The organism is Parvimonas parva (assembly GCF_016552165.1).
GTDB lineage: Bacteria > Bacillota > Clostridia > Tissierellales > Peptoniphilaceae > Parvimonas > Parvimonas parva.
Map to the genome: position 1 here is coordinate 1 of NZ_JACVDA010000011.1, position 57,671 is coordinate 57,671.

Consider the following 57,671-nt stretch of genomic DNA (forward strand, 5'->3'; position numbering starts at 1 on the left):
TTTGTTCAATTACTATTATACCTCTTTGAGATGTTTTTTTCTATTCTTACTGGCTAACTTAATTTTACAATATGGGAAAATGATTAGCCTATTAGACTAATCATTTTTTAACTACTTATTTAAATATAATACAATCGAAGTTTCATATTCTCCATTCGGATACTCAAATGGGTTTATCAAATCTTTAAATCCTAATTTATGATAAAAATTAATTACTTTTTCATTTTCAAATTTTTTTGTAGATAACAAAATTTTATCTCCTTTAAAATTTTCAATTAAACATTTCATTAATTCTTTTCCATAACCCTTTGATTGGTATTTTTCAAGAACAGCAAGTTCATTTAATTCAAAAGCATTTTTATACCAATCAGTTCCTTTTGGTAATTTTTCATCTATCTGCATAGCCCACCAATTTTCTTTTAAAAAATCAACTCCATATACAAATCCAATAAGTTTTTCCTCTTCAAAAGCTCCACATATAATAATATTTAATCCTAAACTTTCATCAATTCTAGTAACCAAAAAATCTGCAGTAGAATCATCTGTTTTAAAAACTTCTTTATATATTTTTGCAATTTCATATTTTTTATTTTTAATTTCTTCCAAAGTTAAAAGTTTAATCATAATTTTTTCTCCTAATTATTTTGACAAATTTTTTGTAGCTCATTGAATGTATCAAACAATTTATTTTCTCCAACAAGTATATTTATAACATCACCGTTTATTATTGTTGTTTCTCCGTTTGGAATTATCTCTTCAATACCTCTGTCAATATTTATAATTAACATACCTTTTGGAAATTTCACTTCTTTTATTTTCTTGTTTTCTATTTCGCTTCCGATTTCAACAACTATACTCATAGTCATTTTTTCTCCATCTTTTGAAGATGCAATATTTTCTCTTTCCATCAATCTTTCTAAAAGATATTCATAAATTGGTAGTGATTTTAAATAGTTCGGTAATGCGTAAGTTATAAGACAAACTATTGAAAGTGGCAATAAATATGAAAGATTACCTGTCATTTCAAAAATCAAAATTATCGAAGTAAGTGGCGCCCTAACGATTGCTGTCAAGTACCCTGCCATTCCAAGAATAATAAAACTGTTTATATATATAGGGTCAACTATTTTTCCAAAAATTGTTCCAATCGTTGCTCCTAAAACTAATATTGGGAAAAATATTCCTCCCGGAACTCCTGAACTAAAACAAATTATTGAAAATAATAATTTTACTATAAAAATTAGAACTAAAGTATAAATCGGAAAATTAGCGCTTTGTAATTCTTTCATCAAGAATCCGCCACCACCTAATAAATTTGGCATAAATGCTAAAATTAAAATAGGTAATAAAAAGTATGGTAGCATTTTGTATTCTTGCTTTAGTTTTAATTTATCTTGAACTTTCATAAAAATATCCATTAGAAAAGTGTAAAGCACTCCCAAAAGAGATAGAACAATAGCAAACAAAATCAAAGTCCAATAGTTAATCAAAGGTAATTTTTCAGTTAAACTAAAATTAAATACAGTTTCTGTTCCATATAAAATTTTTGAAACTAAATCTGCACTAATCGTAGCTCCCATACAAACAACAAGAAGTTTTTTGCTGATATGTCTATGTATCTCTTCAACGGCAAACAAAATTCCGGCAACTGGTGCGTTAAAAGCGGCAGAAAGACCTGCACTTGCTCCACAAGTTATTAAAAACTTTTCAACGGTTTTATTTTTCTTAAGCTTCCTTGAAACTAATTTACCACTCATAGCTCCAATTTGGATTGACGGACCTTCACGACCAACAGAAAAACCGGCTAATGCAGTTAAAGCGCCACCAAAAATTTTTGCAAACAAAACTTTAGCAGGATTCGGATTGATATAACCCTTTATTTCAGCCTCAACCTGTGGTATCCCTGAGCCACCACAAAGTTTTGAGAATTTTTTAAATTTCGTTACTAAAAAAGAAATTAAAATAAGTAAAGCAAAAATAATAGGATAAGCATAAAAATTAGTTCTAGTAAAATTTATTATAATTTCTAAAATATGTTCTATTCCATGAATTATATAACGATAAAAACTTGAAAGCCCCCCTGCAACAATTCCTACTAAAATTCCATAAAAAAGTAATTTCACATCCTCAACTCTCTGATTATCACTAAGATTTTCTAAATTTTTCATAAAAACTCCTATTCTCTATAAATTAAATAATTATATAATTATTTTATCACAAAATTTGCAAGAAAAAAAGTTTTGACAATCCTCAAAACTATCAAAACTTTATCTAATTTATTTAATTTTAAAAATTTTCTTATTATCTAAAATAGATAATTTAATATCTTTTGGAATCTGCTCTTTACATTCATCAAACCTTATATATAACTTGTTAAAATCTAAGTTTTTTAACCTATTCTTACAGTCATCACCCTGAATTTTTAAAAACATACTTTTAAATTTTTTATCCCCTGTTACGGAAAATAATTTATATAAATTATTTTTATTATTAATTCCTAATGCATAGACTAATTCATCTTCAAAATTTTGATTTTGAATAAAAACAAATTTTTTAGTTGCATTTATCTTTTTATAATTTTCTTTAAAAATACCCCAATTAGCTGAACTGAAAATATCAGAATCAAGTATTATATATACATTATCGTACCTTTCTCCAAAAATTCTATTATTTTTCTTACTATTTTGGAATAAATTACAACATTTAATTAAAGATTGTTTTTTCAATAAATCTTTGTAAATTCTAAAAAATTTTTCTTCAGTTTCACCTTCAACAATTATTAAATTACTCAAAATTTAATCCTCCCAAATACCATCCAAATTAGGATATATATCAAAATAATCATTTTGAACATAATTTTTTAATTTTCTATCATTTTTTATAATATATTTTTCAGGATTTACCACAAAAACACCTTCGTTATTTCTAGCTAAAAATGTATATGAATGATTTGGAATATTCAAATCCAATGAATTTTCATTATGAGTTGTAATAAAAAGTTGACTGTTTTCTTCAAGATTATAAATTATCTGTAAAATCAATGAATTTGATAATTTTGTATGCATATAAGCCATCTGTTCATCAAGATATATTAGTCCATTATAGTTTTCTATTTTTGAAATAAAATTAGCTAAAAAAATCGCCTCAACAGTCCCTCTGGATAATCTTTCTCTTACTGATGATGAAGTATTTCTATTTATTAATATTTTTTCTCCATTTTTAAATTTTATATAAAAACCTTCCTCAACTTCTTCATCAATCTTATCAATTCCGGTAGATTTTGCATTTCTAATTTCAACTATAGAATCATCTATAACTTTTAAATATTTTTCTACAGTCTTTATTGAATCAACATCTAATATATTTCTAACTTTTTCCTTTTCTTCTAAATCCTTGTCAAAACTATAGTAAAAAGATGCGTTATCCCAAAAATAATTTTTCAAAGTATATATAAACTTTGAATAATCTTCTTCAGTATTATAATTCGGCTCAAACTCTTCATTTATAACATCAGAAACAAAAACTTCCTTTGTATCTAAATTAAGTATTCTTTCTTTTTCTAAAAAATTTTTACTATTTAATAAATTTATATTTTCTTTATAATTAAAGGAACTATTTAATTTTATAAATCTTATTTTCTCACTGATAAGATAATTTTTAGCATCTTTTGGTTCCGTTGATAAAATAAATTCAAATAATCTATCTTCAACTGTAAAAATTATTTCAAAATTACTTTTTTTATCAGAATAAAATCTATTTATTAATTTATTTCCATTTCCTCCACATAAAAAATTTTCAAAATTACACAACAACTTGCCAAAAGTAGTTTTTCCGGAAGCATTTGACCCCATAATTATATTTACTTTTTTATACCTTATTTTTGGTGCATATTTTAAAGTTTCATCTTTTAATATTGAATTACTAACTTTTCTTGGAAAAGTAAAATTCACTTCAAAATCTTTAAACATATATAAATTGTCAATTTTAACATTTAAAACTATCATATATCTTCACCCCTATTTATATTATACTATAAATATATTTAAAGTCAATATATTCCGTTTTTTGGAATTTAAAAAAGTTTTGACATTAATCAAAACTTTATCTAAATATTTCTTCTATTTCGTTATTTGTAATTTCTCTATAATCTCCAAGTTCAAGCTCTTCATCTAAATCTAAATTTCCGATGCTGACCCTTTTAAGTTCTAAAACTTCGTTTCCTACATATTCAAACATTCTTTTTACTTGGTGAAATTTTCCTTCAGAAATTGTAAGGTAAATTTCTTTTTTTGAAAGCTCTTCAACTTTTGCATTTTCAGTTGTAAAGTCCTCTTTTTCAAAGTAAATTCCATTTTCTATTTTTTCTTTTTGCTCTTTTGTAAGCTCATCTCTTAAAGTAACAAAATATTTTTTATTTACTTTTTTCTTTGGATTTGTAACATTGTAGGAAAATTTCCCGTCATTTGTTAAAATCAAAAATCCTGTCGTATCTATATCAAGTCGTCCAACCGGAAATAGCTCCATATTTGAATATGGAAATTCAAGCAAATCTAAAACAGTTGGAAGTTTTACATCAAATGTTGCACTGATATAGTCCTTTGGTTTATTCAGCATCAAATAAGTAAATTCTTTATAAATCACTATTTCATCGTCAAACAAAATTTCATCTTTTTCAGTATCAACTTGTGTATTTGAACTTTTTAGGAGCTTTCCATTTACTTTAACTCTACAAGTTTTCAAAAACTTTTTAATTTCACTTCTTGAGCCAATCCCCATGTGACAAAGAAATCTATCAATTCTAATCTTCATTACTTTGTTATTAACTTGTTGCTATCTGTTAAGTTTTTGTATTTTAATGAATATTTTTTGAAAAGTCCATTTACAAAAGCCTCTCTGATTTCATGATATATAGCAACTTCCATATCAAATTCGTTGAAATATTGTTTGTGTATATCGTTATAAAGTACAAATTCCAATTCATTTTCTTCTTCTCTAACAACTGAAATTGAAACGTCGCAAGGAAGTCCGTCAAGCAATGTATCCATTAGTAATTCGTAAGCATCTTTCAAGCTTGAAATTTCATAGCAAGGAAAACTTGTTCCATATTCAAAACAGATTTTCTTTATCTCTTCAAGTGAAACTCCCTTATCCAAAAGTTTTTTCACAGTATAAGCAAATCTAATCTCAACATTTGAAACGGCTGTATGTAACCAGCCATGAATATTACTTTGGTCGATTACTTCTTCCAAATCTTCTGAAACTAAAGCAGGAAATAAACTTTCTACCTCGTTTTTTTCTTCTTCATTCAAAAATTTTTCTTCAATTGCAAAAGTCAATCTTTGTGCAATCAAAATCTTATCATACATCCAAAAATGTATAGGTGCTAAAAATGCGCTCATTATTTTTTTCTCCTTCTAACATCATTATTTAAAGATAACAGTAAAACTGCCAATACAATCAATCCACAACCAATAAGTTTAAATATAGTTAAAGATTCATTAAGGAATATTATACCCAAAATTACACTTGTAATCGGCTCAAAAGTACAAAGTATTGATGCTGTTGTCGCACCACAATATTTAACTCCAAGTTGCAAAAATGCATTACCGAAAATTGAAGTTAAAAATGAAATCAATATTGTAAGTCCCCAAGCTATTGGAGTAAGTGAAAAAGTTAATTGTCCTGTAACTTTTCCAAGCACAAAAAGTCCTGCAATATTGAATAAACTGATATACAAAGTACATTTGAATGGGTCCATATGTTTAAAACCACTCTTATCAAGATAAACCAAAAACAAACTATATGTTATACCTGATAAGGCAGCAAGAAATATCCCAAAAGCACTTCCTCCGGTAACCTCATCAACCAACATCACAATACCTATCATTGAAAAAACAAGAGCTGACATCTTCTTTAAAGTAATTTTTTCTTTAAAGAACAAAATACAAATAAAATAAACAACACATGGATAGATAAAATGTATTGTTGTAGCCATTCCGACTGAAATGTAATTATATGAAGCATAAAGTGCTGTTGTTGTAATTCCTATACCTAAAAAAGAAAGACCAATAAAATGTAAAAATTCTCTTTTAGTAATCTTCATAGGAGTTTGATTTTTCCTCATACCTACATACAAAAACGGAATGCCAAACAACGCCCTTAAAAAAGTAAGAGTAATTGCATTATTTCCTCCATCGTAAGTAAACTTTGCAAGTATTGGCGTAAAACCAAAAACAAATGCAGAAATAATTGTAAAAATAATTCCCTTAATAAAATTCATCACTACCCCCTAAAAAAATTCTTCTGTTTCAACTTCATCATTTTTATTCCACTTTACGATTAATTCGCTATAATCATCATTTAAAAACAAATCTAAAATCTTATCTATGCTGTAACTCTTCCCGTTGGCATTTCTAAACTCATCAATCCCAAACCAAGACAAAGTTCCCTCGACATTGTTTTCGATTAATTCTCCAGAAAAATCTTCAGTATAGTATAGAAAACCTAATTCTCTTTTATCTTTAATTTCATCAATCCAACTAACAGTTCCCTTTAGCTTTAAATTCTTTACAGTTAAACCCGTTTCTTCAAAAACCTCTCTAACACAAGAATCATACAAAACTTCTCCCTCTTCAACATGACCCCCAACAAAAGTAAGACCTTCCCAGCCATGCTTTTTAACCTTATCTAAAACCAAAATTTTATCATTCTCTCTATCATAAATCATACACATATTTTGTAAAACAGTATTCATAAATCCTCCGATATATTAAAAAATTAATACATTATTATAATTATATCATTTAAAGCATTGAATACACAATACACAACTTTATTGAGATAACAAATAACTAAACAATGCTAAAAATACAAAAAAATTCGACCTTTAAGTCGAATTTTTATCTATGGTAATATTGTATCTACTACTTCAAATATTGTTTTGAAGAATCTTCCTATTCTTTTTACAAAACCTGCTTTTGAATAATTTTCTTTTGCTACTAAGTCAATCGTTGCGATAACTTCTTGTGAGTTTTTAACTTTTATCTCGCCAACCTTATCGCCTTGTTTTAAAGGTAATTTAACTTCTCCAACATTTACTTCCGTATCGTAGTTAATTCCCTTCATTGAAACTCTTTCAACATCTTGTGCCGGAACCAATTCAACAAAACCATTGCTTGCTGATTTAACTTCTACTTTTTTTACAAATTTTTGAGCGTCTATAAGTTTTCTAGTTTCTATATTTTCCTTTGCATAGTTAAGCATATCTTTCATATATTGGGCTCTATCTGCCTGTGTTTTTGCTCCCATTAAAACAGAAATTATTCTAAATTCACTTTGTCCTTTTTTTATCTTCATCGTAGAAACTAAACAATATCCTGCCTCATCTGTATGTCCAGTTTTTAGTCCGTCAACTCCTTCAACCACTCCAACTAGTGGAATTGTACTTTCTTTTTTGAATTTTCTTGCAGGTTGTTCCAACACAGTAGTCTTTGCATATTCTAAAACTTCAGGATATTTTTCTATAATTGCTTTTGCCATTATAAAAATATCTCTTGATGACATTTTATTATCTTGTCCATTTTTCATAAGACCTGATGCATTTGAAAAAGTTGCATTTTGAAGCCCAAGTTCTTTTGCCTTTTCATTCATAATAGTAACAAATTTACTTTCACTTCCTGCAACTGTCTCTGCAAGAGCAACAGCTGAGTCATTTCCTGAAACAATCATAAGCCCGTCAAGTAAGTCCTTAATGCTAATTTCTTCTCCGGGAGCTAAATCTAAACTTGAGCCTTGTTCCGAACCAGCTGTTAAGGAAACTTTAACTTTATCTTCCATTTTAAGCTTTCCTTCAGCAATTTTTTCCTTTACAATATAGAAAGTCATAAGTTTTGAAATACTTGCTATTGACACAGGTTCATCTATATTTTCAGCAACGAATAAAGCTCCTGAATCGGCATCACCGATTAAAGACGCAGTAGTTTTCTTTTCAATTCCAAATATTGCATAAGATTTACTTGCTCCTGCAAAAAGAATTGAAAAAATTAACGCTAAACTAAGTATTGATTTTTTAAATTTCATAACACTCTCCTATTTTTTTATCTCATCTACTCCCATATACTTTCTTAAAACTTCAGGAATTTCTATGCTACCATCTGCTCTTTGATAATTTTCTAAAACAGCTGCAAAAGTTCTTCCAACTGCAAGTCCTGAACCGTTTAAAGTATGAACAAATTTAACTTTTCCGTCATTATCTCTAAATCTGATATTTGCACGTCTTGCTTGGAAATCTTCAAAGTTTGAACAAGAAGAAATTTCTACATATCTTCCATAACTTGGCATCCAAACTTCTATATCGTAAGTCTTTGCACTTGAAAAACCGATATCTCCAGTACATAGACAAACAACTCTATAAGGAATTTTTAAAAGTCTTAAAACTTCTTCTGCATCATTTGTAAGTCTTTCCAATTCATCATAACTATTTTCAGGATTTACAAATTTAACCATTTCTACTTTATCGAATTGATGATTTCTTATTAAGCCTCTCGTATCTCTTCCTGCTGAACCAGCCTCTTGTCTAAAGCAATAAGTAAAGGCTGTATAGTAAGTTGGAATTTTTTCAACTTCTAAAATTTCATTTGATAAAAGATTTGTAACAGGAACTTCAGCAGTTGGTGCCAAGAACATATCTTTTGATGGTACATAGAACATATCTTCTTCAAATTTTGGTAATTGTCCTGTTCCATACATTGAATTTCTGTTAATTAAAACAGGAACTCCCACTTCTTCGTAACCTTGTTCACTATGTAAATCTAACATAAAGTTTGTAAGTGCTCTTTCAAGTCTTGCACCCAATCCTTTAAAAACTGAAAATCTTGAGCCGGCAATCTTAACTGCTCTTTCAAAATCTAAAATATCTAAGTCAACACCTAAATCCCAATGTGCTTTAATTTCAAAATCAAATTCTTTAGGCTCTAAAAATTTTCTAATTTCCACATTGTCTTCATCACTCTTTCCAATAGGAATTTCTTTGTTAGGAGTGTTTGGAATACTTAAAAGTTCTTTTCTAATTTCTTCATCTAAATCTTTTACTTTAACATCAAGTTCTTTTATTTCATCAGAAAGAGCCTTCATTTCTTTAAAAAGTCCTGAAACATCTGCACCTTCTTTTTTTAACTTTGGAACTTGTTTTGAAACTTCATTTTGTCTTGCTTTTTTATTTTCAACTTCAAAAATTATTTCTCTTCTCTTTTCATCTAATTCAAGAACTCTATCTATATTATAATTTCCAAATCTTGAATTTAATCTTTCTATTACTTCCTCTTTATTCGCTCTAATTCTCTTTATATCTAACATTACTAAACCTCTTCCTTTTCAAAATCTTCTGCGGGATTTTTTATTGAATATCCCTTTTTTTCTAATCTAATTTCCACATATTCTTTTAATGTCGTATAAATTACAACAAAAATAGGTACTGAAAGTAAAAATCCTATAACTCCAAATAAACTTCCTCCAAGCACGAGTGCAAAAATAACCCAAAACGAGCTTATTCCCAAACTTTTGCCTGAAACTCTTGGCGAAATTACATTTGCATCTATCATAGCAACAATAACGACAATAAATAAGAACCATAAAGCCATTTTAAAAGTTGCTGTGAAAAGTAAAACTATAAAAATCGGTATTGCTCCAAGATAGCAACCAAACCATGGTATCAAATTTGTAAAACCAAGTATGAATGCAAACAAAAGAGCGTACTCAACTTTCATAAACAATAGAATTATGTAGAAAATAATCCCAACGATTATAGCTCCAATTCCCTTTGCTAAAAGATAAGACTTCAAAGTGTAATCAAATCTTTTTACAATCTTAAAAGTTATTTTATTTGCCTTTTTAGGGAAAATTGCTATCATAAATTTTTTCAATAGTCTTGAAAAATTTTCCTTATCATATAGTAAATACATCGATATTATTATAGCTAAAATTATATTTAAAAACAAGGAGATGACTCTAGTTGCAAAATTGGCAACCCAAGGAATCATATTAGCTAAAAACTTTGTTGAAAAATTTGTAAATTCATTTAGCTTTCCATTAATTACAACCCTAACCTCCGGACTTATTTCAATATTTTGTAAAATATTTTTTGCCTTTTCTACTCCGTCCTCAATAAAATATGGCGTTTGATTTACAAACATCTTTATATTTGAATAAAATTGTGGAATTATATATCTTAAAAGCAAAATTGCAAAAGTAAAAAATATAAAATAAGTTATAAGCATCGACATCATTCTGATATATTTATATTTTACTTTTTTAAAAAATTCAAAACTCAAAAAACAATTTTCAAAAAACTTTACAAAAAAGTTTAAGATATATGCGATTGAACCCCCTAATATAAAAGGAGTTAAAACATATCTGATATTTGTAGTATATGAAATTATAGATTTCATATTTAAAAATATGAAATAACAAAGTATTGAAATAGTAAATATTAAAACCCCGGTTATAACATTAACTGTATTTTTCTTTTCCCAATCAAATCTCATAACTACCTCCTACAATTTTATATTTTTTCCAATTTTATCTCTCAAATCAAAAGGTGGAAAGACAAAAAACTTAAAATTCCCTCTTATTCTACTTGCAACTCTTGAATCATAATTTTCAGCCAAATCATATTCTCCAAAATTTGAAGTTATAACAGTATTCAATCCCTTTTCAACCCTATAATCTAAAAGAGAACTTAAAAAGCTATTATTGTTTTTACTTAAAATTTCATTTCCAAGGTCATCTAAAACTAAAAAATCAACATTTCTTACAAAATCAATCCTATCTTGTAATTCTTTTTTATCCCTATAAAAACTGTAACTGTAATTTGCCATAAGTTCAAAAAATTCAGTTGCAGTTATAAAACAGGCACGCTTTCCTTTATCAAGCATATAGTTTACCATTGCTGATGCGAAATATGTTTTTCCTGCACCACTTTTGCCATGAAAAAAAAGTCCGTAATCTTTTGATTTTAAATTATCGCAGTAATCTTTAGCAAATGCTACAAGTTTTTCAACATAAATTCTCGAATCAACAAGTCTATTTCCAAGTTCAAAATTTCCTTCAAAAAGTGAAAAATCAAAATTAGAAAAGTTTTGTTCTCTCTTTTTGTTTGAAAAACCACTTTCTAAAACTCTGTCCTCAACTAAGTCCTTCATTATACAAGCACAAACTTTTCCGTTTACATATCCTGTATCTCTACATTTTTCACAACAATAAAATTTGCTAAAATAGTCTTTCGAAAAGCCGTTTTTCAAAAGCAAGTCTGAAATGCTCTTTTCAATTTTTTCAAACTCTTTTCTATCAGAAGAACAATCAATGTTTGAAAGTGTAGCTTTCATAATTTTTGTAGCCAAACTATTTTTTTTAGATATTAAATTTTCAATATTATCAATCGAAGAAAAAACTTTTTTTCTTCGATCTTCTTTAATCTTTTCTCTAATCAAAGGTCTTTTACTAAGACTTTTTAAAACTAAATCTTCTAAATTCATAATTAATACCTATCAAACAATTCAGACATCGCAGAATTTTTGTCATTTTTAATCTTTTCTCTCTTCTCTTCTTCTGTTAAAATATCTTCTTTTTCAATATATTTTTTAGTATTTCTACTGTATCTCTTAATTTTATTCTTATCTTTGTTTTCAAGATGATTTTTTAAATCTTCAATAGTAGAAATATTATTATCCCTCTTCCAAGCTCTTAAAATACCGATAATATAATCTGCCGACATACTTTTTCCAAGGCTTTTAGCATACTCATAAGCCTTATAAACTAAATCCATACTATGACCTGTTTCTTCGATATGCTCCATAATTTTAGTTATCTCATGAGGTTTTAAACTTAAGCCGGTAATCTCTTCAATTTTTTTAAAATATTCCTTATTGTCTATCATAGGTTTTTCTTTTGGAATTTCTTCGCCGTCATCATAAACTCCCCCTGCATAGAGAGCAAAATTATTTACAAATTCGATTCTTTCAACATTGCCATTATTATCCAAAGTGAAATCCAAAAGTTGATTGTTTTTCCAATATTTTAAAGCATTCATAACTTGAACATTCGAAAATCTCAACTCTTTTGCAATAAAATCTATCGACAATTCACTTTTATATGAGCCAAAAAGTCTTTTGTATAAAAACAAATAAACCTTAAGTGAAATCTCATCTACGATTGGCAAATAATTATCCAAAAACATATTTTCAATAGGAGTTACTCCCGGTTGAATAATTGACTTTTTAAAACTTATTTCCACTCCTATCCCACCTTTTCTAAAAATTTTAATCTATCTAATTTCATCGTAAAAATTTTTGAATAAATTATTCCGTTTTTTTCTTCAAAATATTCTTTACTTTCTTCATATCTCTTTAATTTTTGCATTTTTTGAACTTCGAAATCTCCTAAAAATTCACTTATCTTCTCAAAGCCAATTTTTTCATAGAGTTTTATCGCTCTTTGATTAAAAGCATTTACGTTTAACCAAATTGAATATTTGTCAAAATTTTCAAAGTAATATTCTAAAAACAATCTTAAAGCTTTAAAGCCATATCCTTTTGAGGAATACTTCGCATCTAAGCTAAGAGATAATTCAAAATTGCTGTTAAAAAAACTAACCCTACTAATCGACACATATCCAATTAAAATATCTTTCAAAAAAATTGCAAAATAATTATTTTTCTTCGACTTTATCATCTTTTCCCAATTTTTTATTTCCGAGTCTGTCAAAAAACAAAGATTGTAGTCGGTCAGTAAAATATCTTCGTAGGGGGAAAAGTTTTTAAAACTTTTCAAATCACTCTTTTCAAATTTTTTAATCTTAATATCTTCATCTTCAATTAAAAAATTATCCATTAAAAAGCTCCTTATCCCTATCAGTTTGAATATCTCCAAACCTCGTGCATTCCTTGATAAAGTTAAGCTCAACACTTCCGGTTTCACCATTTCTGTGCTTTGCAATAATCAATTCAATTTGATTTTTTATTTCAGCCTCTTCATTTTGATAATCTTCTCTATAAAGTAAAATTACAACGTCAGCATCTTGTTCGATTGCCCCTGATTCTCTAAGGTCGCTAAGTTTCGGTTTTCTTCCACTCTTTTCGCTATCACGAGATAACTGACTTAGTGCTAAAATCGGAACGTCCAATTCCTTTGCTAATGCCTTTAAATTTCTTGAAATTGTAGAAATTTCTTGTTGTCTATTTTCATTTCTTCCCTCGGAAGTCATAAGTTGTAAATAGTCTATCATAATAAAATCAAGACCACCATCTGCCTTAAGTCTTCTACATTTACTTCTAAGTTCAGTTATAGATATTCCTGCTGTATCGTCCATATAGATTGATTTAGTTGCTATAATGGAACTTGCCTCAAAAATATCGTCCCACTCATTTATATCACCGCTTATTAATTGTTTTAAATTCACAAGAGAAAGAGCACTTAACATTCTTTGTGCAAGTTGCGATTTACTCATTTCCAAAGAAAATATCGCAACTTTATAATCGCTCTTAGCTGCATTTAAAGCAATATTAACAGCTAATGCAGTTTTCCCAACAGAAGGTCTTGCTGCAAGTAAGATTAAATCTTTTCTTTGCATACCAAGTAAAATTCTATCCAAATCCACAAAGCCGGTCGGTATTCCTGTTACGGAGCCTTTGTTTTCACTTCTCTCAGAAAGAATCTCTATAAGCTCTTTTAATGTATCCTTTATATGAGTAAGCCCTGTTCTATTTTCGTTTTGTGATAATTCAAAGACTTGACTTTCAATAGACTCCAAAACTTTATCGTAATCTTCATTTTTATATGCCTTATCTTTTACATTATCAAGAATAAAAAGTAAATTTCTAGTATCGGCTTTATCCTTTACGATTTTACAATAACTTTCCATATTTGAAGAAAAAGCTACGGTATTCATAACTTCAACAACGCCTAGAACACCATTATTACTTTCTGTATCAAAACCCATTTGCTCCATTTTGCTTGTTATCGTAAGTGGGTCAATATTTTTATTTTCTCTTGATAATTCTAAGATAGAGCTAAAAATATCCTTGTGCCAAGTAGAGTAGAAATCTTTTCTTTTTAACTTTTCAAAAGCGTATTCTCTCTTTGTTGGCTCAGTAATCATAATCGACAAGACGCACTTTTCAGCATCTAAGTCGTAAATATTATGCATAAATTACTCCTTTTCAACAGAAACCTTAACAGTTGCAACTATTTCCGGATAAACTCTAACCGGAACTGTTATAGAGCAAAGTGATTTTATATTTTCCTTTAATTCAATCTTTCTCTTATCTATTTCAATTTTATGTTGTTTTTTCAAAGCATCACTAATGTCTTGAGAAGTTATTGAACCAAAAAGTTTATCTCCATTTCCTGTTTTAGTTTTTATAACTACTTCTAATTTTTCTAAAACTTCCTTTAATTCTTTTGCATTTTTTATATTTTCAGCCTCAATTCTTTTTAATTCAGCTTGTTCTTCTTCCCAAATTGCTAAATTTTCTTTAGTTGCCTCTTTAGCCAATCCATTAGGAATTAAAAAATTTCTGGCATAACCTGTCTTTGCATTAACAAGTTCTCCTGCCTTTCCAAAACTCTTTACGTCTTTAATTAAAATTACTTTCATCTATATTTTCCTCCATTAAATATTCATCAATCGCTCTCTTTAATTTCTCTATTGCCTCTTCCATCGAACAATTAAGTCTTGCTCCGGCAGAAGTATAATGACCTCCACCACCAAGTTTTTCTAAAATTAATTGAACGGAAATTTTTCCAAGACTTCTTCCACTGATATGAATTTGTCCTGAAACGATAGTTAAAACAAAACTACATTCTATATCCAAAACGCCAAGCAAATCGTCAGCAGATTGTGCTGCGATTAACATCGACTCTTCAAGTTCTTCAGGGAAAACTCCAATACAAATATAATTTCTGTATGAAATTGCATTTGACAATACATTTGATTTTAATTTTATCGTATTGAAATTATCTTTGAAAAGGTGTTTTACTGCTATACTATCTGCTCCAAAACGCTTTAAGTAAGATGCCATTTCAAAAGTTCTTACACCGGTTTGGTAGTAGAAATTTTTTGTATCGACAACAATCCCTGCAAGTAGAGCCTCTGCAACTAATTTATTTACATCGACTTTTTCAAACATATAATAAATTATTTCCGTTACAAGCTCGCAGGCAGATGACGCATAAGGTTCAAGATAAGTAAGCATTGGGTTTTCAACAAAATCTTTTCCCATTCTATGGTGGTCGATAACCACTATTTTAGAAGTTACGTCTAAAAGATATGGTGCCTCTGTCGATAATTTTCTTGAATTGTCAACAAGAATAACCAAACTTGTATCTTTACAAATATCATAAGCCTTTTCTGGAGAAATCATCATATTGATATAAGACGGCTCTCCAACTCTAATTCTATCATAAACATTTTTAATTGTAACGGGAACATCTTCCAATACCATATAGCAATCTTTTTTCAATTCCTTACAAATCGCCATAACTCCAAGACCTGCACCAAAACAATCCATATCCGGATTCTTATGTCCCATTACAAAAACTTCTGAAGATTCTTTAATCATCTTTTCAAGTGCTTGTGAAATAACTCTTGCCTTAACCTTATTTCTTTCAACACCTTTGCTATTTTTACCACCGTAAAATTCTAATTCTTCTCCATTTTTGAAAACCACTTGAGCGCCACCACGACCTAAAGCCATATCAAGCGCAGTTTGTGATTCTTTATATCTTTCAAAAGGATTTTTTCCTCCAATACCGACACCAACGCTTAAAGTCGGCTTGATATTTCCGGATATTTTTATTGCCTTTAATTTATCAAATATACTGAATTTATCATCTTTAACTTTTTGCAAAATAAAATTATTTAGTATTACAATATATTTTCCTGAATCATATTTCCTAACAATCGCACCGAAACTTGAAAAATAATTTATAATCATTTTGTCCATTTCAGCAACTAACAATGTTCTAAAGTCCTCGCTAGCATTACTTCTAACGTCCTCATAATTGTCAATATATATAAGAGCAGAGCTCAAAGTTTCATCATCATATTTCTTTTTTAAGTTTGAAAATTCCAAATTATCCAAAAGATATATAACTACATTAACATCGCCATTATCTTCATCTTTTACAACATTATAATAAACTATATAATCAAACTTTTCAGTTTTCCAAGCTACACTTCCCGATTTTTTTTCTAAAACTTTTAAAATATCAAAGCTCGAAATTTTGGCGTTAATATCTATCCCAACAATGTCTTGCCCTGCAAAAAGTTGTGAAAACTTTGGACTATACCATTTAACACGACCCTTGTTATTAAGCACAGCAATAGGAAATGGCATCTTATATACAACTTCACTTGCAATATTATTTAAAGAATCTCTATGTTTTTTTACGTCTTCTTCATATTCACTATTTTTATTCTTTATATAATACAAAATTAGAATAAAAGAAATGAATGTTAATAGAAACGATAAAATACCAAATATAAATTGAAAATAAAGCAAAAATGCTGAAATTACAATCATAAACAAAAACAAAACATAAAAATCTGATAATTTAATTAATTTCTTTTCCATCTCGACCCTCTCATAACAGAACTATAAATTCCTAAAACAAAATAAATCAGATAAATGATTATAAAAAATATCGACACTATACTGATAATATTTGCAACTATTTTGCCTAAATGTTTCTTTAAAAATACATTAAATTTGGCAAAACCTTGAACTAACATAATCTCTATAAAAATTAAAATCAAATTGTAACAAATTAGAGAAATCTTATAAAAATTCTCCCCTTTGTTTCCACTTGAAATAACCATCAAAAAAATAGTAATAACACTAAAAACAAGAAATTTAAAATCAAATGGTAAAATTATATCATCAGAATTTCTGTTGAATCCGTAAATTCTTTTAGTCAAGAAAGTGTAACCTAAAGTACAAAAAGCATAACTCAATCCAAAAGAAATAGCTGGATAAACATTTAACATTTGACTAACAAGCTCTTTTGCATCTTTTATATTTAAAACTTCCTTATATCCCTCAAAACCATTCAAAACCTCATTCATCGTATTCAAAAGAGTTTCATAAAAATTTACATTAAGTTTAATAATTAAGAAATCACTAACAAGTAAAACAGTCATAACAAATGCACTACCAAGTAAAACCTTATATCCATCTTTTGAATTGTCCATTCCCTTTATGATTACAAATGAAATCAAAACAGGAATAAGCGAAGTGAAATTTCCTAAAATAACAAGAGAGACTGCGACAAATAAACCAGATGAAATAAAATACGTTTTTAAATCTGATTTCTTATACAAAATCACCATTGGAACAAAACTCAACATATTAAGCATTGGAAACAAAACCATTGCCATACTTAAAAAATAGTATAAAAATATTTTTCTATCCTTCATTTCTTACCTCTATATCAAAAAGATTACTTACAAAAGTAAACTCCTATCCAGTTTTTTATTAATAGCTTAATTATATCACATTTTAAATTATAAATAAATGTATTCAACCATTAATTTAGGCAAGAAAAAAAACAGTAAAATTTGATTTACTGTTTAAAAATATGTTTTATTACAATTTCAATCTCACAAAAATATAATAATCTTCGATAGTATCAGATTTATGATTGAAAAATCATTCAATCTTTTTTATTTATCTATAGATAAGATTAACATCATCTTAAATTTTGTAATTGCAGTTACGTTGTGGATTACATTTTCCGGAAATACTATTTGTTCTCCTGATTCAATCTCAACTTCTTTATCTCCAACAAGAAGCTTTGCCTTGCCCTCAAGTGCTACGACAAGAGCATCTCCGGGAGCTTTGTGTGGTTTTAGGCCCTCACCTGCATCAAAAGCTAGTAGAACAACCTTAAACTTGTCTTTTGATACAAGGTCAATGTTTGCGATTCCTCCATCCACATAATCTAAATAGTCAACTAGTTTAATTTTTTTCCCTTTGTCAATGTTTTTCATTTCTTCCTCCTCTAAGTTAATTGCGATTTCTAAAAATATACTTTTTTCCCTTGTCTCTATGTCAAAAAGTTTATTTTTTTCAAAAAGTATTAGTTCATTATTTATAAGTCTTTCATTATTAAATTTAAGCTCGCCTTTTAAAACAAAATATAATCTTTCTTCAGCATAAAATTCAGGGGAAATACTGGTGTTTTGATCAAGACTCATAAGTAAGATGTGAAGATTATATAAATCTACAAGTTTCTTGCTTATAGTTTGATTGTCTTTTATGGGTATGACCTCTTCTAGTGTCAATATTTTTCCCTTACTGATGTTTTTCATTTTAATCACCTACTATGCTAATGGGTATTACAGTATTATATTCTTTCTTATCTTTTTTTATTTTTTCAAGTATAACCTCTACGCTAAATGCTTCTTTCATATTTCCCTTACAGATAATATCGGATATTTTGCCTATTTTATGTCTGCCATTGTGCATTAACATCAAACATTTATCTGCTACTTCAAGAGCGTGGGTCGGGTAATGAGTATTTATAATAACACTGATATTGTCTATTTTGGATAGTTTTTTGATTAATGAAATTATTTTTAGCTGATTTTTAAAATCAAGCCCACTTTCCGGCTCATCTAATATGATTAATCTCGGATCTGAAATTAAGGCTCTGGCTATGAGAACCATCTGGAGTTCTCCTCCACTCATCACTGAACATGACTTATCTTTAAGATTTTCTATAGCTAAGCTTTTCATAAGATTTTCTGCCTTTTCATATTCTCTTGCACCCGGTTTTGCAAATGGTCCAATCTTGCTGGAAAGCCCTAACACTACCATATCTATTCCGGAATATTCAAAAGAAAATGACCTTTTTTGTGGAACATATGATATCTTAGACCATAATTCCCTTCTACTATAACTTGAAACATCCTTTTCATCGATAAAACTACTGCCTAATTTCCATTTTTCAAAATCACATATACATCTTATAAGACTTGTTTTGCCAACTCCATTAGGCCCCAGAATAGATAAAACTTCACCTTGTTCAAGGACGAATGACAAATCTTTAAATAATATTTGATTTTCGTAAAAATAAAATCCTGCATCTTTTAATTCTAACTTAATTGAAACCACCCCCAGTTTTTCTAATTAAACTTATAAAAATCGGAGCTCCAATTATTGCTGTAAGAACTGATATAGGTAATTCTATTACAGAAACGGTCCTTGATAAGGCTTCTATTAGTACCATAAGACTTGCTCCTAAAGATAAACTAATAGGTAGGGTATGAGTGTTGTTTGCTCCCACCATCATCCTTGCCATATGAGGAATTATTAAACCAACCCATCCGACTTGACCACACATTGATATAGATGAGGCTGTAATTAGTGTTGATGCAAATATGAAAATAAGTCTGGTTTTTTTAACATTAACTCCTAAACTTTTTGCTTCATCTTCTGATAAACTCATAATATTTAGCTTAAATATCAAAAGTCTTATTAAAATTATCCCAAAAATTATTAGGGGTGCTGAAAGTATCAAGTTTTTATAAGATGATCTTGCAAAAGAGCCCATAAGCCAATAACTGATGGCTGGCAACTTGTCTGTCGGGTCTGCCGTATATTTTAATAAGGATGCTAAGGCATTTGACAATGACGAAACGACAAGACCTGCTAAAATAAGCATTATTGTCGATGACTTAGTCCTAGTCTTTCCTATATATAGGGTTAATACAACTCCAATTAATCCAAAAACTAAAGCTAAGGCTTGAATGGATAGGTTTGAAAATGATAGGAGTATGCCGATTACGGCTCCAAGACTTGCAGCTGAACTTACGCCTAAAATGTCCGGAGTTGCCAAGGGGTTTGAAAAAACCCCTTGAAAAGAAAGACCGGCTGCGGAAAGACCTGCTCCTACTACTAAACCTGTAATAATTCTTGGTAATCTTACATTTATTATTACTGATTCGAGCATGGGATCAAATTCTCTCCCACCTAGATAAGCGTTAAAAAATTTTATAATTTGTCCAATGCTTAAAGGCATTCTCCCAATAGCAAGTGCAAAAATGCTAATTAATATGGGTAAACTTATGAGAATTATATGTGCGCTTGCTTTTATTTTTTTATCCTTAATAAAGATTTTTTTAATCATATACTAAACATATCCTCAATTTGTTCATCATTTAATTCATAATTATACCATTTTTGATAATATTCTTTAATCATAGACTTAAGGTCATAGTCCTTAAATTCATCTGGATAAGTTGATTTTGCAAGCCAAGCTAGCACAAGCGGACCATCCGGATTTGGTGTAAACCAATTCCACATACCAAGCTTAGTGTTATAAACTTTTTTATCCTTGACTGCTTTCATATTTGAAAAATCAATACCTTCTACTGAATTTTTAAATACATCTTTTGTTGTAATGTCAAGAAGACCTGGACCGTCAAGATACAGTATATCCGGATTCCATTTATAAATTTGTTCTACAGTAACTTTAGCAAAACCTTTTGCTTCGTCAGCCAGATTTTTAACACCTATTCTCTTTAGCCAAAAATCTCCAAACACTCCCTTACCGGCAACCATTGGTACACCTTGAGTATATTTCCATAAAATCATGCCGGTTGGTTTTTTGCTATCATCTATTTTTGCAATTCTTTCTTCAACATCTTTTACAATTTCTTGACCTGCTTTTATAAAGTCATTTGTTTTTCCACTTTCACCAAAAACATCTTCAAGAAGTTTTAACCATTGTGTGTATCTATCTATTGGATCAGCCGGACCATTTGTACCAACAGTAGCAAAGCCTACACATGGTATGCCCGTTTTAGATAAGGCTTCATAATGTCCTTTATTTGATGCGTTGTAGAAAATAACATCCGGTTTAAGTTTCATTATTTCCTCAATATTTATGTCAGATTGAGCTTTAACAGTATTTTGACTATCAAGAAGTTCCGGAGCTATATCCTTTAATACTGTATTTGAAATTACTTGCTTAAGTGAACCGGCATATCCCACTATATTTGGAGCCTTTCCATGATGATAAGCCATGTAAGTAGATAAAATAGGAATCTGATCTATTACTATTCTTTCGATTTTTTCCGGAACTTCTACCTTATTACCTGCATGGTCTGTGATTGTCCTAGTTTTTTTCTTTTCTTCCTTTTTCTCAGTTTGAGTCGCGTTCTTGTTTTCTGATTTTTGTTCGGTTTTCTTATTGCCACAAGCAGTCAGACCTGTTGAGGCAAGCAATGTCAAACATAAAATTAATGATATTTTTTTAATAGCTTTCATCTAATCCTCCTTTTTACTTGCTGAAACTATATAAGAATTTTTTGTACTTTTAGATCTCTCTAACATTTTTGTAAATCTATCCCTATTTTCTTCTGAATAAGCTTTTTTATAAAAATTCGCAGCCCCAATCGGTCCCTCATCTTTTATGATTGTATCTCTATCTAAGAGAATCATCTTGCCGGTTCTTTGTGAAAAAGGTCTAAAAGAATTTTCTATAAACAGTTTATTCCAATTTTCTACGGTTAGAGGATACACATCCATGTTTGTAAATTTTGAAAGTTGTCTTCTTATATCTTCACTTTGATTTTCCACTGCTACATCATGAGTTAATAAGTATCCTCCTTTTTTTAAAACCCTGTGATAATTTTTAAGAGCTTTTGCTTTTTCTTCATTTGGAAGCATGGTAAGCATTGCCTCATTAATTATTAAATCAAATGTTTCATCCTCAAACTCCAAATTCAAGGCATTCATATTCATAACTTCAATTTCTTTGTCTAAACCTAAAAGCTTTATATTCTCTAAGGCTTGGTCTATGGCAATTTGGTCGATGTCTATGCCTATTATTTTGCATTTATATTTAGTATAAAGTCTTATGAGATTATCCCCTCTATTGCAAGCAACTTCCAAAATGCGCATATCTTTATCGATTTGAACCTGATCAAGTAACCAATCGGTCATAATACCGCCACCCGGTCTAAGTCTTGTTCTACCAAGCATTTTTAAAAAATCATGTCCAAATATAATTTTGTTTTGTTCCATATCATTTCCTCCTTATTGACAATAATATTCATTACGTATATAATTATAACATAAATACTTATTATTACAGTTGCTAAAGCAACGGGAAGGGCTATTATGGACGAAATTATTTTAAAAAGCGAATTATTTTATGGCTTAGAGGAATCTACTATAGAGCACATACTTTCTTGTATCGACAATAAGATCTTAAATTTTACTAAAGATGAGTATCTATATGATTTTTCAGAAGGTTTTAAGGCCGGTATTGTTTTAAACGGAAGAATTGATTTATTAACAATAGATAATGATAGAGAGATTATAGATAGGATTTATAATATTTCCGATTCTTTTTCTATAAATTTTTCCTCCCTAACTGATAGATTTATGGTTGCAAAAAAAGATTCCAAAGTTTTAGTCCTTGATATTAGCAAAATCTTTGAAAAAAATAAAAAGTCCTGTTCAAGCAGACCGATTTTTATGGAAAATATTATAAAATTGTATAATGAACAAATTTCATACTTAACTTACAAGTTAGATATATATTCTAAACCTAAGATTAGGGAAAAAATTAATAAATATATAGACAGATATGGTAAAGACTCCCTATTTTCTAATAAATTATCCAGAGAGGATTTGGCGAAATTTTTAGCTTGTAATAGACCCGCCCTTTCGAGAGAGTTATCTCTTATGAAAAAAGAGGGATTAATATAAAAGTATTGCTTATAGGACTGACTAAATATAAACAAAAATTACAAAAAATCAGTCCTAATAAGCTATTGTCTTATTTTAAACCCATGCTATCTTTAGCTCTTCCATAAACAAATCTCAATATTGCATTAGGTTCTACTTTTACCGTCATCTACCACTGCTAAAATTAAATTCTTTTCATCTTTTAAATTTTTTACAATTTTTTCCTCATTCCAAATTCTTTCGTCAGGTTCATACATCATAAAATCTGTTTCACTATCTATAATTTTTAAACAATCATAAAAATCTTTAGCATCAGTATCTAGCAATTTTCTAATTTCCATAAATTTCTCCAATTTTAAGTTTCATTTAATATAAATATTTTATAATATAATTAGATTTTATCAAAAAGAATATTTTGTATTTTTTTTGTTTTTATATTATAATTAAATTGTAAATTTTTTATTTAAGGAGGCAATATGAAAAGTATAAAAATTGATGAATTTAAAAACTTTTTATCTATATTTTTTCATTTTTTCTATTGAAATTTTTTTCTACTTTAAATTTAATAAATTTCTTTTTAAACAAAAACCCCAAATCTTTTGTTCTGATTTGAGGTTTTAGATTATAAATTATTTATTTTTCTTTTTTGAATAAAGAAAACCAGCTAAACTTGTTACTGCTAATAACATAGTTGAATTTGAAATATTAGTTTTTGGAAGACCTTTGTTACTTTTTGTATTTTTTTGTTTTGTTTGTTTAACTTCACTCTTATCTTTTTTATCGTCTTCCTTCTTGTTTAAAACATGAATTTGTGTTTTGGCATAACCATTTTTAAATTTAAACTCAAGATTATGATTTCCTTCTGTTAAAGAATTTTTAAATTCTTGAGTAAACTCAATGATTGTACTACCTGATTTTAAATTATACATTGATGAATCAACAATTTTCCCATCTAATAATACTTTTTCGAAGTTTTTAACATCTTCATCTAATCTAAAGTATAATTTATTGTCATCATTTTTAGTAACAGTTTGATTTTTACCATATAAAAATTCAATTACCTTAGGATTGTTGTTATTTTGTTTATCTGATGAATTATTATTCTTTCCTTTTTCGAACTTAGCTTTTAAAGAATTAACTTTTTCTTCAAGTTCTTTTATTTTTTTGTTAAGCTCATCAATTTCATTTTGTTTTTTACTTCCAGATTGTTTTGCATTTTCTAACTCTTGCTTAGCTTTTTCAAGTTCTTGTTTAATTTTTTCAAGTTCTTTTCTAGTTTTTTCTGAATCTTGTTTTGATTTTTCAAGCTCTTGTTTAATTTTTTCAAGTTCTTTTTTTGTGTTTTCTAAAATTCTTTCAAGTTCTTTTTTTTCTCTTTCTCCAACTATTGATGGAGCATTTTCTGTACTTAATTTATCTAATAAGTCTTTATTCGGAGCAGTATATCCATTCCAATTTGGTGTTTCATTTTGAAGTTTAGAGTCTTCAATCGAATTTGTAGATTTTTTACCATCTATTGCATATCCTTTTGCTTTTTTGCCAATAGTTATTGAGTCAAATACAGCTTTTCCACCTTCATTCTTACTCATATAACTATTTCCACCATGCAAATATGCATTATCAACAGTAATTGTTCCATTACCTGAAACTCCATTTCCACCTTTGCCTGAAAATCTACCATTTCCTCCAACAGCAATTAAAGTTCCTTTTCCTGCTACTGTTCCCTCTAATTTTAAAGCATCTCCTCCATTACTTGTAAGAGCATAGCGACCGCCTGCAAAAAGTCCAAGTTTTGCATCTTTTTCAATAGTTAATGTTTTACCTTTTGCAATCTCCATTGCTCCTTGTCCTTTATATTGTTCACCTGTAGGAGCTTCATCTCCACGTATAAATACATTACCTTTTATAGTTGCATTACCTTGAACACTCACAACTGGAGTTTGTATATGTTTTGCATTTTTCCCATCAGTTAAATAATTGGCATTTGAATAAATAACAGAGTTTTGTAATGTTGCACCATCTTTTAAAATTATTTGACCGTTTATAGAAGATCCACTTGCAAAACTCTTATGATAGTCATCATAATTTACTTCAAGAGTTCCACCATTTTCAACTGTTATTTTTCCATATAATGATGAATCTGAAAGATTAAGTTTACCACCGTCTTTTACTACGATATTTACAGAACTTAAAATTTTCATATTTATAAGATAAAGTTCTCCTGTAACAATTAAAGTTTGAGTTGTAGATTCATTTTCTCCTATTGGATATCCAAGTTCTGAATATTTTCCACTTTCCCTTGAACCGAACCAAAGTTTTAGATTTTTTGGAACTGTTACTTCTTCCTTATCTTTTCCAAACTTCTTGATTACCCAAGGCTTCATATCCCATTCTTTTTTTGTTTCAGGATTTTTTAAGGCTCTAAATTCACTCTCAACCAATCTTTCTTCAAGAGTAACTTCATTTGAATCAAAAACTTCAAAATCTAATTTATTTGATTTTATCTTTTCATCTTTTGATTGAACAAAAACTTTATAATTTCCTTTTTTAGTTGGAATTCCTGATAATCTAATACTGTTATCCATTTTAGAATATTTTGCTTGCATACCGGAATCTTCAGAAATAATTTTTGCTTCTAATTGCAAATCATTTGCTACATCTTTTGCATCTTTAAAATCTGAATCCGCTGGTTTTTCTTTGTCTGTATAGGCAATTTGTAATTTTACATTACTATTTTTATTTGAATTTACTCCACCACCAGTAGCAGAGGAAACAGCGTCATATTTTTGTTGACCTATAATTGCCGCTTCAAAAGAACCAACTATTCTTAAATGATATTTTTTAGAATAATTACTCTCTTTCTTAACAAACTCTTTTCCCTTTCTCTCAAAAGAAACTGAAGAATTGTCGTCAAAAACAAATTTAACTATATGTCCGTCTGGCACTTTTTGTCCAAGATACAAAACTTTATTTTCTTCGTCTATAAAATAACTATCTCCAAAAACTGCACCCTTACTACTTTTTTTTCTAAATTCTTTACCATTTACAAGAACTTTCTTAATCTTACTAATTTTATCTTTAGGTTCAATAGAATATTTATTTTCAAAGTTTAATTCATTAATTGCTTTTAATGAAAATTCATTATTTTCTTTATTATCAGGAGTTTCATTTGGTGTAGAAGGTTTTTTATTGTTATTTTCTTCTATTTTTATAAAATTATCTCCATCTTTTTTAAATGAAATAGTACTTTTATCTTTAAACTCAATTTTTATTACTTCATTATCCTTTGGATCCTGACCAAGATATAAACAGTTATTTGATAAATCTAAATAAAATGCTTTTCTAAATACTGCAGCTTTATTATCTTTTTTTACATATTCATTATTTTCTACAAAAATTTTTGCTATTTCCTTTAATTTATCTTTAGGCGTAATTTCATATTTATCACTACTTCCCAATCTACCTTTGATAAATTTTAAAGAAATATCATCTTTTTGTTCTTGTGTTGTCGTTTTTGCATTTAAAACTTGCATTTGACTAATTGGAATTAAGCACATTGAAAGGCTTAAAACAATTGCAGTAAATTTTTTCTTCATATAAACCTCCGAATTTTTTAATATAAATTGATTTGCAATATCGTTATTGATTATATTATATATCAATATATAAAGTCAAGTATTTTAAAAAAATTTCGCCTCTTTACTTTATATTAAATACAAAAAAGAGCAGATTTTGAGATTAAAACCTCTAGTCAACTCTTTTTCTAAATTTCAGAATATTTTTTATATCTCAACGATTAAAATATCTTCTTTATCCAATTCTAAACTATTTTCAATTTTTCCATTTTTAAAATAATATGCCCCACCAACGCTTATTGGCTCTTCTTTTGTGATTGAATTTAACAAAAGTACATTATCTGATGCCAATTTAGATTGCTTTGCATATTCAGATTGTTCAGTATTTTTCCATTCATCTTTTGTGAAATTACAATACACAGGCCAAAGTAAAATTCCATTTATTTTAAATTTTTTAGGGCAAATCCACATATCGCCACATAGTGCAATTTTAAATTCTCTATTCTTATAGATAAAAGTTTCTGAAATCTCTCCTTCACAATAATGCTCATCGGTAATTGAATATTCTTTCCAATTTTTTGTAATTCTTCTATAATTATGGATTATTTTTCCTTTTTCAATCACTACATAAGAAGAGTAAATATTTTCTTTTTCTCTTTCGATATAGCCAATAGCAAGGTCAATTTTATGTTTTTCACTAAGTTTTTTTAATTTTTCCATAGTTACAGACTCTTTTGTAATTGCAATATTTTTATCTATTTCATAATTCCAAGAAAGTGAGTCAAAGCCTTGCAAAAAAGTTTCTCCAAAACAAAGTAAATCAGCACTTCCATTAGAAGAGATAATCGCCTTTTCTATTTTTTCAATATTATATTCAATTTTCCCATTGTTAAATTCGTAAGAAACTAGTCCTATTTTCATATTCACTCCATTAAAATATTTTTGACATCATATACTCATCTACATATTTTCCATTTACATACATTGTTTTTTTCTTTATTCCTTCAATAGTAAATCCGCTTTTTTCATAAAGCCTTATAGCTATTTTGTTTTCACATTCTACTGTTAATTACAATCTTATAATTCCATTTTTAATTGCCCAATCGTCAAGCATTTGAAATAGTTTTGTTCCTATTTTTCTATTACAGTAATTTTTTTGCATTCCAATTACTATATAGGCAGTATGTCTAATTCTCCTAAAAGCTCCTCTTTCTGCTGATAAAAATCCTACTATTTTCCCGTCCTCTATCACTCCTAAAAATAAATTCTTTTCATCTTTTAAATTTTTTACAATTTTTTCCTCATTCCAAATTCTTTCGTCAGGTTCATACATCATAAAATCTGTTTCGCTGTCAATAATTTTGAGACAATTATAAAACTCTTTAGCATCTGTATCAATCAGTCTTCTAATTTTCATAAACTTCTCCATTTTTTTAGTTTCATTTAATATAAATATTTTATCATATAATTAGAATTTATCAAAAATTTTTTTGTAATTTTTTTGTTTTTGTAGTATAATCAAATTGCAAGAGAATTTCAATAAGATAATTCTTGTAAATTGTTGTTTAAGGAGGCAATATGAAAAGTATAAAAATTGATGAATTTAAAAACTTTAAATTTCTAGGAAATTTGCATTTAAGTAAAAATGAAAAAAATCTATTTTACACTGTTTCTAATATGAATTTAGAAAAAAATTCTTACGAACATAGAATTTACAAAATGGATTTAGAAACTAAAAAATCTTTTGTTTTTACTAATGGTGCTAAAGAAAGTTCTTTTGTTGAGCTTTCAGACGGTTCTATCCTTTTTGCAGGGGACAGAGAAAATAAAAAAGACGATTCAGATACAACTAAATTTTATAGAATATGCCCTTGTGGTGGTGAGGCAGTTTTAGACTTTACAGTTCCTGCTTTAGTAAATAAAATAAAACAAATTAATGATGATGAATTTTTAGTTTTAGCTAATTTCAACAGAACAAAAGAATTAGAAAAAATTGAAAAGGAAACTAAAAAAGAAGAAAAAAATAAAGAAAACTTATATGACGATTCTAAGGACTATCTTGTTGCAACGGAAATTCCTTTCTGGGGAAATAATATCGGTTTTACAAACGAAGACAGAAGTAGGCTTTATTATTTCAACAAAAAAACTTTTGAACTTATCCCTTTAAGTGATGATATTACTGATATTTACGGTTTAGAACTAAATGAAGATAAGACTAAGGCCGTTTTTATAGCAACAAGTTTTACAGGCAGAATGCCACTTGTAAATGAGGTTAAAATTTTAGATATTAAATCTAAAGCTGTTGAAGTTTTAGCTAAAGATTATTCTTTCGCTTATGCAAACTTTATCGATTCTGAAAACATCATAACTATTGCAACAGATATGAAGGAATACGGCTTAAATGAAAATTCAAATATTTATATTATAAATACTAAGGAAAAATCTTTTAAAAAGATTGTAAATGATAATTTCGATATGTGTATGTATAATTCAGTCGGTACCGATATGAGATTAACAGGCGGAAAAAGCACTTTGGTTAAAGACGGCTTTATGTATTTTATAAATACTGAAGTAAACAGTTCATACATTTACAGAATCGACAAAGACGGAAATCTTGAAAGACTAAATGAAAAATCAGGCTCTATCGATTGTATCGATATTTCAAAAGATGGGAAAATTTATGCTATTGCTCTAAAAGATTCTAATTTACAAGATATTTACGAAATTTCTAAAGAAGAAGAAAATAGAATTTCATTCCACAACGATACAACTGAATATTCCATTTCAGAAGTTGAAGAAATAAACTTTACTAACGACGGAATCGGTTTTATCGGATATGTAATGAAACCGACAGACTATGACCCAAATAAAAAATATCCGGGCGTACTTCATGTTCATGGTGGCCCAAAAACAGTTTTTGGAAAAGTATTCCACCACGAAATGCAATTTTTAGCAAATAACGGATACTTTGTATTCTTTACAAATCCTCGTGGCTCAGACGGTCGTGGAAAAGAATTTGCCGACATTCGTGGAAAATATGGAGAAATTGATTTTGACGACTTAATGAAATTTACAGATGCAGTAATCAAAAATTATCCTGCACTTGATGAAGAAAGACTTGCAATCATGGGTGGAAGTTACGGTGGTTTTATGACTAACTGGGCAATCGGACATACAAACAGATTTAAAGCTGCTTGTTCTCAACGTTCAATCGCCAACATGACTACTGAATTTTTACTTACAGACATTGGATATTATTTCATTGACGACCAAATTTCTGCAACTCCTTGGAATAATTACGAAAAGTTATGGTACCATTCACCACTTAAATATGCAAACAAAGCGCAAACACCTACACTTTTCATACATTCAGATGAAGATTATAGATGCTGGATTCCTGAGGGTATTCAAATGTTCACAGCATTAAAATATCATGATGTACCGGCAAGACTTGTAATGTTTAAAGGTGAAAATCACGAACTTTCAAGAAGTGGCAGACCAATGCACAGAATAAGAAGATTAAAAGAAATTTTCGATTGGTTTGAAAATTATTTGAAGTAAAAATAATAATAATAATAAAAAATTCAAAAGGGACTAACCAGTCCCTTTTAATATATTATTTATTTTTATCAATAATTTAATTTTGCAATAACTCAATTCCTATAATTATGAACATTAAAGTTAAAAATCCAAAGCCAAACATAAATAGCACAAAATAATCTTTAAATTTACTTTTTTTGGAACCTTTCCCAATATTGTTGGCTATTTTTTCAAACACTTCAACTTTCAATTCAGTCTTATTGTAATAATTTTTCATAATTAAAGTCCTATTTTTTTCAAATTTTCAACAGAAATTGTATCCATTTTGTAGTCAAAGTCTGTTGTCGTTTCAAAATACTCCCCATTTGTAAGTGGATCATATACTAAAACTGTTTTTATTCCTTTTTTATTTGCAGTTTTTAGAGGCACTTTAGTATCATCAAAAAATATAATTTCTTCAACATTTTCATTATGTTTTTTTATCGCCCAGTCATAATATCTTTCATCATCTTTTAAATATCCACAATCATCACAAGTTTGTATGTAATCAAAATATTTCATAAGTCCTGTTCTCTCTAAACAATTTCTACAAAGTCCGATATTTGTAGCAGTATTTAAAGAAATTTTATATCCTTTTTCTTTCAGATAATCAAGAGCCTCAATCACATTTTCTTTTGCATCAAAAAGTTTATCATATCCGTCTTTTACATATTTTAAATTTCTAGCATAAATTTCATCAGCAGTTAAATCAAGATTAAAATATTTTCCAATAGCAATTCCCCTTGCATAAAGTTTTTTCCCTTTAAACATTTCTTTTAGTTCGTCAGTTTCTTCCAAATTCATCTCTTTAAGAAAATAAGAACAACTTCCAAACCAACCCCCAATTGAATCTATCAAAGTCCCGTCCATATCAAACATTATACACTTCATACTTTCCTCCTAATAAATATAATATTATGGTAAAATTTATTTGCCATAAAAAATGAAGTTGCTTATATTTTATCATATTTCAATTAACATCTCAAATAAGCAATTATTATATTGACTATATATTACTATTTTCTTATATTAAACCCATATTGTAAAATTAAGTTAGCCAGTAAGGGTTAAAAATTTCAAAAATAAAATAATTTATAATAATAAAAAATATGTTAGTATAAAATATAAATAATTATATTATTAATAAGAAAATCTTATAACTATTATAAATAAAAATTATAAATAAAATTATATATATATTTTATTATAGCTATTGACAATCAAAATTTACTATTATATAATATGTATGAAATAAAAATATAATTATTTTTTATTTTAACTATAAATGCTATTTATAGTTTAAGTCGTGCTGGCTAAAAATTGTATATAGGAGGTATTTTAAAATGGCACAAACATACGATATTGTAATTAAAGGAACTGGTATGGGAGAAGGAGAAAAAGTCTTAACAGATAATTTAATGAACGCTTTTGTTCATACTGTTGCTCAAAGAGAAAATTTACCATCTCATATTATTTTTTATGGAGAAGGCGTAAAATTAGCTACAAAAGGTTCAGAATGCTTAGATGATTTAAAAGCAATGTCTGATAAGGGAGTTGAAGTTTTATCTTGTGGAATTTGCTTAGATTACTATGAATTATTAGATAAACTTGAAGTTGGAAGTTCAACTACAATGGGTGCTGTTGTTGAAATACTATCAAATAGCAATTTAGTAGTTGAACCATAGTTTATTTTGTAAAATATTAATAATAGGCAAGAATTTATTCTTGCCTATTTATTATAACTTTTTTATTTAAAAATATATCGGAAATTTATGGAGGAAATATGAAAAGTTTTAAACCTTTTTCAACAACTTTAATCGGAAGTATGCCAAGGTCAAATGAATTACTTAGCTTAAAGCAAAAGCTACAAAAAGATTCATCTTTAAAAGAAGAATATGATAAAATGGTATTTGACGAAACTAAATTTGTTGTAAATATGCTTGATAAAGTAGGTATAGATGTTGTAATAAGTGGAGAAATTTCTCGTGATAATTACATGAGTTATGTTGCAGAACATGTTGATGGAATTAAACTTATGGCAACAGATCAAATTTTAAGTTTAACAGAAAATAAAGGTGATTTTAATAAAAGTTTAGAAGAAATGGATGCTTCTGATAATTCGATGAATAGTCCAATTTGTGTTGATCGAATAAAAACAGATGTTGAACTGGATATTGATGAAGTAAGGATGATAAAAAAAATTACAGATTCTGATTTTAAAATGACTTTGCCAAGTCCCTATCTTCTTACAAGGTCTATGTGGCTTAAAGAAGTAACTGGAAAAGTTTATGAAAATCGTAATGAGTTAGGTAATGATGTTGTAAAACTTTTGATAAATGAAATTAAAAGATTAGTTTCTCTAGGAGTTAAAGTTATACAAATTGATGAACCGATTTTATCTGAAGTAGTTTTTACAAATACAAATTCTTCTAATTCTTTTTACTGAGGGGCGTTATCTGCTAAGGTCAAGGTTGATCGAGAATTAAAATTTGCAGGGCAATTACTTTCAGAAATTTTTGCTGAAATTAGAAAATATGATAATGTATTGTCAGTTATGCACGTTTGTCGTGGAAATTGGACTTGTGATGAAAGTGTATTACTTGAAGGGGCCTATGATAAATTAAGTAAATTTTTTGACTCATTGGATGTAGATATGTTAGCACTTGAATTTTCAACTCCACGTGCTGGAGAAATAAGTCAATTATTTAAAAATAATGATTTAAATAAGAAAATTATGTTAGGACTAGGATGCGTTAATCCGAGAATACCAAGAGTGGAAACTGTTGATGAAATTGTAGGAAAAGTAGAAAAAGCTTTAGAATTTTTACCACCTGAAAAAATCTGGTTAAATCCAGATTGTGGATTTGCAACATTTGCTAAAAGACCGTTAAATCCTTATAACATTATTGAAGAAAAATTATCTAATATGGTTAAAGCTTCCCATATTTTAAGAGAAAAATATTGTAAATAAATATAAACTAAAACGCACCATTTTTTAAAATGGTGCGTTTGTTTTATAAAATAAAACAATATGAGTTAAAATATTTTTTAACAAAATTATTAAAAAATTGTTGACTTTAAATTTTTGATGTGCTATAATTTATCAACAATATTAAATAACACTTATCCAGAGTGGTGGAGGGACTGGCCCTATGAAACCCGGCAACCTGTTTTTACAAGGTGCTAATTCCAGCGATTATTCGGAAGATAAGAATTTTTTTGCAAAATCTCTTATCAGAGATTTTTTTTATTTTGTAAATATTTTGTAAAAATAAAATTTCCGAAAATACTTTTAAGGAGGTTTATATGATAAAAATTGAAAATTTAGTAAAAGTTTACGAAAATGGATTTAAAGCTGTTAATGATATTAGTTTAGAAGTTAAAAAGGGAGAAATTTTTGGTATAATCGGTCTTAGTGGTGCCGGAAAATCATCTTTAATCAGGTGTATCAATCGTCTTGAAGAGCCTACAAGTGGTAATATTTTTATAGACGGTAAAGATATTGTAAAGATGAACGATAAGGAGCTTAAAGATGCAAGAAAAAATATGTCGATGATTTTTCAATCTTTTAATCTATTTTATCAAAAAAATGTTTTTGAAAATATCGCCTATCCGTTAAAAATTAATGGCTGGAAAAAGGAAGATATTGAAAAAAGAGTAAAAACTCTTTTGGAATATGTAAATTTAAGTGAAAAAATATTTGAATATCCTGCAAATCTTTCCGGTGGACAAAAGCAAAGAGTTGCAATCGCAAGAGCTTTGGCTATTCAACCTAAAATTTTACTTTGTGATGAGGCAACTTCTGCTCTTGATCCACAAAGTACAAAATCTATTTTAGAATTGCTTTTGAGAATTAGAGATGAATTTAATCTTACAATAATTTTGATAACTCATCAAATGGAGGTTGTAAAGGCAATTTGTGATAGAGCGGGTGTTATAGAAAATGGAAAGATTATAGAGCAAGATACGGTTTTAAAACTTTTTACTTCTCCAAAGACTCAAACAACAAAAAATTTCATAGAAAATCTTCCTGAGTTTACAGATTATGAAAAATTTCTCAGCGAAGATTATTCGGGTTTTCTTTTAAGACTCGGTTTTACGAAAGAAACTTCTACAAAGCCTGTTATTTCAGAACTTATAAGGCAAAAAAATATTGACGTCAATATAATTAGTGGAAATATTGATAAGATAAAAGAGGGAAAGGTCGGACATTTAATTGTCGAAGTTTTTGAAAAAGACAGAATTGACGAGATAAAAACTTTCCTTGAAGAAAGAAAAATTTTAGTTGAGGAGGTAATTTAAGATGCAAAGTTTATTGATAAAAGCTACTTTTGAAACGATTTATATGGTATTTTTTTCATCTTTACTTTCAACTATAATCGGTGGAATTTTAGGAGTTATTTTAGTTACAACAGATAAAAACGGAATAAATAGTAATAAAATGATTTACTCTATTTTAAATTTTATTGTAAATATTTTTAGGTCAGTTCCTTTTCTTATCCTAATTATTTACATTTTGCCGGTTTCTAAAATATTAACAGGAAAGATGATAGGCTCTACTGCAGCAATCATTCCCCTAACTGTTTCTGCAATTCCTTTTGTAGCAAGAATTTTTGAAAATTCACTAAAAGAAGTTGACAACGGAATTGTTGAGGCAAGTATTTCAATGGGCTCAAGCAATTTTCAAATCATAAAAATTATGCTTTCAGAATGTTTACCTGCACTTATAAACGGAATAACTTTAACTGTTATAAATTTAATCGGTTATTCAGCAATGGCAGGTGCAATTGGAGCAAAAGGTCTTGGCGACTTGGCAATTACTTATGGTTACCATAGATTTCAATACTTAACGATGACTATCCCGGTTGTTATAATTATATTATTAGTACAAATCGTTCAAGTTTTAGGAGATTTCATCTCTAAAAAAATTAATAAAAAAATAAATGCGTAGGAGGAAAATTATGAAAAAGAAATTATTAGCATTAGCTCTTGGCTTGGTTGTAGTTTTAACAACTGCTTGTGGAGCAAAAAATTCAGATAACAAAAATACAGAAAACAAAGAAGGTGTTAAGGTTGTAAAAATCGGAGTTTCTCCTGAGCCACACCAAAAATTAGTTGAATTAGTTAAAGAAGATTTAGAAAAAGAAGGTATCAAATTAGATATTGTAACTTTCACAGATTATATTCAACCAAATTTAGCTTTAGACGGAAAAGAATTAGATTTAAACTTCTTCCAACATAAACCATATTTAGACGAATTTAACAACAAAAAGAACACAAAACTTTCAGTACTTGGAAATGTTCACGTTGAACCAATGGGATTATATCTAAACAATGCAAGTGAAATAAAAGACGGCGCTGAAATTGCAATTCCAAATGACCCGTCAAACGGAGCAAGAGCATTAATTTTACTTGATAAAAATGGAATCATAAAATTAAAAGACAATACAAATATTCTATCAAGTGTTAATGATATAAAAGAAAATCCTAAAAAAATTAAATTTACAGAAGTTGAGGCAGCTCAATTACCAAGAATTATAAAGGATATTGACGGAGCCGTTATAAATGGAAACTATGCAATCGAGGCAGGACTTTCTCCAACAAAAGACGCAAAGTTAATCGAAGGAAAAGACTCTCCTTATGCAAATATTATCACAGTTAGAACAGGAGAAGAAAACAACGAAACTTACAAAAAAGTTTTAAAAGCATTACAAAGCGAAAAAGTAAAAGATTATATAAATAAAAAATATAACGGAGGAATTGTTCCTGCATTTTAGACAAAAAAGAGCTGAAATTTCAGCTCTTTTCATTTATTCACTTTTTGTTTCTATTACTTTTTTTAAATCACTTAAACTTTTTTCTCTGGTGATATACATATCTTCTTTTCCGTCAAGAGAATTAAATTTAATTATAGTGTAGTCATTATATAGATACCCTAAAGTTCCTCCGTCTTTATACATTTCACTTTTACATTTGTTGCTTTCTTTATCTTTTTCAATCTTATCAAAAAGTTTATTTTCATCTAAAAGTCCGTTTGAAATTGCATCTGCAACGGAATATTCTTTTCCGTCTAATTTTATTTTAAAATCCATTCCAACAGCATAGATATTAAAAGAAATTTTATCATTTTTCTTAACTACAGTTTTTACTTCATTATTTTTTAAATCTGTAACTGAAAAATTCAATCCTTTTTCATCTTTGTTCTCATCTTGTTTATCATTTTCTTTTTCTTTATTTTCTTTTACTTCTTTTTGCGTAACGGTTACTTTAGGTTCTTCTTCCTTCTTCACTTCTTTTGCTTTACAAGAAATTAAAAGTCCTCCAAAACAAAATACCATAGCTAATACTAAAAATCTTTTTTTCATAATCGTCCTCCTTTAGTATTTCATTAAATTAAGTTTATCAAATAAAACGAATAAAGTCAAACAAAAAGGAGCCTAAGCTCCTATTAATGACTTATTTAATTAAAAAAATAATACAAAATTAAAATTACACCAAGTACAATTCTATAATATCCAAATACTTTGAAATCGTGCTTTTTAATGTATTTCATTAACATTTTGATTGCCATAATTGAAACTACAAAGGCAACGAACATTCCAAGCAATAGAATGAAGAATTGAAAAAAGCTAAAAGCAAAGCCAAATTTTCTAAGTTTTAAAAGACTTGCTCCAAACATTACAGGAATTGACATAAAGAATGAAAATTCTGCTGCTAAACTTCTTGAAAGTCCAAGTATTAAAGCTCCAAGTATTGTTGCTCCTGACCTTGATGTTCCCGGAATTAAACTTAAAACTTGAAAACAACCAACATAAAAAGCTAATGAATAACTTAAATCTTCAAACCTTCTAACATTTTGTTTTTTGAAATTTGGATTGTTTTCAACAATTATAAATAAAATACCATATAAAACTAAAGTGAATGCAACAGTTGGAAAATTGTAAAAATATTTTTCTAATACCTTATCAAACAAAACTCCTAAAACTCCTGCAGGAATTACCCCCACAACTACCTTTAGCCACATATTGATTGTATTTTTTTGTTGTTCTTTGGTTTTCTTTTTAGAAAATGGATTTAATTTATTAAAATACATAATAACAACTGCAAGGATTGCTCCAAGTTGTATAACAACTAAAAACATTTCTTTAAATTCTGCAGATTGATTCAATTTCAAAAATTCATCAACTAAAATCATATGTCCTGTACTACTTACAGGTAACCATTCAGTAATACCTTCTACGATTCCTAGAATAATAACTTTAATTATATCTAATAACCACATTTTATCATCTCCTTATATTTTCGTTTTTTATAAAAAAAACCCTAGACAAAGTTTATCACATTTTGATAAATTTGAAAAGGGTTTTAAAAGAGGATTTTCAATTAATTATAAAGTAAAAGATTGTAATTGAACTATTTTATAATTCTAACTCTGTTTGAAATTTCTTCTTTTTCTTTTTCCGCAGGCTCTTCAACAATTCCACCAAAAGCGTCAAAAATCTTATCCCAAAGTTCATTTTTTTCTCCTAAAGCTACAAACTCTTGCACTTTTCATATTAAAAGCATCAGGAGTATATTCTGTTGCTTTTTTGATTTTATCCAAAACAACTTTTACATCAAAAGTTTTTTCTATTTTTTGTTCTTTCTTTTCTGTTGTGTTTTTTGCACAAGCACTAAAAGAAATTAACATTTAACATATACATAACCTACTTAAATTGTTAACTACAAAAAAATCGGTATGATTATTCACACCGATTTTTTCGTTTATCTGATTTCTTTTTTAAATTCTAACGCTTTTGTAAAAGCTTTGTTTTTAGATAATATATAGAAAATTGGAACTCCTACTACATAAATTACTAAAAATTCTGAAAGCATTAATTCTCCTAACAAAACCCAAAATCCTACAGGATTTGGCATCATAAGGTATATTTCCAATGCTATTGGTAACATTCCTACAACTACCGGTACTAAACAAGCTATGTAGAAATTTTTAATTTTAGTCATAATCAATGCTACAACTAAAGTTGCAAATGTCCCTACAACCATATCGACTATTCCAACTGTACTTGCAATATTAGCCAGAAAACAACCTAATGTTACACCTATTGTGTATTCCGGATTAAAAAATGGTAAAATTGCTAAAGTTTCAGAAAGCCTAAATTGTAAACTTCCATATCCTAATCCAAACGATTCCGAAAGAATTGTAAGCACTACATAAATTCCTGCTATTAATCCTTGTCTTGTAATTTTTTTTACGTTCATATTTTCCTCCTTTTTGGAGTGCTTTGTTCAACAAAAAAAGGGCACAGTGCCCTAAGCACTTGATTTTTAAAGTGGGTGCCAAGCAAAACACTTTTTTAAATTTAATTCTTGTAAAAATTACCGTATAATTTTAACATAAAAATATTATTTTTTCAACCAAAACATAATATGGTTGAAAAAAAAGTATTTTTTTTCATAAAACACTTGACTTGACCTAAATAAAGTGATATATTTGTAGTGTGTAATAAATATGTTATTTTATTTTAAAAAATAAATTATATTAAAATCTCATTATTTAGTTTTTAAGTATAGATTAAAATATAGTTATTAAATTTAAAGTTCATTTTTAAATATATTTTATTAAAAAAGTAAAAAAAGGAGTGATTTTATGAAAAAATTGAAATTTGTTCTTATGATAATAATTTCAACCCTTATGTTGTCGTCTTGTGCTACAAAGAGCAATGAAGTGGAACAACTTTATGGAAAAAGATATGGAGCTGTAAGTTCAGGAATTAGCGTAATTAAAAAGAGTAAATTGTATTCAGTTTTGTGTTTCACATTACCTGAAAATGCAACTTTTAAAAGTAATATTGAAGAACGTATTTCGGGTGGAAATTTTGACTATCCTAAAGTTATAAGAAAAAACGGAAAAAAATATTTAACTGCTGATGGTTTACCTGATGACAGATTTGAAATTGTTTCGGAAAATGTAATTGTAGATAACTATACAGGATATGAATTCACTCATTATGATAGAGTTCCGGATAAAGAAATGGAAAAATATTACGGTAATGTATATGAAGGACCTAAGGGCGGAACTGTTGAAATAGTTAAGAAGACTGAAGATTATTCTTTTGTAAGTTTTAAATTACCTATGAATGAGGAATTTGAATATAAAGGAGAAGGCCCAAAAATCATGGGTGGATTTTATGATAATCCAAGTATTGTAAAAATTGGAGATAAAAGGTATATAAGAGCAGAAAATTTAGAAGAACAAAGACTTGAAATTGTAAATGACAATGTCATTTTAGACACTAAAACAGGTTATGAATTCGGTCTTAAAAATCTAGCAAAAAAATAATTTTAAAGGTTCAGTAATTAAATTTAGTTACTGAACCTTTTTCATATAATACAAATTATTTAAATTTAATTCTTGTAAAAATTACCGTGTAATTTTAACATAAAAATATTATTTTTTCAACAAAAAAGTGGAGAAAAAATCTCCACTTAAAAAAATATTTATTATTAATATTTGTATTAGTTATTATTTTGATAATTGGTCAAAAGCCTCTAAAGCCTTTCCTCCATAAATTGTTGAAGGACCACCACCCATAAGAACTGCAACTGAAATTGTTTCAGCAACTTCCTCTCTTGTAGCTTTTAAATTAACAAGATTGTTAATATGTGCCTCTATACAACCTTCACAACGAACTGCAACAGCAATTCCAAGTGCCACAAATTCTTTTTCCTTTACAGTTAAAGCTCCATCTTTCAAAACTTCTCCACAAAGTCCACCAAAAGCCTTCATTTCATTAGGTATAGCAGAACCTAATTTTTTTGAATTTTCCACAACATTTTCTAAACCTTTTACATGATCCATATTAAAGACCTCCTTATATTTTTTTATACTATATACCCATTTTTGTCAATCTTAATTATCAAACTGTAATTTAATTTTTTATAATTACTAAAATTCACAAAAAAACAGAGAATAAAAAATTCTCTGTTTAGTATCAATTATTTATTTTTTAATTCTTCTATTTCTTTTTCTACAAATTCTTTTGCTTTTTGATTTAATTTTTCATAAAATTTTATCAATTCTCTTGCCTCTGGAGTAAGGGTTGAACCTCCTCCTCCTTTACCTCCAATTCTTCCTACTAAAAGTTCACAATTCAAGTCTGCCTCGGCACGATTTATCATCTTAAAGGCTTTTGAATAAGCCATTCTCATCTCTTTACAAGCTCTATTTATAGACTTATATTCATCTATTAACAAAAGCAATTTACATATCCCGTTACCAAATGAATAATCGTTATTATATAGAGTGATTTTTATATTAAAATTTTTTGGAATTTTAAGCATATTTTCACCTAATCCCTATAAGCAAAATAGTAACAAGTTGCTACTATACAGCCACCAATTATATTTCCTATTGTAACAGTAATTAAACTGTATAAAAACGCTCCTGCACTTATATCAGAAACTATAAAAGACATTGAAAGATAGAACATATTTGCGATGCTATGCTCAAAACCACAAACTAAGAACAATATAACAGATATTGCACAGGCAAAGAATTTTGAAACTCCGTCTTTACAAGCATAAGCCATCCAAACGCCTAAGCAAACAAAGATATTACAACCAATTCCTTTAAATAACAGACTTAAAAAACTTCCACTTACCTTTGCAACAGTTATTTTATGTAAAAATCCAAACATTTCCGGAGACATTCCCATTGCTAGATAAACAAGTAAAGCTGTAAATATAGCTCCAACAAAATTAAATATATACACAAATACCCAATTTCTAAACATTTTTGGAAATGTAATTCTCTTTGCAAGTGCCGGTGCTAACATCAAAATATTTCCTGTAAACAAGTCCGCTCCCGCAACAACTACTGCAAAAAGTCCAAAAGAGAAACAAATTCCTGAAATAAATTTTCCATAAGTCGCATTTAAACTTGCCATTCCTGTATTTACAACAACATAAGAAAAACCACTCAAAGCAATAAACATTCCAGCTAAGAAAGCTAAAACAAACATTCTATGCAATTTGTAATTCGCCTTTCCTTCTCCAATTTTGTATAACGATTCCAACAATTCCGATTTTGCTATAACTCCCATAACATCCTCCTATACAAAAACAGAGATTAGCAAAAGCTAATCTCTATAAAAATTATCTTTTTCTAAAATAAGATTTAATAGTTTCGATAATATTCATAATCATATCTACCTTATCAACTACCATATCAATATTTTCCCTTACATCCATAGTAGTATCTACAACTTGTTCAGCAACAAATCTGGTAGAAGTTGTAATATCCTCAGTCATATCTTTAACATTTTTAAGTGTCAAACTAACATTTTCAACACTGTCTGTTATATCTTCCTTAGTGTCAGCTAAAATTTCATCACTCTTTTCAAGAATTTCATTTGCATTAGCAATAGCCTTATCAGCATTTTCAATTAAGCCGGGTAATTTTTCAGCACTTGAAACTAAACTTTCTTCACTCTTTTCAAGCATAGAATTTACTTTACTAAAAAATTTTATCAACTTAACAAAAAAGCAAACACAAGATGCTAAGCAAATTATCGCTACTAAATAAAGAATAACCCTTAAAGTTAAATCTAAATCTATTGTTACCATTTTATCCTCACTATTCTTCTATTTTTCAACTTCAACTTCAACTTCAACTTCAGGAGTAATTTCAGTCATATTTCTATTAGAAAAATTATCGTACTTTTCTACGGCTACTTCTTTAACTTCTTTAGCTTTATCTGCAACAATTTTAACCGCATTATTTACATTTTCATTAACATATTCAACGCCGTCTTTAGTTGCATTAACAATATCTTCTCTAGTTTCTTTACCGGATTTAGGAGCAAACAAAATACCCACTCCGGCACCAACAGTAGCTCCTGCTACAACCTTCGCAACAGTAGATAATCTTTCTTTTCTTATCTTTCTTCTAACTTCTCTTTCTTTCTCAATACGTCTTTGTTCAATATACTTCGCTAAGCTCATAATAAAAACCCCCTAATCATTTTTTAAAAATCTAAGTTTTCCCTGCCATTTTATAGACCTTCGCAATTGAAGGTGGGCAAACTGTCTTAAATCTCACGGTTTCCAAAAACAAGGCTGCCATCAAAGTAAGAACTCCGTAATCCCTTATTAAAAATGTAGGTATAATTAAGCAGGGAACTCCTAGACAATATTATTATAGCACACTTTAGCCTAAAAGTGTAGTATTAAACAAAAAATTTGTTGTAGGAATTCGATAGATGTGAATAATAGATTTTAAAAAATAATGTGATTGATAAAATAATCACAATTTATAGATAATATTTAGATATTTTTGAAAAGAATATATCTAAATACTTTATTTGAATTTTTAGAATGATACACTAAAAAGAACTAACTAATGTATCTTTTTTAATTAAGTTAATTATACCACTTTTTTATAAAATTGTCAACTATTTTTTTAAAATTTTTCAACTTTTTATTGCAAATAACTCTTTTCTTTTTTCTACCGGACTAATAAATCCTAGAGGTTTCATTGGTATTCTATTTGACCTGTATAAATATTTTTTCATCTGATAAATCAAATCTTCATAAGAATAGAATTTTAATGTTTTATAAAATCTTTGATTATCATTTCTATGGCTTCGTTCCACTTTACCATTGTGTCTAGGTGTTCTAGGTTTAATTAATTGGTGTTTTATATTGTAATAAAAGCAAAGTCTATCAAGAGGATGTATTTTATCTGTCTTTCTAAAATGTGTAAATTCTGAACCGTTATCTGTTTGAATGATTTTTGGTTTATATCCGAAATACCTAATAGCCATTTTTACGAATTGAATTGTTGAAAAACTAGATTTTTCTTTAAAAGCATAAATAAACCTTTCTCTAGTAGCTTCATCTATCATTGTATATTGATAAAACTTTTCAGGAATTTCTCCAACATAACAAGCTATTGGAACATACTTTACGTCCATTTGCCATTTTTCACCCGGTAATTCAGGAGTATAATATTTTTGTGGTATATATTTTTCTTTTAGTTTTTTTTTGAATCTTCAGCTGTTTTCCTAAGATTATTTATTCTTACAAATCTAGTTAAAGTTGTATAAGGTCTTTTGTATCCTTTGTATTTAACTAATTTATGATATATTTCTAATAAAGACATATCAGGATTTCTTCTAAGATAATTTTTTATATTTTTCACTTCTTCTTCAGTATGAGCAATAGGATTAGATTTAGGTCTTTTTGACCTATCCATAAGACTTTCTCTTGTTCCGTCAAATCTTTTATTCCAACGCATAAGGGAAGTATATGAAACTTTAAATTTTCTACAAACAAAATCCATAGAATTACCAGCTTGATACATTTTACAAGCATTGTATCTAGTATCTAACGTATGTGGTAGATACCTTTTATTTTTATCTTTTTCTTCCATTTTTTTCTCCTATATATTTTATATTATATCAGTATTATATCATAAAGGATTGATTAAAACAAAAAAATATTATCTTTTTTATATTTTAGCAATTATTTAAAATAGTTTCTTATACTTCGATATATTGTTAATAATATATCAAAGTTTTTTTCTTTTTTATCCAATATAGCGTTTATTTTTCTAGTGATTTTTTCTTTTCTTGTCTAGTTTCCTTTTCGATTTCTCTATATCTCATTAAGTTATGATAACTTTCTTCTTGCAAAGTTTGTTCAAAATTAGAAAATATATTTTTAAAGCAAGTAAATAGAGATACTTGGTATTTTGCTGTATCTAAATTTTTCTTGTTTTCCAAATACCTTTTTTCTAATTCTTCATACTGCTCTTTAACCTTTTCTATTGATTCATCTAAAATATTTTTTTGAAATTTAAAAATTTCTTTGTAAATTTCTTTTTGTTCTTTTTTTGAAAATTCATTATTTTCAAAAATTGTTTTAATATAGTTTCCATATCTGTTTTCTAATCTCATATTTGTGAGTTTATTTAATAAAATATTTTCTTTTTCGTTTTTAGGATTAAATCCCTTTTTACAAAAACATTTTATCATTTCCTTTTCTTCATCAGTCTTAAAACTGCTATAATTTATTTCAGTTTTATAGATTCTATTTTTTATATAATCTTTAGCAATGTATATTTTTTGGTCTTTATATTTCTTTTCTTTTAATTTTTCTTTGAAGAGAGAAAAATATATTTCTAACTTTTTATCTTCAGTTAAAAGACTTTCATTTCCATTATTTCCATTAGACAATTTGTCTAATGGATTTTTTAAACTATTTATATCTATATCTTTAAAGTCTAAATTAAAATCTTTTAAGTTTTTTAAAATCTTATTTGCTCCTCTTGTATATAAATCATCTAAACAATTTTTCATATAAAAATTATGCTCATACTTACCTTTACCATATCTTCTAGTATAAAGCTCTTGAGTTTTTAAAAGTTCATCTTTGTATTCTTTCATTTCTTCTTTAAAATGATTATAGAAAAATTGAGTTGTGAATTTATTTAATAAAGGTTTAACATAAGCAATCTTTTTATTGTTATATTGCCATAGATTTTGATTTAAAGGTAATTTTTCTTTTATTTCTTTTAAAAGTTCTATTTCTTCTTTAGAAAAATTTTTATTTTTAAAATCAATATTTTGAATAATTTTTTTCCTTGATAAAAAACTAAGCTCTTTTAAGTTTTCTACATCATTAGATAAAACACTACTTACAACAGACTTCCCTTTTTCAAAAGTTGACTTTTGGAACAGGGCATTTTTACATCTTTCTTTTTCTGTTAGTTTTTCATCAAAAATGTATTTTCTAGTAGGTTCTCCAAGCTCCACGATAGATAAATGTATATGAATATTATCTGTGTTATAATGAATAGCACCGCTATAAGTATAGCTTGAAATATTTTCTAGCTTTAACATTTTTTCTATACTTTCTCTTGCACATTCTTTTAATTTTTTATCATTTACTACTCCATTTTTTAAAATGTTATTTTTGACTAAAAATTCATTATTAAAAGCAATGATAGGTTTCCACATAAAAGAATTATTTTCTTGTGCCGTTCTAAATAATTCTTTTTGCTTTAATATTTCCATTTCATCAAGAAAATCTTTATTTTTTGTGAAAATGGAATCAGTCTTAGCTTCATCGAACATATAATTATGGTAGCTTTCATAAGTCTTAGTTTGCGTTTTTGCTTCATCAAACATATAGTCTAAATAATCCAAAAAAAATTTATAGCTTTTAGGTTTTTCAAATTCCATAGATAAAAAAATATCCGGTGTTATCTTACCAGTCATTTCTACTATTCCTTATTCTGATATTTTTTTCTTCAGCTTGTTTTTCAATTTCACATTCTTTTGCTTTTTCAAAATTTTCACTTACTCTCTTTTCTCTATCTCCAAAATATATTTCTCCACTATTCCCAAGTGAAATAGAATTTAGCATATTCAAAATTATTCCTTGATTAAATTTTAATTCTCCTAAAAATTTAAAATCATAATTTTTTATTTTCTCTTTCAAATCTTTATATTCTGAAAAAAGTTTTTCAATCGAACTCGAAAAACTTTCTCCGGTAAATTCATTTTTCATTTCTTCATAAATTTTACTATCGATTGAAATTGATGTTTTAAATTTTTTATTTTTTAAACTTTTTAATTTTTCTTCATCTTCTTTTTTTAATTGTTCTTTTGTTAAATTTTCTTCCATACTATTCTCCTATTAATATTTTTAAAATTTTTGTATTTTCATCTATTACCTTTGAATTTTCTTTAACTAAACTTTGATATTTTTCATCTATCAATCTTACTGATGAATCTACAAAATAATTTTCTAAAATTTCTTTTAAAAGTTTGTTTTTAGAAATTCCTTTTTTCTTACTTTCAATTTCTAACAAAGAATATATTTTTTCATTAACACCTCGTATTAAAATATCTTTTCTTTCTTTTGCTTTCATTATTATCATCTCCATTTTTTTACTAAATAGTACTATCGACTAGAAAAATACATCTTACCTACTAAAAACAGGATAAAGGAAGTGATATCACTTCGTTATAGGCTTGGCAGTACCAAGCCTTTTTTAATGCTATCATTTTGAACTTTTTGTAATACTTTATAATACTTTTTTACGCTTGAGTATTACTATATAATACTTTTTTACGCTTGAGTATTACCATATAATACTTTTTTATGCTTGAGTATTACTATATAATACTTTTTTCGTTCTCTGTAATACTTTATAATACCGATATTTTTTAAAATATTGGTTAAAAAGAAAAAATTATTGTAAACTTTTTTTATTTTTTTGAAATTATGGTGTAAATTCTATTTCAATTTCTCCATTTTTCTTTGAATTTTCTTTAGATTTTATATAAGAATTATTGTTTTTTGATGTAGATTTTTTTGTATTATTTTGATTTTTTGGAGTATTATTTGTAGTATTTTGTTTTGGTTTTACATTATTTTGTCGATTATTTTTTACGGGATTAGTAGTATTTTTTTCAATATTTTCTTCTTTTTTTACTTCTTTTTCTTTTGGTTTTGATACTTCTTCAAGAATGTTACTCGGATTATTATTTTCAGAAATTTTATTTTTATATTCTAATTCTGTTAATTTTTTCTTTCTATTTAATAATTTTGGCTTTTCCTTTTTACCTGTTTCTATAAAAATATGTTCACATTTTAAAACTAAATTAGTATTTTTTAAGTCTATTATTTCATTTTCTATTTCAATTATTTTATTTTTTAAAGAAAAAATATCCCTTTTGTTTGAAAAAATTTTATTTTCTGATTTCACTTTTTCTTCATCAGTCTTGTATTGTAATTCATCTGTTAATAATTTTAATTCATTATTTTTAGTTAAAATTATTTCATTATTCTTAGTAAATTCTTCATTTTTTCCTTTTATTTTTTCGTTATTTTCTTCAATTAAAAAAGAAATATAATCTAAAATATATTCCTTTTTTGTCTTTTCTTTAAAATTTTCATTAACTTTTATTTCAAATTCATTAAAATATGTATGATTAGATACCTTACTTTTACCTATATCATTTTCATATTCTACCATAAATTTTAAAGTTTTAAAGTATTTTTTTAAAGGAATTTTTATTAAATAATATCCTTTATAGTTATATAAAATTTCTGGTTCGATTGAATAATCTACATTTTTTTCTGTTTTTGTTTTAAATTTAAACTTATTTATATTTTCAATATAGTTGTAGTCTATTAGTTCTAAATATAAAAAATCTATTGATTTCTCAATAGATTTTATCTTTAAACTTTCGCTACCTAATATAAAACTTTCTCCTGGCTTTAGTGTTTTATATTTATCTTTTGGTATAAGAAATATATTTGCAAGAAAAATTGTTGCTATAAATATTCCAATTCCTATAAGAAAATAAAAATAACTTTTACTTTTTTTATTTTCAAACATTAATTTTCTCCTTTATTTTCTTTTTCAAATTCTCCTATTGGTTCTGTATTCCCAACGTCTAAATGCCTTTGTAAATTAATTTTTCCTTTATTATCTACATTTCCTTTAAATACAAAAAATCTTTGATAAGGTTTTTCTCCGGCAAAAATTATAATCGTATATTCTTTAGATACATTATGTTGTCGTATTAAAATTTTTACTTTATCTTTCATTTTAAAAGGTTTATTCAAATCTTCTTCTGTTAAAGTTTGCCAACCCGGAGCAAACATTCCACCTATATCTGTACTAAAATTTTTAAAATTTTCAATATACTCTTTCATTGAATTTGTATTAAAAAAACCATAAAATGATTTAGCTATTAATTCTATTTCTTTTAAATCTGTATCCTTATTTTCAAAAGCATTATAAGGAGTTATCTCATTTTCATTTAAAAGAATAAAATTATCTAAAAGTTTCTTTTCTTTTACAATATTTTTTTCAACTTTCTTTTTAGATTTTTCTTTTTCTTCAGGATTTTTTTCTTCACTTTTCTTTTCTTCTACTTGTTTTTCTTCTTCTATTTTTATATTTTTTATTTCATTATTTACTTTAAAATGTAGAAAAGATAGTCCAAAAATTCCTAAAATATTTAAAGCAATTAGTGAAAAAAATAAAATATTTGAATATTTTTTTATTAGTTCGTTTTCAAAAATTCTTTTCATATTAAGCTCCATTTCTTATATCTTTGATTATCATTTCTTCTTCTTTTTGAATTTTATATCTATCTTTATCTATAACAATTATAAAAGTATTGGTATAAACTCCTGTTTTATCTTGTCTAATTTGTTGATTACTTACTCTATTTATAAAGAAAACATCTCTTTCGTGAATTGTTGTAACTATAAAAGTTTTTTCATCTATCGTATTTATATTAATACTCATATTCTCTCTTAAGCTACTTTTTTCATCATATTTAGGGTGTGGCTTTTTACCTTTTGTCTTTTCTAAATATTCTTTTTTTAATTCATCTGAATAAAAATCTTCTAACTTTCTATCATCAGCTAAACTTCTATAATTATATTTTCTTTTTAAAAATTGAGTAACAAATTTTTCTAAATTAGGATTAAAAGCAGAAAGTCCAACTGTACTTATATTTTTATCTTCAAGATATTTTTTTATATTTTCTTTTCTCTTTTCTTCAGGATTTTTTTGTTCTTTTTTCTTTTCATCTGTTTTTTTTACTTCTTCTTTAGTTACAGAATTATTACTTAATATATTCTGCTTGTTTTTATATTTAGTAAAAAGAAAAATATTAACTGTAACTAACATTAATACTATAAAAGTTCTACAAAAAACCTTTAACTTCATAAATAGCACCTCTTATCGTTGAAATTTACACATTTCCTTTTATTTTGCGTTTTAAGAGCATATTTTTATTTTTTAATATAAATATATGCCTGAATTAAATATTTTTAACTAATAGCTTCTAAAACAGCCTTTTCAAAATCAAAATTGTAAAATTTACTTATTAAAAATAAATAATGATATATATTTACAATATCTTCATCAGTAATTTTAAAACTTAAATTTAAGTCTTTATAAATATCTGTTATTTCCATATTTATTAAATTAGTAACATCATTTTTATTTGTTATACTTAATAATTCCTTTTCTTCAGGAATAATAACTTTATAAAAATCATCATAAATATTTTCAAAAGTACAGTCATTTATAACTCCGGCAACACTAAAAAGAATAGCTGTCTTTCCTAAATTTTCTTTTACAGACAGTCTATCTTCTTCAAAGACTGCTACAACAAAATCACTTATTGTCTTTTGTAATTCAAAAAAGTATTTCTCATCTAACTTTAATCTTTTTAAAATTACTCCCTTTTTTACATCGTTTAAAATTTCTTTTATCATTCTATTCTCCTTTACATTTCCATTTCCATTTCTAATTCAAATTCTTCTTCTATTTCTGTTTCCACTTCTAAAGTTTCTTCCTTTGTAGTTTCTTTTGTTTCTTCAGTCTTTTCTATTTCTTCTATTATAACATTTTTTTCTAAAGTTTTCTCTAATTCATCAAAATGTTTTATTATATATTCCTTTGCTTCATTTCCTTTTTGTATCGCATTTATTACTCTTTTTGGGTCATTAGTTAAAACATCACTCCAACCTTTTAGATATTCAGCAGATACATTTATATTTTCATCATATAAATATCCAAATTTTTTAGATAAAAATATACTGGAACTTTCAGCTACTATTTCTTCAAAAGCATATTCCTTACTTCCAAACTCATTTTTTATTTCTCTATTTAATCTTTTTTCGTGTCCAGTTGCGTGTGATAGCTCGTGAAAAAATGTACTCTTAAATTCTTCACTACTATAAAATTGTCTTTCTGTTGGTAAAACTATTTTATCATTTTTCGGACTGTAATATGCTTTATTTTGATTTTTAAAAGCTAATTCTACATTCATACTTTCACATAATTTAACTGCTATATCTTTATCTTTAAATTCAACTTTATTTTCTTCTAAATTTTTCAAAAATTCTTTTTCATAACTTAAATCCAAATTATCAAAACAATCTCCATTAAAAACTGTAAATTCTTTTTTAGCAAAAGTTATATCTCTATTATTTATTAAATCCTCTTTTTCCATTTTTGAAATATTATTATATTCTTCATAGGTTAAATATTTTTTGTTTTTTCTATCATAAATAACCGGGAAAGAAATTTTTTCTCCAATACTTCCTTTTTGTAAATGAATTTTTTGTTTTTGTTCTTCAGGAGCTAACTTTTTATTTTCTTTTTCAATTTTTTCATTTAATTTACTCATTTGATTAAAAGTTAGCCAAGATGAACTTATATATCCTTTTTCCTCTTTTGCAACCGCTAAAGATAAAGCATTCAACCCATTGTAAAAATTTTTAGTGAAATAATTTATATTATCTAAAGATACATTACTCCAACCTTTTTTATAAGCAGATTTCCCACTTTCAATTCTTTCTTTTATAGAATTTAATATACTTATTTCTTGTTTAGATAAAGTTTTTATTTCACTAAAATTAATATCTTTTAAACTTTTTTTCAATTTTATCTCCTTTCTCCATTAGATAAATTGTCTAATGATTTTTTATTGTGTAACAACAAGATTTTTATTTTTTAACTCTTCCAAAACCATAAAAATGTGATTGCCAATATTTTGTGTTAAATTTTTCATAACAAACTCCAGGTTCTCCACCTGTATGAATCATTGTATCATTGCCTATATAAATTCCAATATGACTTATAGGGTCTGTACAACCAATATATGTTGAATGAAAAAATACTATATCTCCCGGAACTGCTTGACTAGGTGATATTGGTAAACAGTAATTTTTATAAATTCCCCAAGCTGTATCTCTAGGCATATTTTTTACTCCTGTTTTTGTATAAATATAACCAACAAAGCTTGAACAGTCAAAGCTATAAGGTGCGTGATGATATTGTGCTCCAAAAACATAAGGAGCTCCTAAACATTTATTTGATTCATCTATTAATTTTTTTACATCACTTGAATATAAAGAACTATTAGGTGTTTTATTTTTAAAAGATAAATACCTATAAATATGTTCTATATACTTTGTATCTCCATAAACATTATAAGCCCAACCTTTTAATATTTTTAACATATGCAAAGAAAAAGATACAGCATTTTCCTTTGTATATTTATTTCCATGATTTTTAACCCAGCTTAAATATCCACTTCCATAATTATATGTTTGTAAAACTAATTCAACTGAAAATTCTATATCTCTTTTCTTTATTTCATCTATGATTTCTCTCCAACGCTTCATTGCGTGTTCAATACTTTCTTCAGCGGATTTTATCATTCCCATTCTTCCATTGTACTTGCTTTCTGAAGCCTGAAAAATGTCAGGCTCTGTTCCACTACTTTCTTGTGTAGCTTGTGCCAAAATATAAGGCAAATACATTTCAGGAATTTTATATTGAGCCATATATTTTTTTATTGTTGGTATATGCTTTTGTACTGAATTAGGTATTTTAGATAAATCTTCTAAAACTTCAACACTATTTTTATTATCAGCGTTCTTTTTATAAGCTATAAAAACAGCACTTATTATAATTATTCCAGCTAAGGCAAAGGTCAAAAAATTGAATAAAAAGAAAAAAATCAACTTCTTTTTTAAACTCATTTTTTCTAAATTCCTCCTGTATTAAGTAACCATTCTTCTTCAGAATATCCTAAAGATACTTTAAAGACTATATTCTTATAGCCTGAAATGGATAATAAACATTCTCCGGTTTTAAAAGTTGGTATTAAGTCAATTTCAGAATCTGTTAGCTCTGAAGAAAAAACTTTTGAAAATAAGGCTTTTGAAGATGTATCTTGATTAAATATAACTTTATATTGTGCTAATTTAAAGATTTTATTCATAAGTGATACACTTTCTTTTGTTGATATATTATCTTCTAATAAGTGAAAACTAAACCATATTCCAGCTAAATATTTAGGTGCTTCTCTCATATAGTTTTCAAAAAATGTATATATTTTTTCATCTGCACTGGAATTAAACATTCTGTGAGCTTCATCTATAAAGACTAAATATTTTGTATCATCTATGCTTATATCTTTTACTTTTAACATAGATGTATTACTAATCATTTCTTGCCATAAAATATTTAAAATATTAAAAATTATTGAATTAAATACATTATCTTCATATTCACTTAAAGATTTTATATTAAAGACTATAAAGTCCTCATCATTTATTGATATAGTTGACGTTCCATTGAAAAATGAATCATAAGTTGATAGCATTGTTTCAATAGTTAGTTTTATTTTATCAAGTCTTTTTATTCTTATTGATTTTTCTTCTTTATTTTCTTTTTCAAATTCTTCTTTTAAAAATTTAAAAAAATCACTTAAAATTGGATATTCTTCATTTTTTAAATCTGTAATTCCTTTATAACTTTTTATATTTTCTTCTTGCTTTACAAATCCCATTTTTATATAAAATTTTTCAAGTAAAATCCCAAGTTCACTTAAATCATCATTATTAAAAGCCGGATTAAAATATGAAAAGAATATTTTAAGTTTATTTATATGTTTTTGAAAAGATAGTCTGTCATTATCAGCTATTCCACCCTCAAAAGAAGATTTTAAAACTTGAAAAGGATTAATTATACCATTACTTCCATCTAAAGCTAAAAACTTTGAATTAAAGCCTTTTGCTATTTCATTAAATTCTCCTGAAGCGTCAAAAACTCTTGCTTTATTTCCTTTTGCAAGTTCAGTTAAAGTCAATTTTTTTAAAAAAGTTGATTTACCAGCTCTCATTTTTCCATAAAGAACTCCATTATATGATTTTCTTTCTTCAGTTCTATTAAAAATATCAAAAACTACATTACCACCTGTAAAAGACGTTCCAAAGTATGTTCCTTTTGGGTCATCTAAATATGAATGGTGGTAATTAAAACCAGCTCCAAGAGTTGAACTTTCTATAAAAAGTCCGTCCCTTTTTGTTAAAAAATCTTCTTTTTGTGTTGTTAAAGAATTTTGCAAAGAATTAAAGTCATCTTCTAATTCATTAAGAAAAATACTTGCCCTAAACAAATCTCCCTCTAATTCTTCTAAAACTGCTTTTACTTTCTTTTCTAAATCGTTTATAGTTCTTTCATAAACAAAAATTCTTAAATGAATCTTTTTGATAACTTCTCCGTCTGTTACTCTATCCAAAAGACTTTCATTAGTTTCAGCATTTTTTCTTGCTTTCATTCTTTCTTGTGGAGTTCTTGCTTGACTTTCTCTTGTATCATATTCTGAAATAGCTTTACTTAACTGATTTATTATCTTTGTTGATTTTTCAGTTGTAATATCTAAAGTTGTTATTACATTTTCTATTTCTGTAATTTTTCTAAGCCATAAATCATTTACAGTTTTTGGTAAAGAATAAATATGAATACAAGTTTCATAACCATCGCCCTTTTTTATATAATTTTCTTTAAAAATCATATTTCCCATAGGTTGAGTATTCTTTACAAAATCCGGGTCAAAATTTTCATTAGATAACATTTCTCTACCTAATTTAATTTTATTTAAAAGTTTCATAAAATTTCTCCTTTCTTTCATTAGACAAATTGTCTAATTCTTTTTTTTAACCAATTATTTATTTAATAAAAAAAGAAATAAACTTATTATTAAAAGTCTATTTCTTCATCTAACTCTAATTCTTCTTCTTTTATTTTTTCTTCAGATAAAAACTTTTCTTCAAGTTCTTTATCTTTTTCTATATCAAAAGAAAATTCTCTCCATTTTTCAAAATCTTCTTCATATTTTTCTATTGATTTTATTGGTTCATTAATACTTGTATCTTTGTAAAACTTATCATTATTTTGTACTACATAAGTTTCAAGTATATTTCTTTTAACTTCAAAATCAGTAAAAATATCTAAGTTTTCCGTTTCCAAAATTCCTAAGTGCATTGTAGTATTATCTTTTGTATCTATGACTAAAAATCTACTTTTTATTGAAGTTTTTTCATTTGTTTGTTCAACTATTCTAGCTTTATCTAAATTTTCCAAAAAATTTTTTAAAGTTTCTATTCTGTTTCTTACATTGATTAAATCAGTTTTTGAATGATATTTATTAATGTTACTATATATTTCTTCATCAGATAAATTTTCACCTATAACTTTATTATATAATTCTATCCCTGTTTCTTGTCTTTTTCTTCTATTGATATATTGTAATCCCAATAAATGAGGTATATTTTCTTTATTTAACTTTATATTAAATTCTTTTGTATCACTAATTATTTTTAAATTTATATTATCAAAATTCTTACTCCACAACAGAGTTTCTTTTGCAAGATAACTTTTTTTCATTTTATTCTCCTTTGGGTATAAAAAAAGGTTAGAGTATAAACCCTAACCTTTTAAAGACTTTAACATATTAACCCCTATGCTTTGGTTTACCATAGTCAATGGTAGCATATTTACTTGTCGCCGATATTTCTGACCCCTCGTGCAACGGGTGGAAGTATATGCCACTCCTAGTTCTCATACTACTAACTTATATATATTATACCCTATTTTATGTTATTTGTAAATACTTTTAATATTTTTTCTATATTTTTGTATTCATATTATTTAGTTTACAAACCACTCTTTCTATTTTATCTTTTTCTAAATCTAATAATTTTGTTGAAAAATCTTTTTTGATACTTTCTGTTTGTCTAAGTAAATTATCATATTCATTAGAAAAGATATATAAATAAAATTCCAGGTTATATGTTTCATCTTCTAAAAATTCTAATTCCTGAATTTTTAAATTTAAAAATTTTCTTCTAAAAGTATTTTCTTCAGTTTCTAATTTGTTTTTAAAAAAAGTTATTTGTTTAGAAAAATTACAAGGAAATCTCATAGATACTATCTTAAAATCTTCTAAATATTTTTTATAAAAAGCTGTATTGTCATCTATCACTGCATTTTGTTCTGATTCATTAAGATTTAAAATATCTATTGTTTCTATTTTAAAAATCTTAACAAATTGACCTAACTTTTTGTGATGAATTATATTGTTTTCGTCAATAGAAATAAAGTATTGGTAGTCAAATATATCTTTATCAACATTTTTTATTTTCTTTTTTTTATCTTTTTTTGCCTTTTTTAAAGCTATCTTTTCTTCTATTTCTTCATTTTTTGCTCCAAATGATTTTACAGTATTTCTATTTCTTTTTAAAAAATAAAAAACTGAATGGAGCTTTCTTTTTCCTATATTATCTTCGCTATCTCTTATTAGGTAAATAGCAAAACCCATTCCAAAAGCAACATAAGGTATTCTTAAAAACCATATTAATTTATTTTTAGTAAACCATAAAAGTAATCCTAAAATTGTTAAAATTAATAAATCTTGAAAATAGATAAATTTAAACATCTGCGTTCTTACATCTATTTCTGATATTGTATTGTGCATTTTACACCCCTTTCTCCATTAGACAATTTGTCTAATGGATTTTTATCTTCTTAAATTATCTTTTCTTTGAGAGCTGTTATTTCTCGTAAACATACTACTTCTAGTTTCTCTATTACTTGTCGTTCTTGTACTTCTTGTAGTATTTGTAGTTTTTTTATTAAAACTTTGTCTATAACTTGAATTACTACTTCCCAAAGATTCGTTATTCCTAAATCCACCACCTCTATTATTGTTTGAATTAGAATTATTGTAGCCACCATTTCTACTTGAATTACTTGAATTACTTGAATTATTTGAATTATTGTTATTTTTTAAATTTTGAGAATTTTTAGACGAAATATTTACACCTGTTTGTTTTATTCTCTTTAAATTATCTCCAGCCCTACTACTACCTGATTCTCTGTTATTTCCCTGTGATGAAATTTTTGAAGTATTATTTGAGTTTCCTTTATCAAAATAAGGGGAATTTTTAGAAAAAGTATTCTTAGCTACTTTACCAACTCCATTTTTGAATCCTCTTGAAACAGAATTGTGTGCTAATTTTCTAAAAATACCACCTGTCAACATCTTCATTTGATACATTGTTTGTAAAGGAGAAAATCTTGACCCAGCTCCACTAACTCCAAGCACTCTTTCATAAATTCCAGCTCCAACAGTCGCAATCGCACCACCTACTAAAAATATTAATTTTACATAAAATGGTATTTTTAAATTAGCAACCCAAATCATAAAAAAGCTATAAAGTGTTATTAAAAAGTGCATTCCAATAATCATAGTATAAGAATTTAAAACTTCTTTTATTACAGCTTTTATTCTTTCTCCAGTAACTATATCTGAAGCAAAAAATAAAGGAGATAATATTTTTAAGGCAGCCAAATTAAAAATTGCTCCAGCCTGTTTAATTCCACTTAAAATATATACATAAGCGATAAGTAATAAATATGCCGTTCCTTGCCAAAAAAGAAAAGTCCAAGAATAATATCCGGGATTTCCTAATAAAGTCCAACCAACTTCTTCGGCTTTATTTCCATTTAGTTTGTAATTTAAAATATCATTTTTATTACTTATAATTCTAGTTGGATTTATTCTATTTAATTCAGATACTGTTAATCCATTAGGATTTTCTAAATCTATCTCTTTTTCAAATTTTTCATTATTTACTCTTTGCATATCTATAAATAAAGTTTTATAGATATTATCAACCGGACTTACTTCAGTTGCATATTCTTTTCCGTCCTCTGTTCGTATCTTTTCGTTTAATTTATGAATTTCTTGTTTAGTCATTCCATTAGTAGAAAAACTATTTATCATATCAAAAGATAATTTTGCTAGACTATTCATTGTGATTAAACTGGTTGGAAAAATCAAAATTAAACAACCGGCTAAAATTATATTAGATACAAAGCCTACTCTATCATCTTTCTTTTGTAATAACATTCTATATCCTATATATACAAAAGATAAAAATAAAATTCCAACTGTAATTGGCAAAACTGTTTTATATATAAAATTTACTTTTTGTGAATCAAAATATGTATTTAATTCAAAAATAGATTTATATGCTTTATATCCAATATCAGCTAAGCGATATAAACCTCTTAAAATTATATATTTAAAATATTGAATTACATCTTCTATTACTCCATTAAAATTTAAGTAATCCGAAAATTTTATTAAAAGTTTTGTCATCTCTGGTGTTGCTTCTTTTATCTGATAATTTACTTCGGGTTTAATTGCTTCAATATCATCAGCAAATGAAATAATAGTAGGTATTACAGTATATAATATAAAACTTAAAATAAAGGTTGTCTTTAAAAGGATTTTTGATTTTAAATTTTTTAATCTAAAAAGTCTTAATGCTTTTAAAGTTTTTAATACTTTTAAAAATTTTAAAAATTTTAAAAATTTACTTTTCATTTTTCTCCTTTCTTTCATTAGACAAATTGTCTAATGCTATTGATTAAAAAAGAAAAAAGGTATGATTTATTCCTCATACCTTAATTCATCTAAATTAACCGGTTCTCTATAACCATATAATTTTTTTAAAATTGTATTGATATTATTTCCCTGTGGGAATGTATCTAAGAGATATTTATATCTAGGCTTATAACTTGTTTTTCCTGTATTATATATTGCAAAAGGTTCAATCTTTCGTCCTTTTAAATCTGTTCTTTTCATAAGACGAATGATTATACTATCATCTTCAGCAAGTCTAAGTAAATCTTCAGGCTTTATAAGTCTATTATCTTGTGTTGTATCTGTTGAACTTTTTGATAAAATATCTCCAGTTTCTTTTTGTAATGACGTGGAAATAATTGTCTTATTACCACAGTTAGCCGATATTTCTTCTCTTGTATCTTTATCATTACTTAAAAGATAGATTGTAT

General features: G+C 27.0%; 60 protein-coding genes, 3 pseudogenes and 1 riboswitch (1 of these 64 running past the window's edge). Of the genes and pseudogenes, 8 read left to right on the top strand and 55 right to left on the bottom strand.

Annotated features, from left to right (window positions below; all coding sequences use genetic code 11):
- Positions 1–111 precede the first annotated feature (111 nt).
- The 23 genes from IBJ83_RS04570 to IBJ83_RS04680 form a co-directional block, all read right to left on the bottom strand.
- The gene (locus tag IBJ83_RS04570; RefSeq protein ID WP_201275555.1) at positions 112–624 is read right to left on the bottom strand and encodes a GNAT family N-acetyltransferase; all 513 of its coding nucleotides are present in this window, start codon (positions 622–624) and stop codon (positions 112–114) included.
- Between the two features lie 11 nt (positions 625–635).
- A complete protein-coding gene (locus tag IBJ83_RS04575; RefSeq protein WP_201275556.1) occupies positions 636–2,168 on the bottom strand; it encodes a ClC family H(+)/Cl(-) exchange transporter in 1,533 nt (510 codons plus the stop codon).
- A 108-nt stretch (positions 2,169–2,276) separates the two neighbouring features.
- Positions 2,277–2,792, bottom strand: coding sequence for a hypothetical protein (locus tag IBJ83_RS04580; RefSeq protein WP_068474832.1), 516 nt, complete (start codon positions 2,790–2,792; stop codon positions 2,277–2,279).
- Between the two features lie 3 nt (positions 2,793–2,795).
- The gene (locus tag IBJ83_RS04585; RefSeq protein WP_201275557.1) at positions 2,796–4,004 is read right to left on the bottom strand and encodes an AAA family ATPase; all 1,209 of its coding nucleotides are present in this window, start codon (positions 4,002–4,004) and stop codon (positions 2,796–2,798) included.
- A gap of 97 nt (positions 4,005–4,101) precedes the next feature.
- A complete protein-coding gene (locus IBJ83_RS04590; protein WP_201275558.1) occupies positions 4,102–4,809 on the bottom strand; it encodes a pseudouridine synthase in 708 nt (235 codons plus the stop codon).
- The gene (locus tag IBJ83_RS04595; RefSeq protein ID WP_201275559.1) at positions 4,809–5,399 is read right to left on the bottom strand and encodes a hypothetical protein; all 591 of its coding nucleotides are present in this window, start codon (positions 5,397–5,399) and stop codon (positions 4,809–4,811) included. The genes IBJ83_RS04590 and IBJ83_RS04595 overlap by 1 nt, the downstream gene beginning before the upstream one ends.
- On the bottom strand, positions 5,399–6,280 hold the full coding sequence (locus tag IBJ83_RS04600; protein WP_201275560.1) for a DMT family transporter: 882 nt from the start codon (positions 6,278–6,280) through the stop codon (positions 5,399–5,401). Before IBJ83_RS04600 ends, IBJ83_RS04595 begins: the two co-directional genes overlap by 1 nt.
- A gap of 9 nt (positions 6,281–6,289) precedes the next feature.
- Positions 6,290–6,754, bottom strand: coding sequence for an 8-oxo-dGTP diphosphatase (locus tag IBJ83_RS04605; protein ID WP_201275561.1), 465 nt, complete (start codon positions 6,752–6,754; stop codon positions 6,290–6,292).
- 149 nt (positions 6,755–6,903) lie between these two features.
- Positions 6,904–8,079, bottom strand: coding sequence for a D-alanyl-D-alanine carboxypeptidase family protein (locus IBJ83_RS04610; protein ID WP_201275562.1), 1,176 nt, complete (start codon positions 8,077–8,079; stop codon positions 6,904–6,906).
- A gap of 9 nt (positions 8,080–8,088) precedes the next feature.
- Positions 8,089–9,354 (bottom strand): serine--tRNA ligase, encoded by a 1,266-nt coding sequence (gene serS / locus IBJ83_RS04615; protein ID WP_201275563.1) that lies wholly within the window; start codon positions 9,352–9,354, stop codon positions 8,089–8,091.
- Between the two features lie 2 nt (positions 9,355–9,356).
- Positions 9,357–10,541, bottom strand: coding sequence for an AI-2E family transporter (locus tag IBJ83_RS04620; protein WP_201275564.1), 1,185 nt, complete (start codon positions 10,539–10,541; stop codon positions 9,357–9,359).
- 9 nt (positions 10,542–10,550) lie between these two features.
- Positions 10,551–11,531, bottom strand: coding sequence for an ATP-binding protein (locus IBJ83_RS04625; RefSeq protein WP_201275565.1), 981 nt, complete (start codon positions 11,529–11,531; stop codon positions 10,551–10,553).
- A 2-nt stretch (positions 11,532–11,533) separates the two neighbouring features.
- Entirely contained in the window at positions 11,534–12,289 is a 756-nt protein-coding gene (locus tag IBJ83_RS04630) for a DnaD domain-containing protein (protein ID WP_201275566.1), read from the bottom strand.
- Positions 12,290–12,291: 2 nt separating this feature from the next.
- A complete protein-coding gene (locus IBJ83_RS04635) occupies positions 12,292–12,885 on the bottom strand; it encodes a GNAT family N-acetyltransferase (RefSeq protein WP_231698866.1) in 594 nt (197 codons plus the stop codon).
- Positions 12,878–14,200, bottom strand: a complete 1,323-nt coding sequence (gene dnaB, locus IBJ83_RS04640) for a replicative DNA helicase (RefSeq protein WP_201275567.1) — start codon at positions 14,198–14,200, stop codon at positions 12,878–12,880. Before dnaB ends, IBJ83_RS04635 begins: the two co-directional genes overlap by 8 nt.
- 3 nt (positions 14,201–14,203) lie before the next feature.
- Positions 14,204–14,650: a 50S ribosomal protein L9 gene (gene rplI / locus IBJ83_RS04645; RefSeq protein WP_068474793.1), complete on the bottom strand. Its 447-nt coding sequence runs from the start codon at positions 14,648–14,650 to the stop codon at positions 14,204–14,206.
- On the bottom strand, positions 14,631–16,628 hold the full coding sequence (locus IBJ83_RS04650) for a DHH family phosphoesterase (protein ID WP_201275568.1): 1,998 nt from the start codon (positions 16,626–16,628) through the stop codon (positions 14,631–14,633). The genes rplI and IBJ83_RS04650 overlap by 20 nt, the downstream gene beginning before the upstream one ends.
- Complete coding sequence (locus IBJ83_RS04655; protein WP_201275569.1) at positions 16,613–17,470, bottom strand: DUF2232 domain-containing protein; 858 nt, start codon at positions 17,468–17,470, stop codon at positions 16,613–16,615. Before IBJ83_RS04655 ends, IBJ83_RS04650 begins: the two co-directional genes overlap by 16 nt.
- Before the next feature lie 246 nt (positions 17,471–17,716).
- Positions 17,717–18,364, bottom strand: coding sequence for a cupin domain-containing protein (locus IBJ83_RS04660; protein ID WP_201275570.1), 648 nt, complete (start codon positions 18,362–18,364; stop codon positions 17,717–17,719).
- A 1-nt stretch (position 18,365) separates the two neighbouring features.
- Positions 18,366–19,169 carry an ABC transporter ATP-binding protein gene (locus tag IBJ83_RS04665; RefSeq protein WP_201275571.1) on the bottom strand — a complete coding sequence of 268 codons (804 nt, stop codon included), beginning with the start codon at positions 19,167–19,169 and terminating at the stop codon, positions 18,366–18,368.
- On the bottom strand, positions 19,156–20,184 hold the full coding sequence (locus IBJ83_RS04670) for a FecCD family ABC transporter permease (RefSeq protein ID WP_201275572.1): 1,029 nt from the start codon (positions 20,182–20,184) through the stop codon (positions 19,156–19,158). Before IBJ83_RS04670 ends, IBJ83_RS04665 begins: the two co-directional genes overlap by 14 nt.
- Complete coding sequence (locus IBJ83_RS04675; RefSeq protein WP_201275573.1) at positions 20,181–21,326, bottom strand: ABC transporter substrate-binding protein; 1,146 nt, start codon at positions 21,324–21,326, stop codon at positions 20,181–20,183. The genes IBJ83_RS04670 and IBJ83_RS04675 overlap by 4 nt, the downstream gene beginning before the upstream one ends.
- Complete coding sequence (locus tag IBJ83_RS04680) at positions 21,327–22,085, bottom strand: class I SAM-dependent methyltransferase (RefSeq protein WP_068474676.1); 759 nt, start codon at positions 22,083–22,085, stop codon at positions 21,327–21,329.
- Between the two features lie 96 nt (positions 22,086–22,181).
- Here IBJ83_RS04680 and IBJ83_RS04685 point away from each other — a divergent pair, with 96 nt between their 5' ends.
- Positions 22,182–22,775 (top strand): Crp/Fnr family transcriptional regulator, encoded by a 594-nt coding sequence (locus IBJ83_RS04685; protein WP_201275574.1) that lies wholly within the window; start codon positions 22,182–22,184, stop codon positions 22,773–22,775.
- 125 nt (positions 22,776–22,900) lie between these two features.
- Here the strand turns inward: IBJ83_RS04685 and IBJ83_RS04690 are convergent, their stop codons facing one another.
- The 5 genes from IBJ83_RS04690 to IBJ83_RS04705 form a co-directional block, all read right to left on the bottom strand.
- Positions 22,901–23,095 carry a hypothetical protein gene (locus IBJ83_RS04690; protein ID WP_231698867.1) on the bottom strand — a complete coding sequence of 65 codons (195 nt, stop codon included), beginning with the start codon at positions 23,093–23,095 and terminating at the stop codon, positions 22,901–22,903.
- A gap of 288 nt (positions 23,096–23,383) precedes the next feature.
- A complete protein-coding gene (locus IBJ83_RS04695; RefSeq protein ID WP_201275575.1) occupies positions 23,384–26,350 on the bottom strand; it encodes a hypothetical protein in 2,967 nt (988 codons plus the stop codon).
- 186 nt (positions 26,351–26,536) lie between these two features.
- On the bottom strand, positions 26,537–27,250 hold the full coding sequence (locus tag IBJ83_RS04700) for a carbon-nitrogen hydrolase family protein (protein WP_201275576.1): 714 nt from the start codon (positions 27,248–27,250) through the stop codon (positions 26,537–26,539).
- 10 nt (positions 27,251–27,260) lie between these two features.
- Positions 27,261–27,374 (bottom strand): GNAT family N-acetyltransferase, encoded by a 114-nt coding sequence (locus IBJ83_RS08500; protein WP_333473019.1) that lies wholly within the window; start codon positions 27,372–27,374, stop codon positions 27,261–27,263.
- Positions 27,375–27,398: 24 nt separating this feature from the next.
- Positions 27,399–27,746, bottom strand: a complete 348-nt coding sequence (locus tag IBJ83_RS04705; protein ID WP_231698868.1) for a GNAT family N-acetyltransferase — start codon at positions 27,744–27,746, stop codon at positions 27,399–27,401.
- Between the two features lie 161 nt (positions 27,747–27,907).
- Between IBJ83_RS04705 and IBJ83_RS04710 the strand changes: the two genes are divergently transcribed.
- A complete protein-coding gene (locus IBJ83_RS04710) occupies positions 27,908–29,890 on the top strand; it encodes an alpha/beta hydrolase family protein (RefSeq protein WP_201275577.1) in 1,983 nt (660 codons plus the stop codon).
- Between the two features lie 76 nt (positions 29,891–29,966).
- On the opposite strand, the gene IBJ83_RS04715 is transcribed toward IBJ83_RS04710, so the two are convergent.
- A complete protein-coding gene (locus IBJ83_RS04715; protein WP_201275578.1) occupies positions 29,967–30,146 on the bottom strand; it encodes a hypothetical protein in 180 nt (59 codons plus the stop codon).
- A gap of 2 nt (positions 30,147–30,148) precedes the next feature.
- Positions 30,149–30,799 (bottom strand): HAD family hydrolase, encoded by a 651-nt coding sequence (locus tag IBJ83_RS04720; protein WP_201275579.1) that lies wholly within the window; start codon positions 30,797–30,799, stop codon positions 30,149–30,151.
- Positions 30,800–31,251: 452 nt separating this feature from the next.
- Here IBJ83_RS04720 and yedF point away from each other — a divergent pair, with 452 nt between their 5' ends.
- The 5 genes from yedF to IBJ83_RS04750 all read left to right on the top strand — a co-directional run bounded on the left by yedF (position 31,252) and on the right by IBJ83_RS04750 (position 35,685).
- The gene (gene yedF / locus IBJ83_RS04725; protein WP_068474780.1) at positions 31,252–31,593 is read left to right on the top strand and encodes a sulfurtransferase-like selenium metabolism protein YedF; all 342 of its coding nucleotides are present in this window, start codon (positions 31,252–31,254) and stop codon (positions 31,591–31,593) included.
- Between the two features lie 98 nt (positions 31,594–31,691).
- On the top strand, positions 31,692–32,879 hold the full coding sequence (locus IBJ83_RS08565; RefSeq protein WP_333473018.1) for a cobalamin-independent methionine synthase II family protein: 1,188 nt from the start codon (positions 31,692–31,694) through the stop codon (positions 32,877–32,879).
- 149 nt (positions 32,880–33,028) lie between these two features.
- A riboswitch (SAM riboswitch) is annotated at positions 33,029–33,122 on the top strand.
- Between the two features lie 92 nt (positions 33,123–33,214).
- Positions 33,215–34,210: a methionine ABC transporter ATP-binding protein gene (locus IBJ83_RS04740; RefSeq protein ID WP_201275581.1), complete on the top strand. Its 996-nt coding sequence runs from the start codon at positions 33,215–33,217 to the stop codon at positions 34,208–34,210.
- Position 34,211: 1 nt separating this feature from the next.
- The gene (locus tag IBJ83_RS04745) at positions 34,212–34,859 is read left to right on the top strand and encodes a methionine ABC transporter permease (RefSeq protein WP_068474766.1); all 648 of its coding nucleotides are present in this window, start codon (positions 34,212–34,214) and stop codon (positions 34,857–34,859) included.
- 10 nt (positions 34,860–34,869) lie between these two features.
- A complete protein-coding gene (locus IBJ83_RS04750; protein WP_201275582.1) occupies positions 34,870–35,685 on the top strand; it encodes a MetQ/NlpA family ABC transporter substrate-binding protein in 816 nt (271 codons plus the stop codon).
- 33 nt (positions 35,686–35,718) lie between these two features.
- Here IBJ83_RS04750 and IBJ83_RS04755 read toward each other — a convergent pair whose 3' ends face one another.
- The 4 genes from IBJ83_RS04755 to IBJ83_RS04765 all read right to left on the bottom strand — a co-directional run bounded on the left by IBJ83_RS04755 (position 35,719) and on the right by IBJ83_RS04765 (position 38,170).
- Positions 35,719–36,273 (bottom strand): hypothetical protein, encoded by a 555-nt coding sequence (locus IBJ83_RS04755; protein WP_201275583.1) that lies wholly within the window; start codon positions 36,271–36,273, stop codon positions 35,719–35,721.
- Positions 36,274–36,368: 95 nt separating this feature from the next.
- Positions 36,369–37,190 carry an undecaprenyl-diphosphate phosphatase gene (locus tag IBJ83_RS04760; RefSeq protein ID WP_201275584.1) on the bottom strand — a complete coding sequence of 274 codons (822 nt, stop codon included), beginning with the start codon at positions 37,188–37,190 and terminating at the stop codon, positions 36,369–36,371.
- Between the two features lie 131 nt (positions 37,191–37,321).
- Complete coding sequence (locus tag IBJ83_RS08505; RefSeq protein ID WP_269902521.1) at positions 37,322–37,456, bottom strand: hypothetical protein; 135 nt, start codon at positions 37,454–37,456, stop codon at positions 37,322–37,324.
- Positions 37,457–37,672: 216 nt separating this feature from the next.
- Positions 37,673–38,170, bottom strand: coding sequence for a QueT transporter family protein (locus tag IBJ83_RS04765; RefSeq protein WP_201275585.1), 498 nt, complete (start codon positions 38,168–38,170; stop codon positions 37,673–37,675).
- 388 nt (positions 38,171–38,558) lie between these two features.
- On the opposite strand from IBJ83_RS04765, the gene IBJ83_RS04770 reads away from it, so the two are divergent.
- The gene (locus tag IBJ83_RS04770) at positions 38,559–39,251 is read left to right on the top strand and encodes a hypothetical protein (RefSeq protein WP_201275586.1); all 693 of its coding nucleotides are present in this window, start codon (positions 38,559–38,561) and stop codon (positions 39,249–39,251) included.
- Positions 39,252–39,434: 183 nt separating this feature from the next.
- On the opposite strand, the gene IBJ83_RS04775 is transcribed toward IBJ83_RS04770, so the two are convergent.
- The 21 genes and pseudogenes from IBJ83_RS04775 to IBJ83_RS04870 all read right to left on the bottom strand — a co-directional run.
- The gene (locus tag IBJ83_RS04775) at positions 39,435–39,770 is read right to left on the bottom strand and encodes a carboxymuconolactone decarboxylase family protein (RefSeq protein WP_068474748.1); all 336 of its coding nucleotides are present in this window, start codon (positions 39,768–39,770) and stop codon (positions 39,435–39,437) included.
- A gap of 137 nt (positions 39,771–39,907) precedes the next feature.
- The gene (locus IBJ83_RS04780; protein ID WP_201275587.1) at positions 39,908–40,252 is read right to left on the bottom strand and encodes a winged helix-turn-helix domain-containing protein; all 345 of its coding nucleotides are present in this window, start codon (positions 40,250–40,252) and stop codon (positions 39,908–39,910) included.
- A gap of 8 nt (positions 40,253–40,260) precedes the next feature.
- A complete protein-coding gene (locus tag IBJ83_RS04785; RefSeq protein ID WP_201275588.1) occupies positions 40,261–41,013 on the bottom strand; it encodes a formate/nitrite transporter family protein in 753 nt (250 codons plus the stop codon).
- A 52-nt stretch (positions 41,014–41,065) separates the two neighbouring features.
- Complete coding sequence (locus IBJ83_RS04790; protein WP_201275589.1) at positions 41,066–41,536, bottom strand: MlaD family protein; 471 nt, start codon at positions 41,534–41,536, stop codon at positions 41,066–41,068.
- A gap of 18 nt (positions 41,537–41,554) precedes the next feature.
- The gene (locus IBJ83_RS04795) at positions 41,555–41,914 is read right to left on the bottom strand and encodes a YtxH domain-containing protein (protein WP_201275590.1); all 360 of its coding nucleotides are present in this window, start codon (positions 41,912–41,914) and stop codon (positions 41,555–41,557) included.
- 467 nt (positions 41,915–42,381) lie between these two features.
- Positions 42,382–43,343, bottom strand: a pseudogene (locus tag IBJ83_RS04800) (DDE-type integrase/transposase/recombinase).
- 172 nt (positions 43,344–43,515) lie between these two features.
- Entirely contained in the window at positions 43,516–45,192 is a 1,677-nt protein-coding gene (gene mobP2 / locus IBJ83_RS04805) for a MobP2 family relaxase (protein WP_201275591.1), read from the bottom strand.
- Positions 45,182–45,601 carry a hypothetical protein gene (locus IBJ83_RS04810; RefSeq protein WP_201275592.1) on the bottom strand — a complete coding sequence of 140 codons (420 nt, stop codon included), beginning with the start codon at positions 45,599–45,601 and terminating at the stop codon, positions 45,182–45,184. Before IBJ83_RS04810 ends, mobP2 begins: the two co-directional genes overlap by 11 nt.
- A gap of 1 nt (position 45,602) precedes the next feature.
- Positions 45,603–45,848, bottom strand: coding sequence for a hypothetical protein (locus tag IBJ83_RS04815; RefSeq protein WP_201275593.1), 246 nt, complete (start codon positions 45,846–45,848; stop codon positions 45,603–45,605).
- Between the two features lie 354 nt (positions 45,849–46,202).
- Positions 46,203–47,324, bottom strand: a complete 1,122-nt coding sequence (locus tag IBJ83_RS04820) for a hypothetical protein (RefSeq protein ID WP_201275594.1) — start codon at positions 47,322–47,324, stop codon at positions 46,203–46,205.
- Positions 47,324–48,025, bottom strand: coding sequence for a hypothetical protein (locus IBJ83_RS04825; RefSeq protein WP_201275595.1), 702 nt, complete (start codon positions 48,023–48,025; stop codon positions 47,324–47,326). Before IBJ83_RS04825 ends, IBJ83_RS04820 begins: the two co-directional genes overlap by 1 nt.
- A gap of 1 nt (position 48,026) precedes the next feature.
- Positions 48,027–48,671: a hypothetical protein gene (locus IBJ83_RS04830; RefSeq protein ID WP_201275596.1), complete on the bottom strand. Its 645-nt coding sequence runs from the start codon at positions 48,669–48,671 to the stop codon at positions 48,027–48,029.
- A 104-nt stretch (positions 48,672–48,775) separates the two neighbouring features.
- On the bottom strand, positions 48,776–49,225 hold the full coding sequence (locus IBJ83_RS04835) for a hypothetical protein (RefSeq protein WP_201275597.1): 450 nt from the start codon (positions 49,223–49,225) through the stop codon (positions 48,776–48,778).
- An 11-nt stretch (positions 49,226–49,236) separates the two neighbouring features.
- Positions 49,237–50,397: a zincin-like metallopeptidase domain-containing protein gene (locus tag IBJ83_RS04840; RefSeq protein ID WP_201275598.1), complete on the bottom strand. Its 1,161-nt coding sequence runs from the start codon at positions 50,395–50,397 to the stop codon at positions 49,237–49,239.
- Between the two features lie 64 nt (positions 50,398–50,461).
- Positions 50,462–50,863: pseudogene (locus IBJ83_RS08570) on the bottom strand (C40 family peptidase); the annotation flags it as partial.
- A 75-nt stretch (positions 50,864–50,938) separates the two neighbouring features.
- A pseudogene (locus tag IBJ83_RS08575) lies at positions 50,939–51,502 on the bottom strand (lysozyme family protein); the annotation flags it as partial.
- Between the two features lie 5 nt (positions 51,503–51,507).
- The gene (locus IBJ83_RS04850) at positions 51,508–53,418 is read right to left on the bottom strand and encodes a VirB4 family type IV secretion system protein (protein WP_201275599.1); all 1,911 of its coding nucleotides are present in this window, start codon (positions 53,416–53,418) and stop codon (positions 51,508–51,510) included.
- An 89-nt stretch (positions 53,419–53,507) separates the two neighbouring features.
- Positions 53,508–54,194: a PBECR4 domain-containing protein gene (locus IBJ83_RS04855; RefSeq protein ID WP_201275600.1), complete on the bottom strand. Its 687-nt coding sequence runs from the start codon at positions 54,192–54,194 to the stop codon at positions 53,508–53,510.
- 241 nt (positions 54,195–54,435) lie between these two features.
- Positions 54,436–55,284 (bottom strand): DUF5592 family protein, encoded by an 849-nt coding sequence (locus tag IBJ83_RS04860; RefSeq protein ID WP_201275601.1) that lies wholly within the window; start codon positions 55,282–55,284, stop codon positions 54,436–54,438.
- Between the two features lie 42 nt (positions 55,285–55,326).
- The gene (locus IBJ83_RS04865) at positions 55,327–57,201 is read right to left on the bottom strand and encodes a pLS20_p028 family conjugation system transmembrane protein (RefSeq protein ID WP_201275602.1); all 1,875 of its coding nucleotides are present in this window, start codon (positions 57,199–57,201) and stop codon (positions 55,327–55,329) included.
- A gap of 66 nt (positions 57,202–57,267) precedes the next feature.
- Positions 57,268–57,671 carry the 3' portion of a type IV secretory system conjugative DNA transfer family protein gene (locus tag IBJ83_RS04870; RefSeq protein ID WP_201275603.1) on the bottom strand. The gene runs 2,395 nt beyond the window's last position, so only the last 404 of its 2,799 coding nucleotides appear in the window; its start codon lies off the right edge, out of view; its stop codon occupies positions 57,268–57,270.

Excerpts from the sequence above, each read along its gene's own strand:
- IBJ83_RS04585 (WP_201275557.1), bottom strand. The coding sequence starts at position 4,004 with ATGATAGTTTTAAATGTTAAAATTGACAATTTATATATGTTTAAAGAT.
- IBJ83_RS04610 (WP_201275562.1), bottom strand. The coding sequence starts at position 8,079 with ATGAAATTTAAAAAATCAATACTTAGTTTAGCGTTAATTTTTTCAATT.
- rplI (WP_068474793.1), bottom strand. The coding sequence starts at position 14,650 with ATGAAAGTAATTTTAATTAAAGACGTAAAGAGTTTTGGAAAGGCAGGA.
- IBJ83_RS04660 (WP_201275570.1), bottom strand. The coding sequence starts at position 18,364 with ATGAAAAACATCAGTAAGGGAAAAATATTGACACTAGAAGAGGTCATA.
- IBJ83_RS04825 (WP_201275595.1), bottom strand. The coding sequence starts at position 48,025 with ATGAAAAGAATTTTTGAAAACGAACTAATAAAAAAATATTCAAATATT.
- IBJ83_RS04835 (WP_201275597.1), bottom strand. The coding sequence starts at position 49,225 with ATGATAAAAGAAATTTTAAACGATGTAAAAAAGGGAGTAATTTTAAAA.
- IBJ83_RS04605 (WP_201275561.1), bottom strand. The coding sequence starts at position 6,754 with ATGAATACTGTTTTACAAAATATGTGTATGATTTATGATAGAGAGAAT.
- IBJ83_RS04775 (WP_068474748.1), bottom strand. The coding sequence starts at position 39,770 with ATGGATCATGTAAAAGGTTTAGAAAATGTTGTGGAAAATTCAAAAAAA.
- IBJ83_RS04745 (WP_068474766.1), top strand. The coding sequence starts at position 34,212 with ATGCAAAGTTTATTGATAAAAGCTACTTTTGAAACGATTTATATGGTA.
- IBJ83_RS04755 (WP_201275583.1), bottom strand. The coding sequence starts at position 36,273 with ATGAAAAAAAGATTTTTAGTATTAGCTATGGTATTTTGTTTTGGAGGA.
- IBJ83_RS04860 (WP_201275601.1), bottom strand. The coding sequence starts at position 55,284 with ATGCACAATACAATATCAGAAATAGATGTAAGAACGCAGATGTTTAAA.
- IBJ83_RS04590 (WP_201275558.1), bottom strand. The coding sequence starts at position 4,809 with ATGAAGATTAGAATTGATAGATTTCTTTGTCACATGGGGATTGGCTCA.
- IBJ83_RS04570 (WP_201275555.1), bottom strand. The coding sequence starts at position 624 with ATGATTAAACTTTTAACTTTGGAAGAAATTAAAAATAAAAAATATGAA.
- serS (WP_201275563.1), bottom strand. The coding sequence starts at position 9,354 with ATGTTAGATATAAAGAGAATTAGAGCGAATAAAGAGGAAGTAATAGAA.
- IBJ83_RS04850 (WP_201275599.1), bottom strand. The coding sequence starts at position 53,418 with ATGAAACTTTTAAATAAAATTAAATTAGGTAGAGAAATGTTATCTAAT.
- IBJ83_RS04810 (WP_201275592.1), bottom strand. The coding sequence starts at position 45,601 with ATGGAAGAAAATTTAACAAAAGAACAATTAAAAAAAGAAGATGAAGAA.
- dnaB (WP_201275567.1), bottom strand. The coding sequence starts at position 14,200 with ATGCATAATATTTACGACTTAGATGCTGAAAAGTGCGTCTTGTCGATT.
- IBJ83_RS04855 (WP_201275600.1), bottom strand. The coding sequence starts at position 54,194 with ATGAAAAAAAGTTATCTTGCAAAAGAAACTCTGTTGTGGAGTAAGAAT.
- IBJ83_RS04705 (WP_231698868.1), bottom strand. The coding sequence starts at position 27,746 with ATGAAAATTAGAAGACTGATTGATACAGATGCTAAAGAGTTTTATAAT.
- IBJ83_RS04680 (WP_068474676.1), bottom strand. The coding sequence starts at position 22,085 with ATGGAACAAAACAAAATTATATTTGGACATGATTTTTTAAAAATGCTT.
- IBJ83_RS04830 (WP_201275596.1), bottom strand. The coding sequence starts at position 48,671 with ATGAAGTTAAAGGTTTTTTGTAGAACTTTTATAGTATTAATGTTAGTT.
- IBJ83_RS04625 (WP_201275565.1), bottom strand. The coding sequence starts at position 11,531 with ATGAATTTAGAAGATTTAGTTTTAAAAAGTCTTAGTAAAAGACCTTTG.
- IBJ83_RS04820 (WP_201275594.1), bottom strand. The coding sequence starts at position 47,324 with ATGTTTGAAAATAAAAAAAGTAAAAGTTATTTTTATTTTCTTATAGGA.
- IBJ83_RS04685 (WP_201275574.1), top strand. The coding sequence starts at position 22,182 with ATGGACGAAATTATTTTAAAAAGCGAATTATTTTATGGCTTAGAGGAA.
- IBJ83_RS04740 (WP_201275581.1), top strand. The coding sequence starts at position 33,215 with ATGATAAAAATTGAAAATTTAGTAAAAGTTTACGAAAATGGATTTAAA.
- IBJ83_RS04765 (WP_201275585.1), bottom strand. The coding sequence starts at position 38,170 with ATGAACGTAAAAAAAATTACAAGACAAGGATTAATAGCAGGAATTTAT.
- IBJ83_RS04595 (WP_201275559.1), bottom strand. The coding sequence starts at position 5,399 with ATGAGCGCATTTTTAGCACCTATACATTTTTGGATGTATGATAAGATT.
- IBJ83_RS04790 (WP_201275589.1), bottom strand. The coding sequence starts at position 41,536 with ATGGTAACAATAGATTTAGATTTAACTTTAAGGGTTATTCTTTATTTA.
- IBJ83_RS04785 (WP_201275588.1), bottom strand. The coding sequence starts at position 41,013 with ATGGGAGTTATAGCAAAATCGGAATTGTTGGAATCGTTATACAAAATT.
- IBJ83_RS04865 (WP_201275602.1), bottom strand. The coding sequence starts at position 57,201 with ATGAAAAGTAAATTTTTAAAATTTTTAAAATTTTTAAAAGTATTAAAA.
- IBJ83_RS04710 (WP_201275577.1), top strand. The coding sequence starts at position 27,908 with ATGAAAAGTATAAAAATTGATGAATTTAAAAACTTTAAATTTCTAGGA.
- IBJ83_RS04760 (WP_201275584.1), bottom strand. The coding sequence starts at position 37,190 with ATGTGGTTATTAGATATAATTAAAGTTATTATTCTAGGAATCGTAGAA.
- IBJ83_RS04770 (WP_201275586.1), top strand. The coding sequence starts at position 38,559 with ATGAAAAAATTGAAATTTGTTCTTATGATAATAATTTCAACCCTTATG.
- IBJ83_RS04655 (WP_201275569.1), bottom strand. The coding sequence starts at position 17,470 with ATGAAGGATAGAAAAATATTTTTATACTATTTTTTAAGTATGGCAATG.
- IBJ83_RS04690 (WP_231698867.1), bottom strand. The coding sequence starts at position 23,095 with ATGGAAATTAGAAAATTGCTAGATACTGATGCTAAAGATTTTTATGAT.
- IBJ83_RS04600 (WP_201275560.1), bottom strand. The coding sequence starts at position 6,280 with ATGAATTTTATTAAGGGAATTATTTTTACAATTATTTCTGCATTTGTT.
- IBJ83_RS04575 (WP_201275556.1), bottom strand. The coding sequence starts at position 2,168 with ATGAAAAATTTAGAAAATCTTAGTGATAATCAGAGAGTTGAGGATGTG.
- IBJ83_RS04620 (WP_201275564.1), bottom strand. The coding sequence starts at position 10,541 with ATGAGATTTGATTGGGAAAAGAAAAATACAGTTAATGTTATAACCGGG.
- IBJ83_RS04700 (WP_201275576.1), bottom strand. The coding sequence starts at position 27,250 with ATGAAAATAGGACTAGTTTCTTACGAATTTAACAATGGGAAAATTGAA.
- mobP2 (WP_201275591.1), bottom strand. The coding sequence starts at position 45,192 with ATGACTGGTAAGATAACACCGGATATTTTTTTATCTATGGAATTTGAA.
- IBJ83_RS04750 (WP_201275582.1), top strand. The coding sequence starts at position 34,870 with ATGAAAAAGAAATTATTAGCATTAGCTCTTGGCTTGGTTGTAGTTTTA.
- IBJ83_RS04795 (WP_201275590.1), bottom strand. The coding sequence starts at position 41,914 with ATGAGCTTAGCGAAGTATATTGAACAAAGACGTATTGAGAAAGAAAGA.
- yedF (WP_068474780.1), top strand. The coding sequence starts at position 31,252 with ATGGCACAAACATACGATATTGTAATTAAAGGAACTGGTATGGGAGAA.
- IBJ83_RS04695 (WP_201275575.1), bottom strand. The coding sequence starts at position 26,350 with ATGAAGAAAAAATTTACTGCAATTGTTTTAAGCCTTTCAATGTGCTTA.
- IBJ83_RS04635 (WP_231698866.1), bottom strand. The coding sequence starts at position 12,885 with ATGGATAATTTTTTAATTGAAGATGAAGATATTAAGATTAAAAAATTT.
- IBJ83_RS04815 (WP_201275593.1), bottom strand. The coding sequence starts at position 45,848 with ATGAAAGCAAAAGAAAGAAAAGATATTTTAATACGAGGTGTTAATGAA.
- IBJ83_RS04675 (WP_201275573.1), bottom strand. The coding sequence starts at position 21,326 with ATGAAAGCTATTAAAAAAATATCATTAATTTTATGTTTGACATTGCTT.
- IBJ83_RS04780 (WP_201275587.1), bottom strand. The coding sequence starts at position 40,252 with ATGCTTAAAATTCCAAAAAATTTTAATATAAAAATCACTCTATATAAT.
- IBJ83_RS04720 (WP_201275579.1), bottom strand. The coding sequence starts at position 30,799 with ATGAAGTGTATAATGTTTGATATGGACGGGACTTTGATAGATTCAATT.
- IBJ83_RS04715 (WP_201275578.1), bottom strand. The coding sequence starts at position 30,146 with ATGAAAAATTATTACAATAAGACTGAATTGAAAGTTGAAGTGTTTGAA.
- IBJ83_RS04670 (WP_201275572.1), bottom strand. The coding sequence starts at position 20,184 with ATGATTAAAAAAATCTTTATTAAGGATAAAAAAATAAAAGCAAGCGCA.
- IBJ83_RS04650 (WP_201275568.1), bottom strand. The coding sequence starts at position 16,628 with ATGGAAAAGAAATTAATTAAATTATCAGATTTTTATGTTTTGTTTTTG.